The following is a 49,116-nucleotide window of genomic DNA, read 5'->3' as shown; positions in this document are numbered from 1 at the left end:
CTTCTTTCATACGTTCGTTAACTTCAGACTGGATGGAGTCAATGTCGGATGCGGAGTTAGAGCTGTTCTGCGCCTGAACCGTCAGGTCACGGATACGCTGTAAGTTGTTGTTGATTTCGCTCAACGCGCCTTCAGCAGTCTGCGCCAGAGAGATACCGTCGTTAGCGTTACGGGCAGCAACGGTCAGACCGTTGATGTTAGAAGTGAAACGGTTAGCAATCGCCTGGCCTGCAGCGTCATCTTTAGCACTGTTGATACGCAGACCGGAAGAAAGACGCTCGATCGATGTGCCCAGAGAAGACTGAGATTTAGTCAGGTTGTTCTGAGTCATCAGCGACAGGGTGTTTGTGTTGATTACTGCCATGATGTTATTCCTTAAAAAATTTATCAGATTCAGGCAACTGCCTGCGGCTTCTTCACCGTCATCCTGATTATCGACAACGTTTTCCCAACCTTTAGAAGAAAAGTTAAAAAATCCAAAGCCAAAAAGTGTGGAAACTAACTGCACCTTATTTCGCCATTGCTTCTAAAAATTGTCGCTAATATTCTCCGCTTCGCTGCCGATACTATTACCAGTGATTGTCACCCAAGAAGGAAGAAATAATGGCAAGTATTAGCTCACTCGGTGCAGGTACCAGTCTGGATCTCAACACCCTGTATGACAATTTGCAGACGGCAGAACTGCAAAAATTAACCCCTATTACCTCGCAGCAAACATCTTATAAAGCAAAACTCACTGCGTGGAACGTCGTGCAAACGGCGCTTAATAAAGTACAAACTGCGGCTGCTGCTTTACAAAATACCTCCGCTATTGCCTCGAGCAAAATCACCAGCACCAACAGCGCTTTTAGCACAACGCTTGCTAATACAGCTTCAGCAGGTACTTATTCGGTGGAAGTATCTCATCTGGCCTCGGCGCAATCTTTGCTTTCCGCAAAAGCCACCAGCAAAGATACCGATCTTGGAGACAGCTCGATGGCGAGCCGCACGGTCACCATCACTCAGCCTGGACAGAAAAATCCAATGATCGTGACGCTGGATGCTGATAAAACCAGCCTCTCAGACATCCGTGACGCGATTAACAAGCAGCAGGGCAGCGCGACGGCCAGCATCATTAAGGCTGATGACAATAGCTATTATTTGTCCATCACCTCTCGTGATTCCGGCACAATTAATGAAATGACCATCAGCACCAATGACAGCACGCTCGCGGGCTACATTGGTTACGACAAAACCAGCGCAACAAACCCAATGACGCAAAAAGTTGCCGCGGCAGATGCCGAGGTCAACATCAACGGCGTCAACATCGTTCGTAGCAGCAACACCATCACCGATGCTCCGGAAGGGGTGACGTTGAACCTGACCAAAACCAACGTAGGTAGCCCGGAAACCCTGACGATTGTTAAAGATAACGATCCGATGGTGAAGGCCGTTCAGGATTTTGCCGATGCCTATAACTCGCTGCAAACTACCATCGGTAATCAGACCAAATACACCAAGGTAGATCAGGGTAATACCACGCAAGACTCCAGCAACGGCGACCTGTTAGGCGATGGGACATTGCGTAACATTCAGACTCGTCTGCGCTCAATGCTCTCGAGCTCTCAGGGTGATGCGACAAGCAGCATTCATATCCTTTCGCAGATTGGCGTGACGCAAGACATTTCGGGCAAGTTGACTGTCGATAGCACTAAGCTTAACGACGCGCTGAACAACAAGTCTGTGGACGTGGTGAACTTCCTGTCAGGCGACGGAAAGACCACCGGTTTTGCCACCCAAACCACCAACTTGCTCAACGATATTCTTGGTACTGATGGATCGCTGAAGAATGCCACTGACGGCATAAACAAAACATTGAAACAGCTGTCCGATCAATACGATCGCGTTAATGCTCAGATAACAGCCACTATGACCCGCTACAAAACACAGTTCACCAGCTTAAGTACCCTGGTTTCCTCTCTGGATCAGACTGGTAGCTATCTGACGCAGCAGTTTAATGCCATGAACGGTTAATGTAAGGGTTAACTATGTATAACAAAACCGGGATCCAGGCTTACGCTCAGGTTAGTGTTGAAAGCGCTGTCATGAGCGCCAGCCCGCATCAGCTGGTCGTACTGTTGTTTGACGGCGCCCTGAGTGCCATGAAAAAGGCCGTTATCCTGATAGACCAGGGAGATATCCCTGGTAAAGGACAGGCACTGTCTAAAGCAATCAATATTATTACCAATGGGTTACGTGCTGGCCTCAACCATGAGGTCGGCGGTGAATTATCCACAAACCTGGACGAACTCTACGAATATATGACTCGCCGCCTGCTACAGGCCAACTTGCATAATGATGTTTCAGCAATTAATGAAGTCGAAACTCTTCTGACAAATATCGCAGATGCCTGGAAAGAGATCGGTCCGAATTACCATAAAGTGCAGGACTTCTGATAATGGATGCAAACATTGAATTGCTCCGATGCTACCAGCGGCTGTTGTCGGCCAGCCAAGATATGCTCAAGCTCGCCCATGAAGGATTGTGGGAGGAACTCATTGAGCGAGAAGTGGAATATGTTGGCACGGTAGAAAAAATAGCTGTTTTCCAGGATGCGAGCATGCAATCTCAAGCGATGCAAGCGCAGATCCTCCCCTTGATCAAGGAAATCCTTGATAATGAGGTGGAACTCAAAATGCTGCTGCAACAGCGCATGTCGGAACTTCAAGCATTAGTGGTACAAACATCTCGTCAACAAAATCTTAATACAACCTATGGAAGTCTTGCAGGTAATATCCTTTATCCAAACGAAGGCTGAAATGAAGTGCGGATGAAATAACTATTTATTCATCCGCCGATTTTCCTAATGTGTTCCATACTTCAGCTTGTCTGCCAAAGAGGAACCCCTTAGATGATAAACCCAACCTTGTTGCAATTTTTCCATTGGTATTACCCCGGTGGGGGCAAGCTGTGGGCGGAAGTTGCCGAACGTGCAGCAACGCTCAATGATATTGGCGTCAATATGGTGTGGTTGCCGCCTGCTTATAAAGGCAGTTCCGGTGGCTTTTCGGTCGGTTATGACTGCTACGATCTTTTTGACCTCGGCGAATTTGATCAAAAAGGCTCGTTGGCGACCAAATACGGCGACAAAACACAATTACTGGCAGCGATAAAAGCCTTAAAAGAAAATGACATCGCCGTGCTGCTTGATGTAGTGGTCAACCACAAAATGGGGGCGGACGAAAAAGAGCACATTCGCGTGAATCGCGTTAACGAAGAAAATCGTAACGAGATACACGACGAAGTGATCGAATGCGAAGCCTGGACACGCTACACCTTCCCTGCCCGTGCGGGAAAATACTCGGAATTTATCTGGGATTTCAAATGCTTTAGCGGCGTCGACTACATCGAAAACCCGACCGAAGACGGCATATTTAAAATCATCAACGACTATACCGGCGAAGGCTGGAACGATCAGGTCGATGATGAACTGGGGAATTTCGACTATTTGATGGGCGAGAATATCGATTTCCGCAATCATGCGGTGACCGAAGAGATCAAATACTGGGCGCGCTGGGTGATGGAGGAAACCGGCTGTAACGGATTCCGCCTGGATGCGGTTAAACATATTCCGGCGTGGTTCTACAAGGAGTGGATTGAGCACGTTCAGGAAGTGGCCGAACAGCCGCTGTTTATCGTCGCGGAATACTGGTCGCATGAAGTGGATAAGCTTCAGGAATATATCGCACAGGTCGATGGCAAAACAATGCTGTTTGACGCCCCCCTGCAAATGAATTTCCACCACGCGTCGAAGCAAGGTCGTGAATACGACATGAGCCAGATTTTCACCGGCACCCTGGTGGAAGCTGACCCGTTCCATGCGGTGACGCTGGTTGCCAATCACGACACGCAACCGTTGCAATCCCTTGAAGCACCTGTTGAACCGTGGTTCAAGCCGCTGGCGTATGCACTGATTTTACTGCGCGAGAACGGTGTGCCAAGCGTGTTCTACCCGGATTTATTCGGTGCGAGCTATGACGATGAAGGCGGGGATGGCGAGACTTATCACATCGATATGCCGGTCATTGAACAGCTGGATGATTTGATTCATGCCCGCGAGCGCTTTGCTCACGGCCTGCAAACCCTTTATTTCGATCATCCTAACTGCATCGCGTTCAGTCGCAGCGGGACAGATGAACATCCGGGCTGTGTGGTGGTGTTATCAAACGGCGACGACGGCGAGAAAACCATTACGCTTGGCGACAATTACGGTGGTAAAAACTGGCGGGATTATCTGGGCAATCGCGATGAAGTCGTGACGACTGATGTCACCGGTAGCGCAACCTTCTACTGTAATGGCGGTAGCGTAAGCGTCTGGGTGATGGAAGAAGTGTTATAGCGTCCGTTTGCACGCAGGATGTCGGATGTCGCCCTGGCTAATCCGACCTACGAAAATCTTTTGTAGGGTGGATTAGCCAGGGCGACATCCACCGTTTTACGGCAACTTCGTTTCGAGCGGGTTTTTCTGCAAGAAATCAGCACATTCTTGCGTCGGGCGATCAACACGTTTCAGCGTCATCCCCGCATATTCCAGCGTATCGCCAGTGCGCTCAACGCTATAAACTTCGCGCTTGTTGGTAACGTTATACCAGTCGTCTGAACGCAATGTCAGTTTACCTGGCAACGCAATCACTCGCTGCCACTGACGGCAATCCAGCGTATCCCCGGCAGGCGTGACCACCAGCGTCGCTATTGCTTCAGGACTCACCATCTCACTTTGCGGCCCTTGCGATTGCCAGTAACCGGCAAGTCCAGCAGGCGCAGGGGTTTTCACCACTTCGCGGTAATCGTCAACCTGCACACAGCCACTCAACGCCAGCAACACTGTCAATAATGCAATCTTCTTCATCATCTTTCCTGACTGCGGAGAAAAAATAATTTTCGCATTAAAGCACTTAGCTCGCCAGTGTTTCAGCGACTTGCCGTCAATGTTCGTCATCAGACTTGCGTGATAACCGGTTTGTTGGGTGTCAAAGATGCAGCCCGTTGCTATCGATAACTCAACGCCAGTTTGGTGGCATACAGCATAAATCCCCCGCTCCGCACCATTTAAAGATATCGTAAGCCCGCCTGGATGCGGCAAGCAACGCACCCGGACAATTGAAATTTGTCATCTGCGCACTGGCGAACCCCTCATTATGAATTAAGATTGTTCTTATAAACTATAAATGGAATATTGCCATGCGTGATTTCTTGTCCACTTTAAAATATGACTTAAAAATCAATACCGCTAAATCTAAGCTCATTATTTTAATTTTCAGAATGGCAACTATTCACGCCAAAACCAAGGCGCTGTATCCGATCTCTCTACTGTTTGTGATTTTGAATAGAGTTGTTAATGAAGGGCTATTTGGCGTTGAACTCAATTACCATTTAAAGATTGGTAAAGGGTTTAAAATCTGGCACGGCAACTCAATGATTATTAACAGAAACTGCGTCATTGGTGACAATTTTACCATCAGGCAGTTCTGCACCCTTGGCAGCAATAAGAATGGCGTCGACATCAAATTCAAAGTGGGAAATAACGTTAATATCGGCGCACATTCCTGCATCATTGGTGATGATATAGAGATAGGTGACAACGTGACAATTGGCGTTGGAACGCTGGTTTTAAAAAGCGTCCCGTCTAATAGCACCGTTATTTCCAGCAATAAAATGGTTATTCTGGAGAAGCGCGAGGCGTTAACCCAATAACTATTATTAAATCTCATGCTTTAGGTGTATTGATTTATTAAAAAATAACCCACCAATTTACCCAAATAATTGGATTTGTCTCAAGTCAGTAAATCCGAATGAGCTTACTCAGGTAAGTGATTATTCGGCAAATCCATGCCCCATGCAAAAGCCATTTGATAGCATTCTCTTTATATATCAAATAGCTTAAGCCTCTAAACCTGCATATTCATCACTTCCTGATACGCCGACACCATCTTGTTTCGCACCTGGATACCCATCTGTAGCGAAACCGACGATTTTTGCAGATCGACCATCACATCATTAAGCGCAACACCGGGTGTGCCGAGGGCAAATTTTTCAGCCTGAGTACGGGCAGAGGTTTGTGTCTCGCTGATACGGCCAAGCGCTGCCTGCAACTCGCCGGCAAAACTTACTTTTGGCTCGTAATTCTGAACCTGATTCCCCGCTGACAGCGCGGTTGCCTGCAACTGCTGAAGTACGCCTTCAATGCCCTGAATTGCCATTTCCCCTGCCCCAGTGATTTTAAACGCGGCAAGATTAACACCTTGTCAATAGGATAAAGGCGGTAAATAGCAGCAATAAATAGACCTAATTCAGCCATCGAAAATTTTCAGAAAGAAAATAATGACGTTGCCATCTTTGTGGAACTTTTGTTGTGGGAGCTCGTTTTGTTCACTCTGTCTATTAAATATGTTGTCTACGTCCAGCTGCGAGGTGCTCAATGACCGCTGCTGGCCAGGCACAAACGCCACAAAACAAAACCCAGGAGTGGTTGTCCCGTATTCGCGCAAATCCTAAAATCCCGCTGATGGTCGCAGGTGCTGCGGCTATCGCCATTATTATTGCGCTGGTGCTGTGGGCCAAAACGCCTGACTACAAGGTGCTGTATAGCAATCTGGCGGAGCAGGACGGCGGTGCTATCGTCACTCAGCTCACCCAGATGAATGTGCCCTATCGTTTCTCTGATAACGGCAGTGCGATTCTGGTCCCGGCAGAAAAAGTCTACGATCTACGTTTGCGCATGGCGCAACAAGGGTTGCCGAAAGGCGGCGCGGTCGGTTTCGAATTACTGGATCAAGAAAAGTTTGGTATCAGTCAGTTTAGCGAGCAAGTGAACTACCAGCGTGCTCTGGAGGGTGAACTCGCCCGCACTATCGAAACGCTTGGCCCGGTCAAAACCGCACGAGTGCATCTGGCGATGCCAAAACCTTCACTGTTTGTCCGCGAACAAAAATCCCCTTCTGCTTCCGTAACCCTGAGCCTTGAGCCGGGCCGTGCGTTAGATGAAGGACAAGTCAGTGCCGTCGTGCATATGGTTTCAAGTGCAGTTGCCGGGTTACCACCAGGCAATGTGACGCTGGTCGACCAGGGCGGGCATCTGCTGACGCAGTCCAATACCGCAGGCCGTGATCTTAACGATGCGCAGCTGAAATATGCGATGGATGTCGAAAATCGCTACCAGCGCCGTATCGAAGCGATTCTCGGTCCGATTGTGGGTAGCAATAATGTTCACGCGCAGGTCACCGCGCAAATCGACTTCTCTAATAAAGAACAAACTCAGGAGCAGTATCGCCCGAACAGCGATCCTTCTCAGGCCGCGGTGCGTTCTCGCCAGCTCAACCAAAGCGAGCAAGTGAATGGCCGTAACCCAGGCGGGGTGCCGGGTGCGCTGTCCAACCAACCGGCTCCACCGAATAACGCGCCAATTTCCACGCCTCCACAAGCCACGCCAGCAAATGGTCAGCCACAACAAAGCCAGGCCACGTCAACATCCGCGCAGACCGGCTCGAGTAACACTCAGCGTGACGAGACCACCAACTACGAAGTCGACCGCACCATTCTGCATACCAAATTGAACGTCGGTGATGTTCAGCGTCTGTCGGTCGCGGTGGTGGTTAACTATCGCCAGCTTACCGATGGCAAACCTCTGCCGTTAACCGCCGAACAAATGAAGCAAATTGAGAATCTGACGCGCGAAGCGATGGGGTATTCCGATAAACGCGGCGATACGCTGAATGTCGTTAACTCACCGTTTAGCGCCACTGACGAAACCAGCACTGAGTTGCCGTTCTGGAAACAACAAGCCTTCTTCGAAATGCTGATGTCTGCGGGCCGTTGGTTGCTGGTGTTGATTGTCGCCTGGCTGCTGTGGCGCAAAGTTGTTCGCCCACTCATCCAGCGCAAAGAAGCGGTGCAGCAGGCGCAAGTGGCAGCCCAACGCCAGCGTGTTGAAGAAGAAGATGCGGTTTCTGTACGCCTGACCAAAGACGAACAGCAGCAACAACGTAAAGTTAATCAAAAACTTAGCGCTGAAGTGATGAGCCAGCGTATTCGCGAGATGTCTGATAACGATCCGCGCGTGGTCGCGCTGGTTATACGTCAATGGATGAGTAACGAACTATGAGTATTAGCGGAACAGAGAAAAGCGCAATTCTGTTGATGACCATTGGTGAAGACCGTGCGGCTGAGGTGTTCAAGCACCTCAGCCCACGTGAAGTCCAGCATCTCAGTGCCGCGATGGCCAGCATTCGCCAGATTTCCAATAAGCAACTGACCGAAGTGCTGGCCGAGTTCGAACAAGAAGCCGAGCAGTACGCTGCGCTGTCGGTGAACGCCAACGATTATCTGCGTTCTGTCCTGATAAAAGCGCTGGGCGAAGAGCGTGCCTCCAGCCTGCTGGAAGATATTCTCGAAACCCGCGAAACCACGTCGGGCATGGAAACGCTCAACTTTATGGAACCGCAGAGTGCCGCGGATCTTATTCGCGACGAGCACCCGCAAATTATCGCGACCATCCTGGTGCACCTCAAACGTGGCCAGGCGGCAGATATTCTGGCGTTGTTCGACGAGCGTTTACGCCACGATGTGATGTTGCGTATCGCGACCTTCGGCGGCGTCCAGCCAGCAGCACTGGCTGAGTTGACCGAAGTGCTCAACAACCTGCTCGACGGCCAAAACCTCAAGCGCAGCAAAATGGGCGGCGTAAGAACCGCAGCCGAAATTATCAACCTGATGAAAACTCAGCAGGAAGAAGCGGTTATCTCTGCGGTTCGCGACTTCGACGGCGAGCTGGCACAAAAAATTATCGACGAGATGTTCCTGTTCGAAAACCTGGTCGAAGTCGACGACCGCAGCATCCAGCGCCTGTTGCAGGAAGTGGAATCCGAATCGCTGCTTATCGCCCTCAAAGGTGCCGAGCAACCGCTGCGCGAGAAGTTCCTGCGCAACATGTCGCAACGTGCGGCAGATATTCTGCGCGACGACCTCTCCAACCGCGGGCCGGTTCGCCTGTCGCAGGTGGAGAACGAACAGAAGGCGATTCTGCTTATCGTTCGTCGTCTGGCAGAAACCGGCGAGATGGTGATTGGCACCAGCGAGGATACCTATGTCTAACGGGCTTCCGTGGAAAATCTGGACGCCAGACGATCTGGCGCCTCCCTCGCAGTCATTCGAGCCAATGTTCTCGTCCGATTCTATTGCTGACGAGGACGAGCACGCGCCACAAGAGAGCGAGCCGGATTTACAGCAGGCTCTGGCTCAAATGCAGATGCAGGCCCACGAACAAGGTCATCAACTGGGTTATGCCGCAGGGCATACGGCTGGCGCGGAAGAAGGTCGCAAAGCCGGATTTCAGCAAGGTCTTGAACAGGGTCTGGCTGAAGCCAAACAACAGCAAGCGCCGGTTCACGCGCGGATGCAACAACTGGTCAGCGAATTCCAGTACACGCTGGATGCCCTTGATAGCGTCATCGCTTCGCGTCTGATGCAAATGGCTCTGGAGGCGGCACGCCAGGTTATCGGTGAGTCAAAAGGCATTGATAACAGCGCGCTGATAAAACAGATCCAGACACTGTTACAGCAGGAGCCGCTGTTCAGTGGGAAACCGCAATTGCGTGTACATCCCGATGATTTACAACGCGTGGAAGAGATGCTTGGCGCAACACTCAGCCTGCATGGCTGGCGGTTACGCGGTGACCCGAGCCTGCATCAGGGTGGCTGTAAAGTTTCCGCTGACGAAGGCGATCTCGACGCAAGCGTGGCGACCCGCTGGCAGGAACTCTGCCGTCTTGCCGCACCTGGAGTGTTGTGATGACCGCCCGTTTAACACGCTGGCTCAACACGCTCGATAACTTCGAAGCGAAGATGTCGCAGTTACCGACCGTTCGCCGTTATGGCCGACTGACCCGCGCAACCGGTCTGGTGCTGGAAGCCACCGGCCTGCAATTGCCGCTCGGTGCAACCTGCATTATCGAACAGCACTCCAGAGACATCGAGTGTGAAGTGGTCGGGTTTAATGGCAAAAAACTGTTCCTGATGCCTCTTGAAGAGGTCGAAGGGATTTTGCCTGGCGCGCGCGTTTACGCCCGTGCCACCAGTGAAGGGGGTCTGCACAGCGGGAAACAATTACCGCTCGGCCCGGCATTGTTAGGCCGCGTGCTTGATGGCAGTGGCCGTCCGCTCGACAGCCTTCCCGCCCCGGAAACCACCACCATGGGTGCGCTGGGTGCTGCGCCGTTTAACCCGTTGCAACGGACTCCCATCGAACACGTGCTGGATGTCGGCGTGCGCCCGATAAACGCGCTGCTCACAGTCGGGCGTGGGCAACGTATGGGCCTGTTCGCCGGTTCCGGCGTCGGCAAAAGCGTGCTGTTAGGCATGATGGCGCGTTATACCCAGGCAGATGTGATTGTCGTGGGGTTAATCGGCGAGCGTGGCCGTGAAGTAAAAGACTTTATCGAGAATATCCTCGGCCCTGAAGGCCGCGCCCGTTCGGTGGTGATTGCGGCACCCGCGGATGTCTCACCGTTATTGCGTATGCAGGGTGCGGCATATGCGACGCGCATCGCCGAAGATTTCCGTGACCGTGGTCAGCATGTATTGCTGATTATGGACTCCCTAACCCGCTATGCGATGGCGCAGCGTGAAATCGCACTCGCCATTGGTGAGCCGCCAGCAACCAAGGGTTATCCACCGTCGGTTTTTGCCAAACTCCCGGCACTGGTTGAACGTGCGGGTAACGGTATTCACGGCGGCGGGTCAATTACCGCGTTTTATACCGTGCTGACCGAAGGCGATGACCAACAAGACCCGATTGCCGACTCCGCACGCGCCATTCTTGATGGCCACATCGTGTTGTCGCGCCGGCTTGCCGAAGCGGGTCACTATCCGGCAATCGACATTGAAGCGTCCATCAGCCGTGCCATGACGTCATTAATTACCGATTCGCACTACGCGCGTGTTCGTCATTTCAAACAACTGTTATCCAGTTTCCAGCGTAACCGCGATTTAGTCAGCGTCGGCGCGTATGCCAAAGGCAGTGATCCGCAGCTCGATAAAGCGATTGTGTTGTGGCCGCAACTGGAAGCTTTTTTACAACAAGGGATTTTTGAACGCAGCGGCTGGGAAGAAGCCTGTCAGTCACTGGAGATTATTTTCCCGGGAGGCTGATGCAAGGGACAGTGGTGGATGACGCTGACGCTTATCCACCCTACAACGGCTGGAGGGCGCTTACGCTTATCCACCCCGCAACGGCTGAAGTTTCGTAGGTCGGATAAGCGCAAGCGTCATCCGACATGAGTTTAAGAGAGGTCAACATGAACCAAAGCACCGCACTGGATACCCTGCGCGACCTCGCAGAAAAAGAGGTCGACGATGCTGCAGTCCGCTTAGGGGAAATGCGCCGTGGCTGCCAGCAGGCCGAAGAACAACTCAACATGCTGATTAACTATCAGTTTGAATACAGCACCAGTCTTAATGACAGCATGAGTCAGGGGATTGCCAGTAACCGTTGGCAGAATTATCAGCAGTTTATTCAAACCCTTGAGAAAGCCATTGATCAGCATCGTCAACAGTTAATGCAGTGGAACAGTAAGGTCAGCCAGGCACTTAATTTCTGGCAAGAGAAGCAAAAAAGATTACAAGCCTGGCAGACGTTACAAGACCGCAAAGCGGCGCAGGTGTTATTAGCTGAAAACAAACTCGATCAAAAAATGATGGATGAATATGCCCAGCGGGCAACACTGAGGAAAGCAGAATGATGACACAGCCCCTGATGATTACGTCTACAGATGTGGTAAGCAGCTCGACTTCAGGTAGCACTACCGCTGCGGATAAGGGTTTCAGTGAAGATTTTCTGAGTCTGCTGGGTAAAGCATTACCCGGCCAGGTGACACTGGCTGACGGCAAAACAGTGTCGCTTGAGGCAGCACTGGATAAAACCGCTGCTAAAAGCACCCGTGCGGAGGATGAAAAAGCGACTCTCGCTTCGCTGCTGGATAATCCCGACACGCCCGAAGCGCTTTCTGCCCTGCTCACCACCGTGAAGAAAACCAGCAGCGACGAGAAGACCTCTCAGATTGACGCGCAGAATTCACAAACCCATACGCTTAGCAATGCGGATATGCAGGCATTGAGCGCGCTGTTTGCCATGTTGCCGCAGCAAGCCCCAACTGCCAGCACCCTGAATCTGCAGCCAGAAGCTGAGAGTAATGGAACCCCGTCGCTTAACGCTTTGCTCGCGGGTAGCGGTATCAAAAACACCCTGGCGACGGATACGACTGACACCACCAGCGTGCTGGATAAAACCGCCGGGCTGGATAAGCCTGTTGCGGCAAAGAATGCGCAGACCACCAGCAATGAACCCATTTTGCCGGATACTAAAAGCTTCGCCGCCTTAAACAGTGCTGAGAATGGCAGCCGTGATAGCGCGGCAAACAACACGACGACCGCGTCGACGATGACAACGCCAGTCTTCAGTGCGGCGACCGTCGCTACACCGGCCTCATCGCAAATTGCGGTGCCTGTCGCACCGCAGATTAGCGCCCAACTGGGAAGCCAGGAGTGGCAGCAGTCGGTAAGTCAGCACATCACCATGTTCACGCGACAGGGCCAGCAAAGTGCAGAATTACGTCTGCATCCTGAAGATCTCGGCCAGATTCAAATCAGCATGAAACTCGATGATAACCAGGCGCAATTGCAGATGGTTTCAGCCCACAGCCACGTGCGCGCCGCACTGGAAGCCACTTTACCTAACCTGCGTATTGCGCTGGCAGAGAGCGGAATTGAGCTGGGGCAAAGCAGCATCAGCAGCGAAAGTTTTGCTCAGCAGCAACAACAATCTGGCCAACAGCAGCAACAGACGCAGCGTTCATCAGGCAGCTTCCCGTTATTGGGCGAGTCTGAATCGTTGGCCGTTCCCGCCAGTATTCAACGTTTAGCGTCGGGAAATAACGCGGTGGATATTTTTGCCTGAGCACCTTTCCTTAAGCTAAACGATAAAGGTAACAACAAAAAACCCCTGTTTTCGGGCCTTTGAACGCCCGTCGACACCGGATAATCAACCTATACCCAAGCGACTTCAAGATGCAGGTAGGCGGCAATCGAATGAATCCCGATGAGCTTACTTGAATAAGTGATTCGGGTGAATGAGAGCAACCACCCCTGCAACTAAAAGGGCGATGGGTATGAATGCAGTACCGATAAAGGAAAGATACGTTTTATGACTGACACCGCTTTGCCAAAAGGCCGCAAGCGCTCCATCTGGATGATTTTACTGGTCCTGATCACTCTTGCAGCGTGTGCTACCGCAGGTTACAGCTACTGGCGTATGAAGCAGCAACCCGCTGCCGCTCAGACAAAGGCGCCTGAGCCACCGCCAGCCCCCGTGTTTTTCGCACTGGATACCTTCACCGTTAATCTCGGTGATGCTGACCGCGTTTTGTACATCGGTATCACATTGCGCCTGAAAGATGAAGGCACGCGCCAACGTCTGAGCGAATTCTTGCCGGAAGTACGCAGCCGTTTATTGCTGCTTTTCTCCCGTCAGGACAGCGCGGCGCTGGCAACCGATGAAGGCAAACAAAAGCTGGTTGAAGCCATAAAAAATACTCTGGCTCCACCACTTGTCGCCGGGCAACCACAACAGGCAGTCAGCGACGTGCTGTATACCGCCTTCATTTTGCGGTAATCCCATGGGCGATAGCATTCTTTCTCAGGCCGAAATTGATGCACTGTTAAATGGCGACAGTGACAGTAGCGATGAACCCGCAGCCGGTGCATCGACGGAAACGGACATTCGTCCGTATGATCCTAATACCCAGCGTCGTGTGGTGCGTGAACGCCTGCAGGCGCTGGAGATCATTAACGAGCGTTTTGCCCGTCAGTTCCGTATGGGGCTGTTCAACCTGTTACGTCGTAGCCCGGACATTACCGTCGGGGCGATCCGCATTCAGCCTTATCACGAATTTGCCCGCAACCTGCCGGTACCCACCAACCTCAACCTGATGCACCTCAAACCGCTACGCGGTACTGGCTTGTTCGTGTTTTCCCCAAGCCTGGTGTTTATCGCGGTTGATAACCTGTTTGGTGGTGACGGGCGTTTCCCTACCAAAGTGGAAGGCCGGGAATTTACCCATACCGAACAGCGTGTGATTAACCGCATGCTGAAGCTGGCACTGGAATCTTACAGCGACGCGTGGAAAGCCATTTATCCGCTCGACGTGGAGTATGTGCGTTCCGAAATGCAGGTGAAATTCACCAATATCACGACCTCGCCAAACGACATCGTGGTGAATACTCCGTTCCATGTCGAAATCGGCAACCTGACCGGTGAATTTAATATCTGCCTGCCGTTTAGCATGATTGAACCGTTGCGCGAGCTGCTGGTGAATCCGCCGCTGGAAAACTCCCGTCAGGAAGACCAAAGCTGGCGCGATACGTTGGTGCGTCAGGTTCAGCATTCTGAGCTTGAGCTGATCGCCAACTTCGGTGACATACCGCTGCGTTTGTCGCAAATCTTAAAATTGAAACCTGGTGACGTTCTGCCAATTGATAAGCCGGAAAGAATTCTGGCACACGTTGACGGTGTGCCGGTGCTGACCAGTCAGTACGGCACGCTTAACGGTCAGTACGCTTTGCGCGTCGAACATTTGATCAACCCGATACTGAATTCGCTGAACGAGGAACAGCCCAAATGAGTGATATTAATCAACCGTCCGACGACAATGCAGGCTCTGTGGACGATCTGTGGGCTGATGCGCTAAACGAACAAAAAGTCTCCACGAAAAGTACCGCTGACAGCGTCTTCCGTGCGCTTGAGGGCAATGACATTGCCGGGGCGATGCAGGACATCGACCTGATTATGGACATTCCGGTCAAGCTGACTGTGGAACTGGGCCGTACGCGCATGACCATCAAAGAACTGCTGCGTTTATCGCAAGGTTCGGTAGTGGCGCTGGATGGCCTCGCCGGCGAACCGCTGGATATTCTGATCAACGGCTATTTGATTGCACAGGGTGAAGTGGTGGTGGTGGCCGATAAATACGGCGTGCGTATTACTGACATCATTACGCCATCTGAACGTATGCGTCGTCTGAGCCGTTAATTCGATGAAAACCCAGGCAACAGTACAGCCGGCTCTACAGCAACAACCCGCCGCCAGCACCGGTTCCCCTTTAGTACAAGTGAGCGGCGCGTTAACGGCGATTATCATTTTTATCTTGCTTGCCGCCTGGGTAGCAAAACGTTTTGGTTTCACACCCAAAACCGGCTCCAGCAAAGAGATGAAAGTCAGCGCCAGTTGCAGCGTGGGTGCTCGCGAACGCGTGGTGATTGTTGATGTACCCGACGCGCGTCTGGTGCTCGGTGTCACCGCCGGGCAAATTACCCATTTGCATACTTTGCCGCCCGCACCGGTGCGTGAAACAGTGTCCCCTGTTGCCCCTGCTGATTTCCGTGAGTTGATGAAAAACAGCCTGATGAAAAACCTGCTTAAACGTAACGGGAAAGATTGATGAAACGTTGGCTCTCCTTCTCGTTATTTGGGCTGCTGTTCGTCATGCCAGCCGCTTACGCTCAATTACCGGGTCTTATCAGCCAGCCGATGTCCAATGGCGGCCAAAGCTGGTCGCTTCCGGTGCAGACGCTGGTGTTTATTACCTCGCTGACGTTCTTACCGGCAATCCTGCTGATGATGACCAGCTTCACCCGCATCATTATCGTTTTTGGTCTGCTACGCAGTGCGTTGGGCACCCCGTCCGCACCGCCAAACCAGGTGTTGCTGGGCCTGGCGCTGTTTTTAACCTTTTTCATTATGGCGCCGGTGTTCGACAAAATTTATACCGATGCGTATCAGCCGTTTAGCGAGAACAAAATCCAGATGGATGAAGCGCTGGAAAAGGGTTCTCAGCCTTTGCGCGAGTTCATGCTGCGACAAACCCGTGAAGCGGATCTGGCATTGTTTGCCCGCCTCGCGAATACGCCACCGCTCGAAGGCCCGGAAGTGGTGCCTATGCGCATCCTGCTGCCGGCTTATGTCACCAGCGAGCTGAAAACCGCTTTCCAGATTGGCTTTACGGTGTTCATCCCGTTTTTGATTATCGACCTGGTGATTGCCAGCGTGTTGATGGCGCTGGGGATGATGATGGTGCCACCGGCCACCATTGCCCTGCCCTTTAAATTAATGCTGTTTGTGTTGGTGGATGGCTGGCAATTGCTTGTCGGGTCACTGGCCCAAAGTTTCTACAGTTAGAGGGGAAAAAGATGACTCCTGAGTCGGTCATGATGATGGGCACCGAAGCGATGAAAGTGGCTTTGACGCTCGCCGCGCCGTTGTTGATGGTGGCACTGGTCACCGGTCTTATCATCAGTATGTTGCAAGCCGCCACACAGATTAACGAAATGACCCTTTCGTTTATCCCAAAAATTCTGGCGGTGTTTGTCACGATTATCGTAGCCGGCCCATGGATGCTTAATCTGTTGCTGGACTATATGCGTACGATACTCACAAACATCCCGATGAACATTGGATGATTCACGTTGATAGCGGGCAGTGGCTCACATTACTGAGTATGGGATTCTGGCCATTTCTGCGCATTATGGCCCTGATCGCGACCGCCCCTATTCTGAGCGAACGCTCTATTTCAAAGAAGGTAAAAATTGGCCTTGGGCTGATGATTACCTGGATAATTGCCCCCACCCTCCCTGCCGCGAATGTGACGATTTTCTCGGCTGCTGGCTTCTGGCTCGCGGCACAGCAAATCCTGATTGGCATTGCGCTGGGCTTTACCATGCAGTTTGCCTTTGCCGCCATTCGTACTGCCGGAGAAATCATCGGCCTACAGATGGGCTTGTCGTTCGCCACCTTCTTCGACCCCGGCAGCCGCCTGAACATGCCGGTGCTGGCGCGTTTTATAGACATGCTGGCGATGCTGCTGTTTCTGGTGTTTAACGGCCATTTGTGGCTGATTTCGATGCTGGTCGACACATTTCACACCCTGCCCATCGGCGGAAATCCTGTCAACAGTCATGCGTTTATGGCGCTGACGCGGGCTGGCGGATTAATCTTCCTTAACGGTTTGATGCTCGCACTCCCGTTGATCACGTTGCTGCTGACGCTGAACATCGCCCTCGGTCTGCTTAACCGTATGTCCCCGCAACTTTCCGTGTTTGCCATTGGTTTCCCCCTCACCCTGGCGATGGGCATATTAGTCATGATCGCGTTAATTCCGTTGATGGCTCCGTTTGCCGAACATTTATTTGGGGAAGTCTTTAATTTGCTCGCTGATATTGTGAGTGAAATCCCCGCAAATTAATCCCGCACTGTTTGTAGAGTCTTGGTGAGGATATTCCTAAAAGCTTTCTTAAATAACATTCACCAGGATATACCCGGCGCGGCTTATAAGCTTTTAGCTAACTCACAAAATGTAATATTCACTTTACTTTGAGAACTTTCTTAGCAAATTATACATAACTTTACTGGATAGTTATGGCGCCTATTTCCTAAATAATTCGAGTTTCAGGTAGACGGCAAGAGAGCAAATCCCGGGAGCTTACTTTAGTCAGTGACTGGGTTTGTGAGTGCGGCCAACAACCCTGTAGCTCGAAGTATGACGGATAAAAAAATACTTAATTACGGGTGGGGGATTATGTCAACGATCATTATGGATTTATGCAGTTATACCCGGCTAGGATTAACAGGATATTTGACCAGCCGTGGCATCCGAAAACGACAGATGACCAACGTGGAGACTATCGAGGAGCTGGCGCAAGCCTGCGAGTCCCAGACACCCAATGTGGTGTTTATTAATGAAGACTGTTTCATCCATGATGCTCAAAGCAGCGACAAAATAAAGCAGATCATTAATCAGCATCCCAATACTTTATTCCTGGTGTTTATGGCGATAGCCAATGTTCATTTTGATGAATATCTTTTGGTTCGGAGTAATCTGTTAATCAGCTCTAAATCAATAAAGCCAGAGTCATTGGATGAAATTCTTTCTGAATATTTAGCAAAAAATGCGCATTGCATCGGCCACATCAATTTGCCCACGTTATCATTAAGCCGAACTGAGTCGAGCATGCTTAAAATGTGGATGTCCGGGCAAGGCACAATTCAAATATCAGACCAGATGAATATAAAAGCGAAAACGGTCTCTTCACATAAAGGGAATATTAAGCGAAAGATAAAAACGCATAATAAGCAAGTGATATATCATGTAGTACGCCTGACAGATAATGTGACGAATGGTATTTTTGTTAATTTACGATAGGCCGTAAATGTCGTTTTGTTTTGTTTAAAACGCCAGGTTAAAGTCGGGTGGATTGCAGCACGCTAATCCACCCACGAAGACTATTCCGAATGCTCTACAAAAATCCCGTCCGGGTGCCCCAATTCGTTAAAGAACCAGATACCCAACGGATACTCCTCAAGCGACACCAGGTACATGGTCCCTTCGCTAAATTGCTCGACAGCTAACACCACGCCTGGCCGACGCGGGCCACCATCGGTCTTTACTGTGACGCGATCGTTGATATTCATAACAAAATCCCTCCGGTTTCTTTGTGCCAGTGTAGATCAAAAACGACTCATTCGCATCGGGTGAAGGCTAACCTGAAGGGTTTATTTAAGCGTCTATACTTAATCACGGGTACACCCCATGAGGACTACGGCATGAAGAGCGCGAAAGAACTCAATGACACAGCAGGTATCGATGTGGATGCGTTACTGGCTGCCATCAATGAGATAAGCGAAAGTGAAGTCACACGTGCGAGCGATAGCGACGATCCCCATCGGGTGAGTATCGATGGTCGCGCATGGCATACCTACTCCGAACTCGCGGAAGCCTTTGAGCTGGATATACATGATTTTAGTGTTAACGAAGTGAACCGCTAGATATAGAGCAAGGAAAGCCAACGCACAGGCAAGACGGGAATAAAAGAATCCCGGCAGGAAAGCCGGGACTAAACTTGCGTTAGCAAGAAGCACTTGAAAAATTCGTTACATCAGGAAATCTGATGTGCGTTCACCATACATTAGATTTATTTCAAAACAATGAATTATTCGCCATATGCATATTTGGATTTTGACTATAGTGAGCTGAAAAATCTCAGACAATCCTTGCCTGTCGCGGCTTCCAGTGAAAGTCTGCGTACCTATATGTGATTATCCGCCTTAAGTCATTTGAGAAAATTCTTATCTACCGGGATCTTACTTTTAGAATTTTAGGAGAAGCGCCATGCCAGATTTGCACGATCCGTTATTAATTATTTCAGATCTCGATGGCACGCTGCTGGAGCATCACTCCTATCGGTGGGAAGCCGCCAGCCCATGGATCAACGTGTTGCGCCAGCACGATATTCCCTTGATTTTGTGTAGCGCAAAAAGTGCCGCTGAAATTATGGACTGGCAAAACGAATTTTCATTAACCGGACAGCCATTTATCGCTGAAAACGGCGCGGTGATCCAGCTTGATGCGCGATGGAGTGACAGTGACGACTACCCTCGCCTGTTCACCGGGATCCGCCATGAAGCGTTATTTGCCCTGCTCGATAAACTGCGGCAGAAGTTTGGCTTCAAATTCACCTGTTTTGCCGATGTGGACGAGCCTACCCTTTGCGAACTGACAGGGCTGACACGAAATCAGGCAAGCCTTGCAAAACTCAGCGAAGCGTCGGAAACAGTCATCTGGCGTGATACCGACGAAATGATGACGGCATTTACCGGGCAGCTCGCCTCACTGGGTTTGATGATGTTACAAGGCGGGCGATTCTGGCATGTGCTGGATATGCAGGCCGGTAAAGATAAAGCGCTGCACTGGTTGCAACAGCAATATCAACAACGTGAAGGGGAAACACACATTACCATTGGTCTTGGCGACAGTCCGGCAGATGCGCTGTTGCTCGATAACGTCGATTACGCGGTGGTCGTTAAAGGCTATAGCCGCCAGCCGGTCACGCTGCAAAATGATAATCCACAGCGCGTGTATCGCAGCAACAACTATGGCCCTGAAGGATGGAAAGAGGGTCTGGATCATTTCATCACCCTCAAGTCATCGTGATTGAGTCGTGGCTACAGACCCGATTACGCCCGTTCTGCTTCGCTTTGTACAAGCGATGGTCGGCGTAGGATTGCAGCCTTTCAAAGTCGTAATCATTAAATTCCAGAGAGGTACTGACACCGAACGAGGCACTGATCCGCGTCGTGTGCCCCTGCTTTAACAGCAGCTCTTTGGTGTTGATACGCACTCTGATGCGCTCAGCCACTTTTACCGCCTCTTCAAGCGTCGTGTCAGGCAGCACGATACAGAACTCCTCTCCGCCCACACGCCCGGCGACATCCCCCTGTCGAAACGCATCACTGAGCATCGCTGCGGCGTGTGCCAGGACTTTATCACCACTGCTGTGACCAAACTGGTCGTTGATGCTTTTAAAGAGATCGAGATCCATCTGAATCACCGAGAATGGCTGCGCTTGCTGCTGACACTCCTGCGAAAGTTTATTTGCTATCTCAAAGAAAGCGCCACGATTGTATAAGCGCGTTAAGGTGTCGTAATTGGCCCGCCAGCTCAGGGTTTGTTGCAGGCTGAACATGTCATTAACCAGGCGGCGGATCACTACCCAGGAGACAATCAACATGATCGTCGACAGCAGCCACAACACGCTGAGCACGATACTGATGCGGCCAAACTCGCCACGCACACCCTCTTCCAGGGTATGAACTTTGATCAGTAAGCCATCAAAATTATTGAGTTTCGCCCAGGTGATAAAACGGCTATCCATGCGCAATTCACCCTGCTCACCCGGCTTTGCCGCGGTCACGACACTGGCAATTTGAGCCAGTTGCGGAGCGGTGAATAACGCATGTTTCGGCAGTTTTTTAGCCGAGGTGGCAATCGGATTGAGTTCGTTGTCATAGAGCAACACCGTGCCTTCATGATCGTCATATTTAGCCTGCTGTAAAAACTCATGCAGTGTATCAATCGGGTAATCGAAGGCCAGAATGCCATACCAGCGGCCATTGTAGTCCAGCGGGATCGCCGCCGTGATTATCTGCCCGGTGGTGCTGTTCGGGTCAAAAGTGTGGGTCCAGCGCAACGCGCGCGAAGGGTTATTTTGCGGCGACTGGGAGGAAAAATAGGGCTGCGCGATTAGCCGGTGATACAGGGAGACTATCTTCGGGTCATTAGATGGCGGAGTGCTGCTGAGGAAAAAGCCGCTTCGTGAAGCATAGAAGATGCGTTGCGGTAACGTTCGCGTCCGGTCTGATAAGCGCATGATATAGCTCAACTCAAGTGCTGAGCTAAGTTCGATATGAACAGTCTCGTCATTGCGGTCGAGCAGCGGATTACTGTTAACAAACTCATCCGAAACGCCGTTCATTGGCAAGCTGCGATTTAAATCGAGGCGTAATTGCCAGTAAGCCTGGGTGCGCAGAAGATCGAACTCCGCCAGGGATTTACGGATTCGGTCAGTTGAGATAGGCGACTGGAGCGCGTAGTGCATGGTGTTGCGATAAAACAGCAGGTTATCGATGTTGTGTTGAAGCTGTCTGTCCAGCAAGGTGGCGACGCTATCGAGGCTGTTGCGCTGGTTGGCGACGTAGGCATCTTCAAGCACCACCGCTTCACGCCATGTCAGTACCGTAGAAAAGATAAATACCACGATGAAACAAAGGTTAACGACATTCCTTGGATTCCTGAAACGGCTTATCTCGCGCTGAATTGCATCGCCAAACACTCAAACTCTCCCTGAAACCCCAATCATTATCAACCAGGATGATTTCCTAAAGTAAATATATTCACGGGAAGTATATCATCAGCCAGGCGGAGGGTATTCAGGAAAAAAAACGCCCGGTCATTGACCGGGCGATTCAGGTTTATCCTTGTGACACGCTCCCTGTTGTCAGTGGGGCCAGATCATCCTCGCGGAAAGCCTCACGTTTTACACCATAACCATCATACCAACGACACTCCACCATACCGCTGGAAAACCCGGTAACAATCATCCTTGGGCCACCATTCTTAGGTTGGACTTCATCGCTGACCACAAAGACCATAACTGCCTCCTGTATCAGGGGTGAAAACTTCTACAGTTATAGACAATGACCAGCAGTTTTGCCTGGGTATAAAGTAAATTATCTGCAAAAAATTAGTGAACTGTGTTGTTACGCAGGCGACTTATACCATTGACCACTGCGAGAACAATCGCGCCGATAATAAATCCGATAACCAGGTTTGCCAGTGTTGGCCCCAGCAAATGCACCAGGCTACCCATCTGCTGCGCCCGATGCTCAATCGTATGATGAAGCCACGGAATACCATGCACCAGAATACCGCCGCCGACCAAAAACATCGCTAACGTACCCACAACCGATAAAAATTTCATCAGCCACGGTGCCAGCACTAATAACCCTTTACCAAGACCACGGGCTAACACCGAGCTTTTTTCTACCAGCCAAAAACCAAGGTCATCCAGTTTCACAATGATGCCAACCAGGCCATACACCCCGACTGTTACCACTAATGCAATCCCGGAGAGCACCAGTACCTGGTTAAGCAAAGGGGCATCCGCCACAATCCCTAACGTAATGGCGACAATTTCGGCGGAGAGTATAAAGTCGGTGCGAATGGCCCCCTTGACCTTATCTTTCTCATAAACCAGCGGATCCTGGGTGGCGATATCATCCAGACGCTGTTGCCGTTGTTCCGGCGTTTCTTTGTGTTTACGCGCATGCAGGGTGTGAACAACCTTCTCCACACCTTCATAACAAAGGAATGCGCCACCAATCATCAATAAAGGTGTGATAGCCCAGGGCGCAAACGCACTGATGATGAGCGCCAGCGGAACGAGGATCACTTTATTGATGGCGGAACCCTTCGCCACCTGCCAGACCACCGGTATTTCGCGGTTAGCCCGCACCCCAGAAACTTGTTGTGCATTGAGCGACAAATCATCGCCCAGCACACCGGCCGTTTTCTTTGCGGCCAGTTTCCCCATCATCGAAATATCGTCCAGTAAAGTGGCGATATCATCCAGCAATGTTAATAAGCTACTTCCAGCCAAAATAAGTATCCTTCTTTGTTAGGTTGTACTCAGTATGGAACAAAAGGTGGCTCACGAAAATCAAACTCGCCTGTCAATGAAAATTAACAATCCTACAACAAGTAAAAACCTCGCCAGAACGATTGTTTTGACGTTAACTATTAGCCTTATTACTAAAAGCTCGTGAGGAAGTATGCGCGTTCGTTCGGGTCAATTGCTGCCGCTGGTTGCTGCATTGTTTGCGTTGTATATCATCTGGGGTTCCACTTACTTTGCCATCGCCATTGGGGTGAAAAGCTGGCCTCCGTTTATGATGGCCGGAGTACGATTCATGGTCGCCGGTGTGCTGCTTATGGCAGTGTTATTGCTGCGAGGCCATAAATTGCCCGCCCTGCGCCCGATGCTTAACGCCGCATTGATTGGCGTATTATTGCTGGCGGTGGGTAACGGTTTTGTGACGGTTGCGGAGCATCAACATGTTCCTTCTGGCATTGCTGCGGTGATGGTGGCAACCGTCCCACTCTTTACGCTGTGCTTTAGCCGTTTATTTGGTATTCAGACCCGCAAGCTGGAATGGCTCGGGATCGCCATCGGTCTTGGCGGCATCGTGTTGCTTAACAGCGGCGGAAACCTGAGCGGTAATCCGTGGGGCGCCATTCTGATTTTGATTGGCTCGTTAAGCTGGGCGTTCGGTTCGGTCTACGGGTCAAGAATTGAATTGCCAACAGGTTTAATGGCGGGAGCGGTGGAAATGCTGGCGGCAGGGATTGTGCTGCTGGCGGCGTCAGCGTTAACCGGCGAGCGCCTGACCACGATGCCGACTCCGGCTGGTTTCATGGCCGTCGCGTATCTTTCTCTGTTCGGGTCGATTATTGCCATCAGCGCATACATGTACCTGATTCGTAATGTCGCCCCCGCGGTTGCGACCAGCTACGCCTACGTCAATCCGGTGGTAGCGGTGTTACTGGGAACCGGATTTGCCGGGGAAAGCTTATCGCCAGTGGAATGGCTGGCACTTGGGGTGATTATCTTTGCCGTTGTGTTGGTCACGCTGGGGAAATATCTTCTGCCCCCAAAGCCGGTAGTGACAGTCTGTGAAATAGAAAAGTAATCAGCTTTCGGGTGGCGTTTGCCACCCGTCATCTTGAAGTTCGTATATGCCAAGGGTATCGATTTGTGCATGATGCCCCCCGCTACAAATCCACTCTTCAAGACGTTCGCTAAGGGCGAGATCGCCCAGTTTCTCACGGCCCCGCAGCGCACATTCCCACACCAGAAGTACTCGCCACCCTTCGCTTAATAAACGCTGCACATCGCGCTTATCACGCTCGACATTTTTGCCTATCTTATTCAGCCAGAAGTCCGTACGTGTGGCGGGAGCTTTGAACAAATGGCAGTGATGGTGATGCCAGAAACAGCCGTGGGCAAAGATAACGCAACGGTGCTCATCAATGACGAAATCTGGCCGCCCGGCAAGCGAAGCATCCTGCACGTGAAAGGTAAATCCGCACTCGCTTAATAAGGCGGCGAGCCGCTTTTCAATCGCCGTATCGCGTGTCGCAATAGCACGCATATTCTTGCTGCGAATCGCTTTGCTGTGCACATCAACCATCAGCTTTCCTTTTTGGGATCGGTCAGACCATCCCTCTCAATATAGCAACAACAAGGTAACATAGTTATCAATAATATTAATATTGCAGATAACTATTAAGACTGATGATTTCAATCCGGTCATTATCTGGCTGCAAAAAATAATCATCGACGGATTTAATTATGTATATTAATGGACATTAACTGATATTACCGCTCACTCTAACACCATGTATCAACTAAAATTTCACCAATAACTATTCATCATTCAAGCTTGCATGGGATAATCTTTTCCTTTTAACTCGTGATTTTAGATGGCACTCTATATTCAGAAAGTTATATTTCGCAGCAAACCGTTCAATTGTTAATGTTAGTGACCTTGATTTATCAGAATGTAAAACACGCCTCAAATCAGATAAAAATTAACTTATTTTACTCCCCTTTCATTTTTTAAGACGAGAACATGAAGTTATACAAAGCAATAATTATCCCGGCATTACTGCTGAGCGCTATATGCAGTGCCGTTGCGGGAGATACAGAAAATAATATCGCCCATGATTATATGACTCACTGGAATGAAGTTATGGACGGACAATCCACGCCGGTGTCTGAAACTGCCTCCCTGGATAGTGAAATTGTCGCAGCGTGCAAAACCGTTGCACCAGAACAATTCCGCAATGAAATTATCCACCAGTGGGAACATAAAACCGGTAGCAAAATGACGCAGACGGCGTTTCTGTCTGAAGATTTGCAGTTGTTTGACCGTCTCGCCGCCGTTTCCTGTATTGAAGGGGCAAAATACCAGCATCAGAAAAATGGCGATCTTTTACTCAAGATATTGAGTGAACAGTTGCTCGGGATGGATACAAAAAACGGCAACGATGCCTGGGAGCAAAATAAGACCATGGAATTCCGGACGGGCATGATGACCGCCAGATATGGCATCAGTCTCGAAAAAAACAGATTCTAAACCGCTGACTGTTATCAAAAAGTGTAACTGACACCAAGAGTCAGTTCGGTGACGCCATGTTTATTGACCATCGGGCTGTCGCTAATGGTTGAAGGATAATAACGCCCGGTAATTTCACCCCAGGTATTCCATTGCTTCGACCAGGCGTAATTCATCGCCAGCTGTATATAAGGCACAAAGCTATCATGGGGTCTCCAGGTTGAAAGCCCGCTTCGGTCTGATTCTTCTTGTGAAATCCCATAATAGTAACGAGTGTTCTGCGCATTTGACCAGTCCACACCCATTTCTGGCACCAGGGTTAAATCCCCCCATTGCTTGAGCAAAATATAGGCCGCATTCACTACCACGCCTTTACTGTTATCCAGCGTGTCCGCTCCAACCGTGGTACTGAATGCCCCAATGGGCGAAATATACTGATACGTAAAACCAGCCATCATGGTGCTGTTGCGACTATTTAGACTCCGCATCGCCGAAGTTCGCCCATCGGATGAACTGTATTGATTGGTGTAGTAATAGACTTTAGCCCGGAAGAGTTGAGTGTCAGTATTGATAAAGTTATAACCCGCCTCGGTCCCATCGATGTACCACTCTTTACCGTTATAACCAATATAAGGCAGAGCCCAATAATCGGCATGATGGGTGTTGTAAGCCATGCCGTATGAGCCGCCCTGAACACCAAGAGAAAAATCAGCGCTGTTTGCAGCATTAACACCAGGCAGTAAGAGCAACGGCAGAAACTGGATTATTTTTCGCATCATTTATTCCTTTCCAGGACAGGGATAGAGCTATGGAGTTATCGGTTACGGCGTATATCCAGAGAAAATGTCTGGCTTATATTTGTTCCATCAGTGCACACCAGACGGCTTCGCGCTTTTAGCTCCTCGAAGGAGTGCTGGTGACTCAACAGATTATTGTTGTAGCAATAACGATCGACATAACCACTAAGCAGTATCCTCCAGTCGTATTTCACCGCAGAGGAAACCGCTCTTCCGTGATGAAATATATTTGAAGTACAGTTATTTAGCAGCGTGTTATACCATTCAGGATGCTCATTAACCTTTTCGATTCTCATCAGATAGTCACGCAGTAAATCCTGACTTTGCTGAGGAGTGATATTTAATGTATAGAGATAAACCCGTTCCTTCCTTATATTGAGCCGGACACCAATAATATCTCTTTCATCGGCAACAACATAAATCAGCGGGTAATTTTTTAAGAAGCCACCAAAAGCGGACCAGGGTTGATTTTCTCGCCTGCGAGTTTCAATGGAAATGGACAACCATTGTCCGTTATTGAAGCCAAAACTCAGAAATACATGTGCTATAGCATTACCAGCCCAGTAAGAGAGCACCAGTTCAGTGGCTATTACGTCACTCAGTTTCAGATGACAGTCGTACCAGTCAGGAATGGGGGTGACTGCATTTTTATAGCTGAAATTCCTCACGTTCAGAACATGAACCTTGTCGCTGTCCTGCCACTCGATAGCGGAAAGCCGGGAATACTCCGGCAACCATGGGGCTTTCGCGGTTATCTCCTCGATGTACTTCCCCATCAATGGGACCTGTCCAGCTGCTGTTTCCAGCGCTGAAACCAGGAATGCTGCACCGGATTGACCAGCGCGTGCAGCGCACGGGCATAATCCAGCATCAGACCCGGTGTCCAGGCCATGGTCGTCGCGCGTTTGCGCAGTTGGGCAGCAATCCACAGCTCAGGCATGAAAAACAAGCGAATGAAATGAAGCCATCCACCGCGATGTGAGAGAACGCCATCCAGCGCTGCCTCAAGGCCCCAGGCAACGCTGCTGGAGCAGTTACGCCAGGTCAGGTTATACGTATTCACTTCCCGATAGCTTTCCCAGTAACGCCGTAATGCCTGCGTATTAATGTTATGAAAAATAATTTTACGATCGGAATCGCACCAGGCAGCAGCCTCACTGGCGTAACTCTTCTGAAATTCACCCGGTACGTTATTTTCCTGAATCGCCTTAAGTGTGTTGAAAAACTCTGATGGCGAGCGATCGATTTCGACCGCGGGATACAGGCTGATATAAATATCAGGGGACATTTCCAGCGCCGCGTGCCCGGTTGAAATAACGCCATTCACATCAACCGCCGCGATATAACGGTTAATGACGGGCCTCGGGACCGGTGAATTTTCTGAAGAGCCTTCAGGTGTCCAGACGTGGATAATCAACGGGCTTTCAGACTGAGACTCAGGGGGAAATTCTGCTGTCGGCAGAAGTCTGCGGGGTTCCATCAAATTGAAAACGCTCCCCCCTTCACGCAACCGGAATGCCTGAATAGCAATCCGAACACATTGAATACCGCCCAGTACCATTATCACGCCAAGAAACTGTGAAACAGTGCCGTGGTGATTAGTGGGATAAGGCAAAAAGAGAAACATCGCAAATGCCAGCTGCGCCATGCCCCCGAGAAAAACACCACGCCAACCGTCATATCGCACTACCCAGGCGGAAGCCATAACAAAAAGTCCGGTAATGAAAAAGGCAAAACCAAACAGAATGGCCAGAAGCAGATTGCTGCTTTCGCGCCCGGAAAGAATGAGCAGCGCAACAAAACAAAATATGCAGCCTTTAAAATAGAAAACGGGTTTTTGCGCGCCTTTAGCATTACCCGCCAGCATCAGTGTGACCAGACTTTCGATTAATAAAAGGATGCCAAAGACATGGAAAGGGAAATAACGCATGCCTTCCATACCATCAATGAAAATAGAGAGCCCAAGTCCGCCCCATAACAGACCGATTATCCCGAGTAGCGGGGCCGATTTTCTGACAAAAGCCACGCCCATCAATAAAAGTGCAACCTGCAACATCGATTACGACTCCTTAATGATCAGGTCAGGAACGTTTTGTTGAAACTCCCCTGCCCAATAGCCAATAAGCACCACGCCATCTGGCTGCTGTAGAGCAATCAGTTTTGTTTCGTGAAGAGGTAACTTTTTTGATGGTGAAAGGGTGAGTAGAAACGGGAAAGGCTGCTTGATGACGCCACCTTTTTGTACCGCCTCCCATCGCTCACGCATTTTGCTTTGATCGTCAGGTGACATAAACGAGAAAAGCTGGTCGATATGACCAATTTTAGCCAGCTGCTGGCTGAGAACAGTGGCTGAATTATCCCAGGTCAAACGTCCGGTTCTGGGGTCGAGATAATACGAAGAAACAACATGAGTGACATGGTGCTTAAGCAGGTAGACAAAATTCAGCAGCAGTGCCGTCCCCGAAAGATAACACTGCGCCAGCAACAGTGGCTCGCCCTCGCGCAACCCGGGGATAAAAAGCGGGCCATTACGTTGCCAGGAATAATAAATGACGATGATGCAGAAACTGAGAAAAGAGAGCGCGCCCAGTTGATTGCCACTCAAAACCGGTATAGCGATCATAATCATGACTGGAATGCAGGCGAGGCTAAAGAGAAATGCTTCTCCCCGGGGGCCGCCAACAGGCTGATGGAAAACATACACTGCGCTAATGCACAAAAGCAGCCAGAGCACTGCGCCACTCAGCCCTTTTTTAAGGACAAACGACGGCTGCCGCCAGAACAATCCCATCACGATAGTCGTCAACAGTATGGTGCCGACGACGTTTGCAGACCACCAAATCCACAGCGTCTGATTAAAATTGACCTCATGGCGCAGCGCGACCCAGCCGACACCCAGGGCAGCCGCAATCGCGCTGGTAATCAATGTGGCAGAAAACCAGATAACCAGGCTATACAGCATGTCATTGGGTCGCGTGAAATGCCGTACACACCAGGCAATAGCAAAATCATTACTTAAAGAGATCAAAGAATGAATCAGTGACGTCTCAAGCGAATGCCGCATGGTCACATCAAGAAGGGTTCGAGCGAGGAATAAACCCAGGAATAACCAGGGCCAGTGACGACGTGAAGTCAGCAGGAAAGCACTAACGGCAAGACCCGCCGGAAACCAGACGAAAGAGACCCGGCTTGCAGGATCGTCGAGAAAAAGTGAGATGTACCCGAGCGAGTAATAAAGCGCACACCATAGCAATAGTGGTATTAAGAATCGAACTGAAGACACATTGACCTCGGAATACAAAGTTATAGTATTAGCGCGATGCACTAAAGCATAGAACAAAGCCATCAAAACGCTTCACAGCACCGGTTGACATAAAGCCCTGTGCAAATCTATATAATAGGAGAGTCATTTTTAAAATGTCATTTATATAGGATCCGGTTCGATTTTCAATAATTCAAACCATTTTACTTCTTTAGTTTATGATTAGTTTAAAGTCAAGTTTGTAAGATATTAAACATGGTTCAGTTAAATCGTTGTAAACAGCATGATTATTCATGAATATAATTTGCAGATTTTAATTAAACAGAAGGTTTTATGCTAAAAACTTATATCATTCTTGCTGTTGCGATCATGGCAGAAACCCTTGCTACCACAATGATGAAAGCTTCACATGGATTCACTAAGTTAATCCCCAGCGTTATCGTTGTTTTAGGGTATTCCATATCATTTTATGGGCTTTCCCAGGTTGTTAAAGTAATGAATATAGGTATTGCTTATGCAATATGGGCAGGAATGGGGATATTCCTTGTTTCAGTGATGTCTTTCTTCATTTATAAACAACGACTTGACGCTCCGGCATTACTAGGCCTGGCATGCATTGCAATTGGCATAATAATTATTCAACTGTTCTCTAAATCTGTAACCCATTAGGTGATATTTGTTTCCTTAACATTTTGTTGAAGTGAGCAATGCAGAAATAATAAATGGCAATGCCGTTTGGAGAAATAATTAATCCGCGTTGTATTGTGTTGAACTGTTGCTTGTTCATTTACTTAAATGTGACGTTTTTAAATCCGCAAAAAAAGCGCCTGAAGGCTAACACCGTTCACCTAAGCCAATGAATTAGGGGAAATGCCGGGATTTGGTTCCCGGAGGGACGCCAAACCCGGTGGTCGCCCCGGAAATCTCGTTTTTAAACTAACGGCGTTAGCCTTCAGGCGCTTTTAGTATGCGACCAACTCGCGTTAGTGAGTTTCTTAGACTTTCGTATTTCAACAGCCTGGGCAATTTTTGACTCCAGTAAACGTGCCACCGCAGCAAATGCGGGCACCACTACTGAATTTCCAAACTGTCGGTAAGCCTGAGTATCTGATACCGGGATACGGAACGCACTCCCCTGCACCGCTTCAAAACCCATTAAACGCGCGCATTCACGCGGAGTTAAACGACGTGGGCGGTGCAGCTGATTACCCGCATCATCAAAATCGGCCTCTCCGAGTGATTTATCCCAACCGCGATCCACCAGAATTTCAGCGCCGTCTTTGTAGTAACGTGCGGATAAAGTCCGTGCCACGCTCGATGGATTAGTAGGGTCAACCAGACCGTAACCAAATCCATTACCCTTCGCCTGGTGCTTTTTCGCGTAATTGTAGAGGTACTTCCACAGTGTTGGCGTGAGGATATATTTCGCGTCTACTGTCGGTTCCAGTAACTCACCAAACGTTGGGCGACGTTGCGGATAACATTCGCTCAGTTTTCGTAGCGTGAAATCTTTATGCAGATTGAGGTCACGACGGAAACCCACCAGCACAATACGTTCGCGATGCTGAGGCAGGAAATTCTTGCCGTCGATGATTTTAGGATCACCTGCGCCCATAATTGCCGCATCCGAGACGTCATAACCCAGGCTATCCAGGGTTTCCATAATCACACGGAAGGTATTGCCTTTATCGTGGCTTTTTAAATTCTTCACGTTTTCCAGCACAAAGATCGCCGGGCGTTTCGCATCAATGATGCGCGCCACATCGAAGAACAGCGTGCCCTGCGTCTCACAGGCAAAACCGTGTGCACGACCCAGTGCATTCTTCTTCGACACTCCCGCAAGGGAAAACGGCTGGCAGGGGAATCCGGCCAACAGCACATCATGATCCGGCATGGTGGCCTGAATATGCGCAGTGGCTTGCTCATCGCTGACATCATCGCGGTTACTCAGGGTGACATCACGGATATCCTGATTGAACTGATGATTTTCAGGTGAACAGTACCAGTTAGCTTTATAGGTGCGCACCGCGTATTTATTCCACTCGCTGGTGAAAACACATTGCCCACCAATCGCTTCGAACCCGCTACGAATACCGCCGATTCCGGCAAATAAATCGACGAATTTAAACGCGTATTTCCCGTGGTGTGCGGGTAATGGAGGCAACATGCTTTGCAGCATTGCGCTTTCGGCGGATGTGAGTGTGCGAGGTGATGACTTACGGTTATACCAGCGGTTCAGCGATTCACGCGTCCAGTCGCCGCTAACCTGGCGCAAATGATGGGCCACGGTTTTCTGGTCGTAGATTTCCAGAATACGGCTCACTAACGCGAAGTCTTCTTCTAGTTGCTGTTGTTGCAGGCGTTGGGATTGTTGTGAGAGTTGCTCGGCAATCGCGTCGAAGTCGTTCATCATGAACCAAATATGGGAAAATAGAGTGCAACTCTATCACTGATTTGACCCAGAGAAAAACAGAACAGCCCGCAAAGCCTGCGGGCATCCCTTTAGTTTTAGAAAGAAATTTTTATGAGGATGGTTTTTGGGAGGTAAATTGCTCAACGACATTGCGATCGATATCGCAGTAATCGCCTTTCAATTCGGCACACAGTTTAGCCATGTAATGCACTAAAAAATCAGCATTGTGCCAGGCCAGTTTTCGCCCTGCCTCGGTCTGCATGGTTTCAGGGAGTTTTAAAAGCTTTTTCTGGAAATGGTCGAGTGCGTAAGTAGCATCATCCAGTTCACGTTCACGCCCCAGCGGATCTTCACTGTCGAACAATGGACGGCCTAACGCTCCTGAGGTGTAAAACACACGCGCAAGCCCTATCGCGCCTAAGGATTCCAGGCGATCGGCATCTTGCACAATTTTCGCTTCCAGGGTTTGCGGAGCAATTGCCGCGCTGAAGCTGTGCGCACGCACTGCATGAGCGACCGCATCGTAGAGCGGATGAGGGAAATCGGGGAAATGGGCATCAAGAATACGCAGTGTTTCTTGCGCCGCCTGTGTGGAGGCGAGATGCCGCTCAGGATGATTCTTCGGTAAATTGACGATATCATGGAAATAACACGCGGTGAGCACCACTAGCCGGTCGGCTTCCGTCGTTTCCATTATGTGTTGCGCGGTTTTCCATACGCGTCGGAAATGGGCCACATCGTGGGCTTTATCGTCCTGCAACCAGTTGTGGTGCAAATATTCTTCGAAACGCTCTTGCCAGTGGGCTATCGGCATACGTACTCCTTACTTCGCAGCTGGACCCGGTACTTAATATGAGTACAAGATCACAAAATTAGCAAGTTCCGTACTGACAATAGCTTACTTTGGCACGATTTATTCTCTGGCGCGCGTGTACCAGGCGAGGCCGCCCAATAATGCTGCAACCGACCCCAGCACCATTAAACCCATTAATGCGCCAAGAAGTTTTCCACTGAGCGAACCCATATCCCCGCCAGTGACATTGCTCACTACCCAGAAATAACGCAGTACAGCCCAAACCGTGTACAGGCAGAACCCATAAAACAACCACAGTGCCAATTTCCCGCCCGGGGTGCGGGTTGGTTTCGCGTCCATAACGTCTGACATAAGTCTCTCAATTGCTTAGCTGGTTGATGTGATGGGTGCCCCATCTCCCTTGTGTGATTTTTATCACATTTTTGCTATTTTATAACAGTCTAAAGCGCCTGTTTTTAATTAGGATTCTTCTTAAAAATTGTAAGATTTAATGATGTTTTTCATCGCGTTAACAATAGAACTACATTTGATTATTTTCCAACCGTTCGGCTGTTTTTTTTACTACGCGGGGAGGATTAATATTGTATGTCGCCATCATTAATTAAAAATCGTCACAACTCAAACCATCAACTTTATTATTTAATAGATACTAACCAATATATTCAGCTGCAATCAATCACTGAAAATAATTGCACAGACTGAAACATAAAACTCGTGCATTACTTTATATAGAAGCATACACCCGACACATTAGAAAAGTCTTAAAAAATAAGAATAATGAATAAATACAGACAATTAAATGAATATCCACATGAAACAATTTGTCTTATTTGAAATAATACAGTTACATGTTAATTGATAAAAATATTGAACTAGCTGTAATAAGATTGATGGCGTTATTGAGGGTCTAATACAATTCATATCCATATTAATTATGGTTTAAAGGAATATATAAATGAAAAGAACAGCACTGGCATTGGTGATCCCTGCTTTATTGGCAATGGGCGCTGCAAACGCAGCTGAAATATATAATAAAGATGGCAATAAAATCGATTTGTACGGCAAGGTCGATGCGCGTCATACCTTCTCTGATAATGCTGGCGACGACGGTGACGGCACCTACTCACAAATCGGTTTTAAAGGCGAAACACAGATTAATTCCGAACTGACTGGTTATGGTCAGTGGGAATACAAAATGATGGCAAATAACGTTGAAGGAAGTTCAGACCAGGCATGGACTCGTCTGGCCTTCGCAGGCTTGAAATACGGCGATTATGGTTCATTCGATTATGGTCGTAACTACGGCGTGGTGTACGACATTGAAGCATGGACCGATATGCTGCCCGTGTTCGGTGGCGATAGCTACACCTGGACTGACAACTTCATGACTGGCCGTGCAAACGGTGTGGCAACGTACCGTAACAACAACTTCTTTGGTGAAGTTGATGGTCTGAGCTTCGCGTTGCAGTACCAGGGTGCGAATGAAGGTTCAAACTGCAATGAGAATACTTGCGCGTTTGATCAGGAAGGCACCAATAACGGAAACGGACGTAGCGCTCGCTTCCAGAACGGCGATGGTTGGGGCTTATCCACTGTTTATGATTTCGGTATGGGCTTTAGTGCAGGCGCTGCATATGCCTCATCCGACCGTACTAATGAACAGACCCGCAGCGCAGGCGCATTGATGGCTGGCGGTGATACTGCTGACGTCTGGACTTTTGGTATGAAATACGACGCCAACGATATCTATCTGGCGGCGATGTATGCTGAAACTCGCAACATGACGCCATTTGGTGATAATGGCATCGCAAACAAAACTCAGAACTTTGAAGTGACCGCACAATACCAGTTCGAATTCGGTCTGCGCCCGGAGATTTCTTACCTGCAATCTAAAGGTAAAAACCTCATGGCTGACGTAAGTAATGACAGCGACTGGAACGACAAAGACCTGGTTAAATATGTGTCTGTCGGTGCTAACTATTACTTCAACAAAAACTTCTCTACCTACGTTGATTACAAAATCAACCTGCTGGATGGCGATGACGACTTCTACTCTGATGCAGGCATCTCCACCGATGATGTTGTTGGTGTAGGCATGATTTACCAGTTCTAATTTTTCACTTTGCTTTTTTAGAAACCTGAGCCCGCGACAGCGGGCTTTTTACTTATCACTGCCCCTCCTACACACATATCAAACAATTATCTTTTTCTTAAATTCATCTAAATAAGAAATAATTCAAGCTTACACACTCAACTGTGACTCGCGTCGTTGAAAGGTTTTACGGTAAGTGTTTGAATAATGGCACAGAGAACGCGCGTTAGTCGTTTTCTCGGGCGGTCCTGTTCAGGTCGCTGCCATGTGCCCCACTAGTGCGGCATTTTCACAGTCACGGTATAGTAGTTTTCCGTTCAAGAGATGACTTTGCGAGCGAGTAACATGATTAAGTGGCCCTGGAAAGCAAATGATTCATCTGCTGTCACAGCACTGCCGTGGGAGCAGGCTTTATCCATTCCTGTTCTGGCAACGCTTACACCTGCCGAGCAAGATAAACTGATCCGTATTGCGGACCGGTTTTTACAACAAAAACGCCTGGTGCCTTTGCAGGGCTTTGAGCTTGATGAGCTCAAAAGTGCGCGTATCGCATTACTGTTCTGCTTACCGGTGCTGGAGCTGGGTATCGAGTGGCTCGATGGTTTTCATGAAGTTCTTATCTACCCCGCTCCGTTCGTGGTCGATGACGAGTGGCAAGATGACTTCGGCCTTGTGCATAATCAGCGGGTGGTACAGTCCGGTCAAAGCTGGCAGCAAGGCCCAATTGTGCTTAACTGGCTTGATGTGCAGGACTCCTTCGACGCCTCAGGCTTCAATCTCATCGTCCATGAAGTGGCTCATAAACTGGATATGCGCAATGGCGACCGGGCCAGTGGTATTCCGTTAATTGCGCTGCGTGAGGTGGCAGGATGGGAACATGACCTCCATGCGGCCATGAGTAACATTCAGGACGAAATCGATATGGTCGGCGAAAATGCGGCCAGTATTGATGCCTATGCAGCTTCGGAACCGGCAGAATGTTTTGCAGTACTTTCAGAGTACTTTTTCAGCGCCCCCGAGCTTTTCGCTCCACGTTTTCCCTCACTTTATCAGCGGTTTTGCCAGTTTTACGGCCAAAACCCGTTGTTACGCTTACGCGAGAGTGAAAACAACCCTGCATCTAACGGAAACACGGTGCATTAATTCAACGAGTTGAGCTTAATTTAATCATCTGAATCAACATGTTGTTTTTGTTATTGACTCTTTTTGAACGTGACGTTACTATTTGCCTCGTTCAAACGATTCCTCTGTAGTTCAGTCGGTAGAACGGCGGACTGTTAATCCGTATGTCACTGGTTCGAGTCCAGTCAGAGGAGCCAAATTAAAGAAGCCTGCTTAGGAAACTAAGCAGGCTTTTTGCTTTTGTATTATCTGGTAGCTCCCAACCTCCTGCTGACTCACCAGAAAAGCATGGCTCAATGAATCCGTGTCGCAGCGATGTGCCATGCTAAAGGTGTTTTTTATCTGATAGCAAAGCAGAGGACGACTCAATGATCACCTTATGTAAAGCCTGCGGCACATCCTTTGAGAAAACCGGTACTCATCCGCAACAGTGTAAAATCTGCGAAGATGAGCGTCAGTATGTGCCCGTAACGGGCCAGCAATGGGTCGATTTGGATACTCTTTTAGCTACCCACACCAATAAGTGGCAACAGCACGAGACCAACCTGCTCAGTCTCCACACCCTGCCTGCTTTTGCGATTAATCAGCGGGCTTTTATTGTGCGAACGGCGGAAGGTAATATTCTGTGGGACTGCATTGCCACACTCGACGATGCCACGAAAACGATTATTTCCTCGCTAGGCGGGCTCAAAGCTATCGCCATTTCCCATCCTCATTACTACACCACCATGCAGGATTGGGCCGCCGAATTTAACGCGCCGATTTACCTGCATGCCAACGACCGCGAATGGATCATGCGCGACAGCCCGTGGCTTAACCTTTGGCAAGGTGACTCCCTTAAACTGACCGCTGACGTCAGTTTAATCTGCCTTGGCGGGCACTTTGCGGGCGGCAGCGTGCTTCACTGGGCTCGGGATGAAGGGGTGTTGCTGGCCGGAGATATCCTTCAGGTCACGCCAGGTGCGAATGCCGTCTCCTTTATGTGGAGCTATCCCAATATGTTGCCGTTACCCGCCACGAGCGTCAGCGAGATCATCCGCCGCCTGCGTGAAGTGAAATTTTCGCGGCTCTACGGCGCGTTTGAAGGCAAGGACATCAAGGAAAATGCCGCTGAAATCGTGCAGCGTTCAGGGGAAAAGTATATTTCGTGCCTGCGTTAAGCGATTCGCCAGATTCGCCTGGGGGATGAAAATTGGCTATCATCCGCTCCCACTCATTTTACGTGTAGCCTGATGTCTAAGATCCTCGATACCTTTATTGCTCCGCCGTGCCATGACCAGATCGAGATCCTCTTTCAGGACGAGCATCTGGTTTTGATCAACAAACCCGCCGGACTACTTAGCCTGTCGGGGAAAAATCCGCAAAATCTGGATTCAGTACATTATCGGCTGGTAAAGATATTCCCTGGCTGCACGCTGGTCCACCGCCTGGATTTTGGGACTTCCGGACTGATGGTGGTTGCCCGCAATAAAGCTATCAATGCTGCCCTGTGCCAACAATTCAGCCAGCGAACAGTGACCAAAGTTTATAGCGCCCTGCTGTGTGGACATGTGAATGATGACGAAGGGGTGATAGACGCGGCGATTGCTAAAGACCCGGCACTTTTCCCGCTGATGTCGATTTGCGCCATCAACGGCAAGCCGGCACGCTCCGGCTATCGGGTCGTTGAACGCTTTCACCAGGAGCTGGTAGACGGGAGATTACTGCCATTGACGCGGGTACAGCTGACTCCGGAAACCGGTCGCACTCATCAACTACGCATCCACTGCCAGCAGTTGGGCCACCCTATTTTGGGCTGCGACCTGTATGGCGGCCTGCTGCTGCCAGGCACTGAACAGACGCCGCGACTGATGCTGCACGCCAGTGAACTACATTTTGTTCATCCCATCACCGAAGAGTGGGTCAAAGCCCGCCATGCCAGCGCGTTTTAATCGAGTATCTCTCTCTTCTGGCGCTACATTATTCCCGGACATGTTGTAGCCGATTCACCAGTTCAGCAAGGCTGCCCGCCTGCATTTTTTCCATCACTCTGGCGCGATGAACTTCGACTGTGCGAACCGCAATATTCATGGTGCTGGCAATCTCACGGTTGATTAACCCGTTTGCCACCAGTCCCGCCAGTTCCCGCTCTTTGGGTGTGAGTTGCTGATAACACGCGACAATCTTTTGCCGCTCGAAGGTCTGCCTAGAAACGCGCAACGCGTGCGCTAACGCAATTTGCAGCGGCTTTGCTGCTATGGGTTTTTGCAGAAAATCGACCGCCCCGCGTTTCATTTGCTCCACCGCCATGGGGACATCACCGTGACCGGTGAGGAACACCACCGCAAGCGTACTGCCCCGCCGTAACATTTCTTCGTGCACACCCTGGCCATCCATCAACGGCATTCGCATATCCAGCAACACTACGCCTGGCTGGAACAGCTCCGCCTGAGACAAAAACATCGCCGTTTCATTCCAGCAGCACACCTCGTACCCGAGGCTTTCTAGCAAAAATGCACACGCCTGAGTCACTGCTACATCGTCATCCAACAAATGAATTCTCGCCATCGCGGCTTTGCTCCTCCTTGCGCGTAAAATCTAACACCACCGCCAACCCCATTTGACCATCCGGGGCGCTGTGATTCCGGATACTGATTTCTCCCTGGCCATAACGAACCAGACGCTGGCAAATCACCAGCCCTAACCCCATCCCCTCGACACGGGTCGTCATAAATGGATGGAAAGCCTGGCGCAGTAGCGCATCATCAATACCTCCCGCATTATCCTGGAGGGTGATTCGCGTGCCGCCTTCTTTTTGGTGCGACATGACCCACACCCTGCCAGCTCCCGCCTGTGCAGCATTGAGGATGACGTTCGTCAGCACCTGTTCAAGCAGTACCGGCGGCAGATACAGGGTGTGCGCGGGATTTACGTCTATGTCCAGCGTAACCGCAGGAAAATGCTGTGCCATACGCAGCAGTCGCCAGACGTGTAATAGTGCATCGCGAATATTGACCGGCCCCCACTCCTGCTCCATCACCGGATTGCCTTGTGCCTGGCTCACCCAGTGGCGCAGATTTTTCAGCGTGTCGGCCCCGCGCTGTGCCTGACTATCGATTTCTTTAAGCGCCGTCAGCAACGGATGATGGGTATTTTCCGCCTCAAGACGAATCAAACATCCCCCGGCATAATGACGGATTGCGCACAGCGGTTGATTCAGTTCGTGGGCGAAACCGGAGGTCATCTCCCCCAACACGCTCATTTGCCTTGCGGTTTCCAGCGCCTGTTCTTGTTGGCGCAACAGCACGTTATTGCGTTCTAACTGCTGGCCGCGTCGCCGCACCAGCAGCATGACCCAGATATAATTTAGCGTGAGTAACAGCAAAACCAGCATCGCCACAGCCATCGCCCATTGATACTGAATCAGCCAGCTTTTGATATCCAGCCACAGACGTCGCTGTTGCGGATGCTGGCGCACGTCGTGTAACAGCGCTTCGACCTGGCTTGTGGACGCGGGCGCTCCCCAATGAAAAGGTGAATCCGGCGGGGTATTAAACAAGACGCGCGTGACCCGATCCGCCAGTTCGTCACTGACCGTCGGTAATGCCGCAAATGACCAGTTGGGATAAAGCGGCGTACTGGTTAAGCAGGGAATGGAAGACGGCTGGTTTAACAGCGCGACAAAATCCTCTTTATGCACCAGCCCTTCTGCATCCATGTTTTCCAGCAGACATACCGGCACAATCACCGCCTGAACGGCTTTTTCGCGTAATAAATACAGCAGCGCATCAGCCGGGAAACCCGTGAAGCGCAAATTCAGATCCCGCTCTGGACGAATGCCGTGATCGCTGAGCGCCTTATACCCCAGCAAAAAGCCACCAAAAGCCTGCGCGTCAATCGCACCAACGGTTTTGCCGATAAGGTCTTGTACGCGGGCGAACCCACTGTCGCGTCGGGTCAGGATCACACTGCCGATAACATTGCTCGCGGCTTTACCGCCTTGCCCCGTACGCAATGAAGCCAGCCAGCGCAGCGGCGAATGGCTGTTCAATTGCACAAACTGCGCCGGATTGGTCACCACAAACTGTACCGTTTGACGGTTAACCGCTTCCTGCATTTGATGCAGATCCAGCGCCTGGATATGAAACTGCTCGCCGGGGATGTGTTGATTGAGGAGGATTTCTAACGGTTGCCAGTGGCTGCGCGTTAGCACCTCGCCACGCATCGCCAGAATGCCAATATTCCACGTTTGCGCCCATGCCGCGCTGCTCATCATGATGGCTGAGATCAGTAATGCCAGCCATCTCATCTGTGTGACGCTCACCAAATTATCCCTGTAAATGATGTTGTTTTAGATCAACAACACGCGGGGTATGTGGTTAACCACAATAGAGCCACCCCTCCATGATTTTTACACTGTAAATCATACACATTTTTTATACATCACCAGCCAGTCAACGACGTGACCTATGTTTTGTTGTTGCTTCTCCATGGGGGAAAATATGGACATCAGTAAACGGCAGTTTCTCCAGCAACTGGGCGTCCTGAGTGCGGGGGCCTCTCTGGTGCCGCTGGCTCAGGCGAAATTCCCCTTCTCTCCTGAGCGCCATGAAGGCTCTGCGCGCCAGCGTTATGCGATGCTTATCGATTTGCGTCGCTGTATTGGTTGCCAGGCTTGCACGGTCAGTTGCGCCATTGAAAACCAGACACCGCAAGGCGAGTTTCGCACCCACGTTAATCAATACCAGGTGCGGCTTGAAGGGACAGAGAGCGTCACCAACGTGCTACTTCCGCGCCTGTGCAACCATTGTGATAACCCGCCCTGCGTCCCGGTTTGCCCGGTTCAGGCGACGTTTCAGCGACAAGACGGGATTGTGGTGGTCGACAACACCCGATGTGTAGGATGCGCGTACTGCGTGCAGGCCTGCCCTTATGACGCACGCTTTATCAATCACGAAACCCAAACCGCCGATAAATGCACCTTTTGCGTTCACCGTCTGGAAGTTGGATTGCTCCCCGCCTGCGTGGAGTCCTGCGTCGGCGGCGCACGTATTATCGGCGACCTGAAGGATCCAAAAAGCCGTATCGCGCAGATGCTTCACGACCATCACGACGCCATCAAAGTGTTGAAACCGGAGAACGGCACCGTACCCCATGTTTTCTATTTAGGTCTGGACGAGGCCTTCGTCACCCCGTTGATGGGTCGCGCGCAATCCGCACTCTGGCAGGAGGTTTAAATGGACCATTCTCTGATTATCGAAGAGGTACTGGCCCGGCCCCAGGAGATAAGCTGGCTTCCCTGGGCGGTGCAATACTTCTTTTTCATCGGCATTGCCGCCTGTGCTGCGTTGTATGGCTGCGTGCTTCACTGGCGTAACCGCGATTTGGCAAAACTCGAGCATCTGACGCTGCTGATTGCCTTAACCTGCGCCATCACCGCACCGTTGGCGCTGACCGCCGATCTTCATCAAACCGCCCGCTTCTGGCATTTCTACGCCTATCCAACACCCTGGTCGTGGATGCCATGGGGCGCACTGTTTCTGCCGCTGTTCACCGGGGTTCTGGGCTTATGGTTTCTGGCATTGCAACTCAAACGCTTTACCCAAAAAAGCTACCGAGTGACGAAATGGCTGGCACTGGCGAGTGCATTACTGGCCGTCGGATTACTGACCTATACCGGTCGTGAAGTGTCTGTGGTGCAGGCGCGTCCGGTGTGGTTTAGCTACGCATTTCCGGTTGTGATGTTTCTCAGTGCTTTCCATACCTTTTTTGCCCTGCTCGTGGTGTCGCTTCGGGGCGAACACCGGTTACCGCGCAAACTGGCTTTCGCGCAGCTGTGGACTCTCGGGTTGCTTGCCCTCGTCATCCTGTTTTGGGTCACTGGCGATACGCTGTCTGGCGTGGCTATTCGTGACTGGCTTGCGGTGTCGCTATCAGCCCGATACTACGCCGCCGGTTGGGTCGCACTCTGGATCCTCTCTATCGGGGCGAGCTGCGTGGCGTGGTGCCAGCCGCTCACGATGCCGTTACGCATCTTGCAGGCGCTAAGTGCCATGGCGTTGTGCTGGCTGATGCGCTGGACGTTGCTGATTCAGGTACAAACCGTGCCGAAATTTAACGCGCAGTTTAACCCTTATTCGCTGCCCGCAGGCACCGACGGCTGGCTTGCCATTCTCGGCACGTTTGGTTTGTGGATAGCGCTACTCATTATTGTTCGCGAAACCGTGAATGGACTAGCAAGGAGAATGCAACATGGCTAATTTAACCCGTCGTCAGTGGCTTAAAGTCGGCCTTGCCCTGGGCGGAATGGTGACCTTCGGGCTGAGCTATCGGGATGTGGCGCAGCGTGCCATAGACGGTTTGCGAAACGGCACCTCCGGCAAAATAACCCGCGACCGCATCTTTGCTAACGCGCTTATCCCTGAGGCTCACGCACAGCCCCAGTGGCAGCAAAATCCGCAACAGGTTATCTCCATGACGCAATGCTTTGGCTGCTGGACGCAGTGCGGCGTGCGGGTGAGGGTCGATGGCGAAAAAGGGAAAGTGCTGCGAATTGCAGGCAACCCGTATCATCCTTTATCTCATGAACATCACATTAACTCCGCCGTACCGTTTGCCGAGGCGATGGCAATGCTGACGGGAGAGAGCGGCCTCGACGCCCGCTCCACCGCCTGCGCCCGCGGCGCGACATTAATGGAAGGCCTCTACAGCCCGTTACGTATTCTCGAACCAATGAAACGCGTCGGTAAACGTGGCGAAGGCAAATGGCAACGCATCAGTTTCGAGCAACTGATTGAGGAAGTGGTGGAAGGGGGGGATCTGTTTGGCGAGGGACATGTAGAAGGTTTACGTGATCTTTATGCCCCAACCACGCCCATCGACCCGCAGCATCCCGGGTTTGGCCCGAAAACCAACCAACTGCTGGTCACCAACACCAGTGATGACGGACGCGACACCTTCCTGCGGCGTTTTGCCCTCAATAGTTTTGGCAGTAAAAACTTCGGTGCGCATGGTGCCTATTGCGGACTGGCGTATCGGGCCGGTTCTGGTGCACTGATGGGCGATCTGGATAAGAACCCCCACGTGAAACCTGACTGGGATCACGTAGAGTTCGCGCTGTTTATGGGCACCTCTCCGGCGCAGTCCGGGAACCCGTTTAAACGCCAGGCGCGCCAATTGTCCAGCGCACGGGTGCGGGAGAATTTCAATTATGTTGTCGTCGCCCCGGCGCTGCCGTTAACCACGGTACTGGCGGACGACCGCGGTCACTGGCTGCCGGTTATCCCTGGGAGTGACTCGGCGCTGGCGATGGGCATGATCCGCTGGATCATCGAAAAACAACGCTATAACGCGGAGTATCTCGCCGTCCCTGACGCGCTGGCGATGCAGCAGGCTGGCGAAAAAAGCTGGACCAATGCCGCACATCTGGTGATCACCGATGAACTGCCGCAACTTGCCGGGCAGCATTTGACTCTGGCACATCTGTCCGCTGGTGGCGCAAATGAACCCGTGGTGATGAATGAAAATAACGAGATGGTTGCCGCCAGCCGCTGCCCGCGGGCACAGCTGTTTATCGCACAGCAGGTCACGCTGGCTGACGGACAGACTGTCACGGTGAAAAGTGGATTGCAGTTGCTCAAAGAGGCGGCCAACAAACTGACACTGGCGCAATACAGCCAGCAATGCGGGGTGCCGGAGGAGAAAATTGCAGCGCTGGCAGATGCCTTTACACGCCATGGGCGTAAAGCGGCCGTCATTACCCACGGCGGGATGATGGCGGGTAACGGGTTTTACAACGCCTGGTCGGTGATGATGCTTAACGCCTTGATTGGCAATCTCAGTCTGGAAGGCGGTGTGTTTGTCGGTGGCGGTAAATTCAACGGAGCGACCGATGGCCCGCGCTATAACATGGACAGCTTCCCCGGTAAGGTAAAACCGAAGGGGCTGAGTATTGCCCGTAGTAAAACGGCTTATGAAACTTCCGAGGAATATCGCAATAAAGTGGCTGCTGGGGTGTCGCCCTTCCCGGCAAAAGCACCGTGGTATCCATTCGTGGCAGGGCAATTGACCGAACTGCTGAGCTCCGCGCTTGAGGGTTATCCTTATCTGCTTAAAGCGTGGATCTCTAATATGACTAACCCGTTCTACGGCATTCCAGGATTGCGGGCGGTGGCGGAAGAGAAACTTAAAGATCCAAGACGTCTGCCGCTGTTTATCGCCATCGATGCATTCATGAATGAAACCACGGCGCTGGCAGATTATATCGTTCCGGACACGCACAACTTTGAGAGCTGGGGGTTCAGCGCGCCATGGGCGGGAGTCGCCAGTAAAGCCACCACCGCACGTTGGCCTATCGTGTCTGCTGCTACCAGCCAAACCGCGGATGGGCAACCCGTCTCGATGGAAGCCTTCTGCATCGCCGTGGCTAAACAGCTTAAGCTGCCTGGTTTTGGTGACAACGCAATGACCGATATGCAGGGCAACAGTTATCCGCTCAATCGTGCGGAAGATTACTATCTGCGCATTGCGGCAAACATCGCGTATATGGGCAAAGCGCCTGTCGCGCAAGCCAACCATGAGGATGTGACGCTGACGGGCGTGCAGCGTATTTTGCCGGTAATTCAGCAGACGTTAAAAGCCGATGAAGTCAATCGCGTCGCGTTTATCTTTTCCCGGGGCGGACGTTTTGCCCCGGACAGCAGCGGGCGGGCGGACAACAGCGTCGGCAACCTCTGGCAAAAACCGCTGCAAATCTGGAATGCGGATGTCGCCGCCCATCGTCATGCCATCACCGGCGAACGCTACAGTGGCTGTCCGTCCTGGTATCCTGCACGGCTTTGCGACGGGCGCTCCATTGACGAGATATTCCCTGTGCAGCAATGGCCGCTGAAGCTTATCTCTTTTAAATCCAACACCATGGCCAGCGCGTCTACCGTCATCCCACGCTTGCATCATCTCAAACCTACAAACCTGGTGGCGCTAAATCCTGAAGAGGGTAAACGCTACGGTCTGAACCACGGCGACACCATCCGCATCACCACACCAGGGGGGCACGTTGAGGCACAAATCAGTTTGCTTAACGGTGTAATGCCAGGCGTGATTGCCATTGAACACGGTTACGGGCACCGGGAAATGGGTGGCGTTCAGCATTATCTCGACGGTGAAGCGATGGCGTTTAATAGGCAGATAAAATCAGGGATTAACCTTAATGACCTGGGATTTGCCGACCCTACGCGCAACGTTGCCAATACCTGGCTGGATTGGGTCTCCGGGGCATCGGTAAGACAGGGGCTTCCGGCAAAAATTGAACGGATATAATTCACTTACTGAAACAGCTTTTGTAGGGTGGATTAGCGATAGCACCACCCACCATTTAACGGATTTTGTCGGATAACACTATCGCTTATCCGACCGCCGAAGAGGTTTATCATTCGTCTCAAGCCTGCCTGTTTTGCAGGCTTTTTGCTTTTATCCTCCAGCCCCTTCCGTTCACTCCCGTCGATGACATACTATCGAAGCAGCCCTGCGTATAATCAGCAGGATAAGGAGATAAGATGACGCATCAGACAGCCGACACTGCCCTTACCCCGAACGAGGCCCTCGATAAATTAGAGGAGCTGTACGATGCTTCGGTCAACGCATTGCGCGAGGCCATTGCCCAGTACGTTGAAAACGGCACATTACCCGAACTACAACAACGTGCCGCAGGATTATTTGTCTACCCGGAGTTACGCGTCAGTTGGGATGGCACGATCCATCACCCTAACAAAACCCGCGCTTACGCCCGCTTCACCCACTCTGGTAGCTACACCACCACCATCACCCGCCCTGCACTCTTTCGCCACTATCTCGCCGAACAATTAACTCTGCTGTATGAAGATTATGGTGCGCAGATTGAAGTGGGTTTATCGCTGCACGAAATCCCGTATCCGTATGTGATTGATGGGTCGAGTTTGTCGCTTGACCGTTCAATGAGCGCCGGTTTGCCTCGCCATTTCCCGACCACCGAACTGTCGCAAATTGGTGATGAAACGGCGGATGGACTGTTCCACCCGACTGAGTACTACCCGCTTTCGCATTTTGACGCTCGTCGGGTTGATTTCTCTCTCGCCCGTTTGCGCCACTACACCGGTACGCCAGTTGAGCACTTCCAGTCTTTCGTGTTGTTCACCAACTACACCCGCTATGTGGATGAGTTTGTCCGCTGGGGTTGTCAGCAAATTCTTGATCCGGAAAGCCCGTATGTCGCGCTTTCCTGTGCCGGTGGCGTGTGGTTAACCGCTGACAGCCAGGCACCTGAAGAAGCCATTTCCGATCTCGCGTGGAAAAAACACCAAATGCCGGCATGGCATTTGATTGATGCCAACGGTACCGGTATCACGCTGATTAACATTGGCGTTGGGCCATCAAATGCGAAAAACATTTGTGACCATCTTGCCGTGTTGCGCCCGGCTGCCTGGCTGATGATTGGCCACTGCGGCGGTCTGCGTGAAAGCCAGTCGATTGGCGATTACGTACTGGCTCACGCTTATCTGCGCGACGACCATGTGCTGGATGCGGTGCTGCCGCCGGATATTCCGATTCCAAGCATTGCTGAAGTACAACGCGCACTGTACGACGCCACAAAACTGGTCAGCGGCATGCCGGGGGAAGAAGTTAAGCAGCGCTTACGTACCGGAACCGTCGTCACCACCGACGATCGTAACTGGGAGCTGCGCTATTCGGCTTCCGCCTTAAGGTTCAACCTGAGCCGTGCGGTGGCGATTGATATGGAAAGCGCCACCATTGCTGCGCAGGGTTATCGCTTCCGCGTGCCATATGGCACTTTGCTGTGCGTGTCTGATAAGCCTCTGCACGGCGAGATAAAACTTCCGGGTCAGGCCAACAAATTCTATGAAGGGGCGATTTCGGAGCATTTGCAAATCGGCATCTGCGCCATTGACCTCCTGCGCGCGGAAGGCGAACGACTGCACTCGCGCAAACTACGTACCTTTAACGAACCACCATTCCGATAAGAGAATAAAAATGCAACACACATCACCTCTGGCTGCGTTACGCAGCCTGCTAAAAGAGCGCGAACTTGATGGCATGCTTATCCCTCGCGCCGATGCGCATCAAAGTGAGTACTGTGCCCCTTTTGACGCAAAGCTTGAATTTATCAGTGGATTTGATGGCTCGGCGGGTCTGGCTCTGATTCTGGCCGACCGCGCGCTGCTGTTTGTTGATGGCCGCTACCAGGTTCAGGCGCATCAGCAAGTCAACCTCAGCGAGTTTGAAATTCATCATCTGCACGATGAACCTGTCCACCTGTGGATGCGCGAGAATCTGCCGTCGGGTAAACGCATCGCGTTTGAACCGTTGCTTATCGTTAACAGCCAGTATGAACAACTGCGTACCAGCGGCTGTGACCTGGTTCCTGTCAACGATGATCCGATTAATGACATCTGGACTCAGCGCCCGGCGGCACCACGCGGTGTGATTCACGCCATGCCCGATGAGATTAGCGGTGAGTCAACCGCCTCCAAACGCGCACGAGTGGCTGAAGCCCTGACGCGTGAAGGCGTGGACTATCTTGCCATCACGCTGCCTGACAACATTGCCTGGCTGCTGAATGTTCGCGGTTCAGATATCGCCATGAGCCCCGTGCCGCTCTCTTTTGCTTTAGTGAAAAACGACGGCGATGTGGAATGGTTTGTCGATGATGCCAAACTCCAGCAGCTGGATAACGGATTGCTGGATTCGCTGACTCTCCACAGTGCAGATGCGTTCCTGCCACGCTGTGAGCAGCTGGCGGCGGGTAAAACCTTCTTGCTCGATGGTGACAATGCCGGGGTCGCCGTGCGCTTTGCGGTTGAACAGGGTGGCGGTGAAATAACATGGCAGGCTGATCCTGTTACGCTGATGAAAGCCAATAAAAACAGCACCGAACTGGAAGGCTTCCGCTCAAGCCACGTGCAGGATGGCGCGGCGTGGGTGAATTTCCTTGCCTGGCTCAACCACGAAGTCCCGTTGCGTGAAGCGGCCGGTAATCCGATTACCGAGCTCGAGGCGCAGGAAAAGCAACTCGCCTTCCGCCAGCAATGTGAAAACTTCTGGGAACAAAGCTTTGGCACCATTTCCGCGTCAGCAAGCAACGCGGCAATGTGCCACTACCACAGTGCACCAGAAACCAACTTTGCCATCACCAGCAAAGAGTTTTATCTGAACGATTCCGGCGGCCAGTATTACAACGGCACCACCGATGCCACGCGAACCCTGAACTTCGGGCAGCTTGATGGCCAACGTCGTCTGCATTACACCGCAGTGTTGAAAGGTTTCTTATCGCTGATTTCCCTGCAATTCCCGCAAGGCACCCAGGGGCATCAACTTGATGCGTTTGCTCGTCGTCCCTTGTGGGAGCTGGGCCTGGATTACGATCATGGCACAGGACACGGTGTCGGCCACTGCTTGCTGATCCATGAAAACCCGCATCGCATGGCGAAGAAAGTGAACCCATGGCCGATGTTACCTGGCACTATTTTGACTATCGAGCCGGGATATTACCTTGCCGGAAGCCACGGCATCCGCATTGAGAACCAGGTTGAAGTGGTCGCCTCGCAGCCTGGTTTCTGCAAATTTGCCTCGCTAACACTTATCCCCATCGATTTAAGTGCAGTCGATTTAGCGCTATTAAGCGAGCAAGAAATTGCCTGGCTCGATGATTATCACCAGCGAGTGCGCGAAACATTGTCACCGCTTGTCTCAAGCGAAGCGCGCCCGTGGCTGATTCAGGCAACCGCGCCGGTCAGAGCCCAGCGCGCATAAAACCCTTTAAGAGCCGCGCTTTTGCGGCTCTTTTCTCCTTTTTGCTGATTAAACCAGCAGTCAATCAAGTTTCATCTAAACAGCCTTTGACAACCCAGCCCCCGCTCGTTACTATGCGCCCCGTTAACCGATTCCTCTGTAGTTCAGTCGGTAGAACGGCGGACTGTTAATCCGTATGTCACTGGTTCGAGTCCAGTCAGAGGAGCCAAATTCGAGAGCCCGCTTAAGGAAACTTAAGC

The 49,116-nt window shown here is 50.9% G+C and carries 49 protein-coding genes, 2 tRNA genes and 1 pseudogene; 35 read left to right on the top strand and 17 right to left on the bottom strand.

Features of this window, described 5'->3' with window-relative positions:
- Positions 1-364 (bottom strand): annotated as a pseudogene (locus tag WBL83_RS18515) (flagellin FliC); the annotation flags it as partial.
- Positions 365-603: 239 nt separating this feature from the next.
- On the opposite strand from WBL83_RS18515, the gene fliD reads away from it, so the two are divergent.
- The 4 genes from fliD to amyA all read left to right on the top strand — a co-directional run bounded on the left by fliD (position 604) and on the right by amyA (position 4,378).
- The gene (gene fliD / locus WBL83_RS18510; protein ID WP_424590501.1) at positions 604-2,013 is read left to right on the top strand and encodes a flagellar filament capping protein FliD; all 1,410 of its coding nucleotides are present in this window, start codon (positions 604-606) and stop codon (positions 2,011-2,013) included.
- A 14-nt stretch (positions 2,014-2,027) separates the two neighbouring features.
- On the top strand, positions 2,028-2,435 hold the full coding sequence (gene fliS / locus WBL83_RS18505) for a flagellar export chaperone FliS (RefSeq protein WP_424590500.1): 408 nt from the start codon (positions 2,028-2,030) through the stop codon (positions 2,433-2,435).
- Positions 2,436-2,437: 2 nt separating this feature from the next.
- A complete protein-coding gene (gene fliT / locus WBL83_RS18500) occupies positions 2,438-2,797 on the top strand; it encodes a flagella biosynthesis regulatory protein FliT (protein WP_424590499.1) in 360 nt (119 codons plus the stop codon).
- A 93-nt stretch (positions 2,798-2,890) separates the two neighbouring features.
- The gene (gene amyA, locus WBL83_RS18495; RefSeq protein WP_424590498.1) at positions 2,891-4,378 is read left to right on the top strand and encodes an alpha-amylase; all 1,488 of its coding nucleotides are present in this window, start codon (positions 2,891-2,893) and stop codon (positions 4,376-4,378) included.
- A 96-nt stretch (positions 4,379-4,474) separates the two neighbouring features.
- Here amyA and yedD read toward each other — a convergent pair whose 3' ends face one another.
- On the bottom strand, positions 4,475-4,888 hold the full coding sequence (gene yedD, locus WBL83_RS18490; protein ID WP_424590497.1) for a lipoprotein YedD: 414 nt from the start codon (positions 4,886-4,888) through the stop codon (positions 4,475-4,477).
- Between the two features lie 332 nt (positions 4,889-5,220).
- Between yedD and WBL83_RS18485 the strand changes: the two genes are divergently transcribed.
- Entirely contained in the window at positions 5,221-5,733 is a 513-nt protein-coding gene (locus WBL83_RS18485) for a serine acetyltransferase (protein ID WP_424590496.1), read from the top strand.
- Positions 5,734-5,927: 194 nt separating this feature from the next.
- On the opposite strand, the gene fliE is transcribed toward WBL83_RS18485, so the two are convergent.
- Positions 5,928-6,239, bottom strand: coding sequence for a flagellar hook-basal body complex protein FliE (gene fliE / locus WBL83_RS18480; protein WP_424590495.1), 312 nt, complete (start codon positions 6,237-6,239; stop codon positions 5,928-5,930).
- A gap of 218 nt (positions 6,240-6,457) precedes the next feature.
- Here fliE and fliF point away from each other — a divergent pair, with 218 nt between their 5' ends.
- The 14 genes from fliF to rcsA all read left to right on the top strand — a co-directional run bounded on the left by fliF (position 6,458) and on the right by rcsA (position 18,284).
- On the top strand, positions 6,458-8,140 hold the full coding sequence (gene fliF, locus WBL83_RS18475) for a flagellar basal-body MS-ring/collar protein FliF (RefSeq protein WP_424590494.1): 1,683 nt from the start codon (positions 6,458-6,460) through the stop codon (positions 8,138-8,140).
- The gene (gene fliG / locus WBL83_RS18470; RefSeq protein WP_424590493.1) at positions 8,137-9,129 is read left to right on the top strand and encodes a flagellar motor switch protein FliG; all 993 of its coding nucleotides are present in this window, start codon (positions 8,137-8,139) and stop codon (positions 9,127-9,129) included. The genes fliF and fliG overlap by 4 nt, the downstream gene beginning before the upstream one ends.
- Positions 9,122-9,826 carry a flagellar assembly protein FliH gene (gene fliH, locus WBL83_RS18465; protein WP_424590492.1) on the top strand — a complete coding sequence of 235 codons (705 nt, stop codon included), beginning with the start codon at positions 9,122-9,124 and terminating at the stop codon, positions 9,824-9,826. Before fliG ends, fliH begins: the two co-directional genes overlap by 8 nt.
- A complete protein-coding gene (gene fliI / locus WBL83_RS18460) occupies positions 9,826-11,184 on the top strand; it encodes a flagellar protein export ATPase FliI (RefSeq protein WP_424590491.1) in 1,359 nt (452 codons plus the stop codon). Before fliH ends, fliI begins: the two co-directional genes overlap by 1 nt.
- 146 nt (positions 11,185-11,330) lie before the next feature.
- Positions 11,331-11,774, top strand: a complete 444-nt coding sequence (gene fliJ, locus WBL83_RS18455; RefSeq protein ID WP_424590490.1) for a flagellar export protein FliJ — start codon at positions 11,331-11,333, stop codon at positions 11,772-11,774.
- Positions 11,771-12,988 carry a flagellar hook-length control protein FliK gene (locus WBL83_RS18450; protein WP_424590489.1) on the top strand — a complete coding sequence of 406 codons (1,218 nt, stop codon included), beginning with the start codon at positions 11,771-11,773 and terminating at the stop codon, positions 12,986-12,988. Before fliJ ends, WBL83_RS18450 begins: the two co-directional genes overlap by 4 nt.
- A 246-nt stretch (positions 12,989-13,234) precedes the next feature.
- Positions 13,235-13,702 (top strand): flagellar basal body-associated protein FliL, encoded by a 468-nt coding sequence (gene fliL / locus WBL83_RS18445; RefSeq protein WP_424590488.1) that lies wholly within the window; start codon positions 13,235-13,237, stop codon positions 13,700-13,702.
- Between the two features lie 4 nt (positions 13,703-13,706).
- Entirely contained in the window at positions 13,707-14,711 is a 1,005-nt protein-coding gene (gene fliM / locus WBL83_RS18440; RefSeq protein WP_424590487.1) for a flagellar motor switch protein FliM, read from the top strand.
- Positions 14,708-15,118, top strand: coding sequence for a flagellar motor switch protein FliN (fliN, locus tag WBL83_RS18435; protein ID WP_064545513.1), 411 nt, complete (start codon positions 14,708-14,710; stop codon positions 15,116-15,118). Before fliM ends, fliN begins: the two co-directional genes overlap by 4 nt.
- Positions 15,119-15,122: 4 nt before the next feature.
- A complete protein-coding gene (gene fliO, locus WBL83_RS18430) occupies positions 15,123-15,527 on the top strand; it encodes a flagellar biosynthetic protein FliO (protein ID WP_424590486.1) in 405 nt (134 codons plus the stop codon).
- Complete coding sequence (gene fliP, locus WBL83_RS18425; protein ID WP_424590485.1) at positions 15,527-16,264, top strand: flagellar type III secretion system pore protein FliP; 738 nt, start codon at positions 15,527-15,529, stop codon at positions 16,262-16,264. Before fliO ends, fliP begins: the two co-directional genes overlap by 1 nt.
- Positions 16,265-16,275: 11 nt before the next feature.
- Positions 16,276-16,545, top strand: a complete 270-nt coding sequence (fliQ, locus tag WBL83_RS18420) for a flagellar biosynthesis protein FliQ (protein WP_424590484.1) — start codon at positions 16,276-16,278, stop codon at positions 16,543-16,545.
- Positions 16,542-17,327 (top strand): flagellar biosynthetic protein FliR, encoded by a 786-nt coding sequence (gene fliR, locus WBL83_RS18415; RefSeq protein WP_424590483.1) that lies wholly within the window; start codon positions 16,542-16,544, stop codon positions 17,325-17,327. The genes fliQ and fliR overlap by 4 nt, the downstream gene beginning before the upstream one ends.
- A gap of 333 nt (positions 17,328-17,660) precedes the next feature.
- On the top strand, positions 17,661-18,284 hold the full coding sequence (gene rcsA, locus WBL83_RS18410; protein WP_424590482.1) for a transcriptional regulator RcsA: 624 nt from the start codon (positions 17,661-17,663) through the stop codon (positions 18,282-18,284).
- A gap of 80 nt (positions 18,285-18,364) precedes the next feature.
- Here the strand turns inward: rcsA and dsrB are convergent, their stop codons facing one another.
- Positions 18,365-18,553 (bottom strand): protein DsrB, encoded by a 189-nt coding sequence (gene dsrB, locus WBL83_RS18405; RefSeq protein WP_183269759.1) that lies wholly within the window; start codon positions 18,551-18,553, stop codon positions 18,365-18,367.
- A gap of 132 nt (positions 18,554-18,685) precedes the next feature.
- Between dsrB and yodD the strand changes: the two genes are divergently transcribed.
- Both yodD and WBL83_RS18395 read left to right on the top strand, forming a co-directional pair.
- Positions 18,686-18,907 carry a YodD family peroxide/acid resistance protein gene (gene yodD, locus WBL83_RS18400; RefSeq protein ID WP_424590481.1) on the top strand — a complete coding sequence of 74 codons (222 nt, stop codon included), beginning with the start codon at positions 18,686-18,688 and terminating at the stop codon, positions 18,905-18,907.
- A gap of 343 nt (positions 18,908-19,250) precedes the next feature.
- On the top strand, positions 19,251-20,072 hold the full coding sequence (locus WBL83_RS18395; protein ID WP_424590480.1) for a mannosyl-3-phosphoglycerate phosphatase-related protein: 822 nt from the start codon (positions 19,251-19,253) through the stop codon (positions 20,070-20,072).
- Here the strand turns inward: WBL83_RS18395 and dgcQ are convergent.
- The 3 genes from dgcQ to WBL83_RS18380 all read right to left on the bottom strand — a co-directional run bounded on the left by dgcQ (position 20,059) and on the right by WBL83_RS18380 (position 23,076).
- Positions 20,059-21,750, bottom strand: coding sequence for a cellulose biosynthesis regulator diguanylate cyclase DgcQ (gene dgcQ, locus WBL83_RS18390; RefSeq protein WP_424590479.1), 1,692 nt, complete (start codon positions 21,748-21,750; stop codon positions 20,059-20,061). The genes WBL83_RS18395 and dgcQ overlap by 14 nt on opposite strands.
- A 139-nt stretch (positions 21,751-21,889) precedes the next feature.
- Positions 21,890-22,069: a YodC family protein gene (locus WBL83_RS18385; RefSeq protein WP_183269763.1), complete on the bottom strand. Its 180-nt coding sequence runs from the start codon at positions 22,067-22,069 to the stop codon at positions 21,890-21,892.
- Positions 22,070-22,161: 92 nt separating this feature from the next.
- On the bottom strand, positions 22,162-23,076 hold the full coding sequence (locus tag WBL83_RS18380) for a DUF808 domain-containing protein (RefSeq protein WP_424590478.1): 915 nt from the start codon (positions 23,074-23,076) through the stop codon (positions 22,162-22,164).
- A gap of 172 nt (positions 23,077-23,248) precedes the next feature.
- On the opposite strand from WBL83_RS18380, the gene yedA reads away from it, so the two are divergent.
- On the top strand, positions 23,249-24,166 hold the full coding sequence (yedA, locus tag WBL83_RS18375; protein WP_424590477.1) for a drug/metabolite exporter YedA: 918 nt from the start codon (positions 23,249-23,251) through the stop codon (positions 24,164-24,166).
- Here the strand turns inward: yedA and WBL83_RS18370 are convergent, their stop codons facing one another.
- A complete protein-coding gene (locus WBL83_RS18370; protein ID WP_424590476.1) occupies positions 24,167-24,667 on the bottom strand; it encodes a very short patch repair endonuclease in 501 nt (166 codons plus the stop codon). It lies immediately after the preceding gene.
- Positions 24,668-25,108: 441 nt separating this feature from the next.
- Here WBL83_RS18370 and WBL83_RS18365 point away from each other — a divergent pair, with 441 nt between their 5' ends.
- A complete protein-coding gene (locus WBL83_RS18365) occupies positions 25,109-25,615 on the top strand; it encodes a hypothetical protein (protein WP_424590475.1) in 507 nt (168 codons plus the stop codon).
- A gap of 14 nt (positions 25,616-25,629) precedes the next feature.
- Here WBL83_RS18365 and WBL83_RS18360 read toward each other — a convergent pair whose 3' ends face one another.
- Genes WBL83_RS18360 through WBL83_RS18345 form a run of 4 tightly spaced genes read right to left on the bottom strand, consistent with a single transcriptional unit; the run spans position 25,630 to position 29,674 of the window.
- Positions 25,630-26,373, bottom strand: coding sequence for a MipA/OmpV family protein (locus tag WBL83_RS18360; RefSeq protein ID WP_424590474.1), 744 nt, complete (start codon positions 26,371-26,373; stop codon positions 25,630-25,632).
- Positions 26,374-26,408: 35 nt separating this feature from the next.
- Positions 26,409-27,167 carry a DUF4105 domain-containing protein gene (locus WBL83_RS18355; protein WP_424590473.1) on the bottom strand — a complete coding sequence of 253 codons (759 nt, stop codon included), beginning with the start codon at positions 27,165-27,167 and terminating at the stop codon, positions 26,409-26,411.
- Positions 27,167-28,447 (bottom strand): HdeD family acid-resistance protein, encoded by a 1,281-nt coding sequence (locus tag WBL83_RS18350; protein WP_424590472.1) that lies wholly within the window; start codon positions 28,445-28,447, stop codon positions 27,167-27,169. The genes WBL83_RS18355 and WBL83_RS18350 overlap by 1 nt, the downstream gene beginning before the upstream one ends.
- A gap of 3 nt (positions 28,448-28,450) precedes the next feature.
- Positions 28,451-29,674, bottom strand: coding sequence for an MASE1 domain-containing protein (locus tag WBL83_RS18345; RefSeq protein ID WP_424590471.1), 1,224 nt, complete (start codon positions 29,672-29,674; stop codon positions 28,451-28,453).
- A gap of 312 nt (positions 29,675-29,986) precedes the next feature.
- Between WBL83_RS18345 and WBL83_RS18340 the strand changes: the two genes are divergently transcribed.
- Positions 29,987-30,322, top strand: coding sequence for a DMT family transporter (locus WBL83_RS18340; RefSeq protein WP_424590470.1), 336 nt, complete (start codon positions 29,987-29,989; stop codon positions 30,320-30,322).
- A gap of 283 nt (positions 30,323-30,605) precedes the next feature.
- On the opposite strand, the gene WBL83_RS18335 is transcribed toward WBL83_RS18340, so the two are convergent.
- The 3 genes from WBL83_RS18335 to drpB all read right to left on the bottom strand — a co-directional run bounded on the left by WBL83_RS18335 (position 30,606) and on the right by drpB (position 33,219).
- Positions 30,606-32,063, bottom strand: coding sequence for a DNA cytosine methyltransferase (locus WBL83_RS18335; protein WP_424590504.1), 1,458 nt, complete (start codon positions 32,061-32,063; stop codon positions 30,606-30,608).
- Positions 32,064-32,175: 112 nt separating this feature from the next.
- A complete protein-coding gene (locus WBL83_RS18330; protein ID WP_424590469.1) occupies positions 32,176-32,880 on the bottom strand; it encodes a phosphohydrolase in 705 nt (234 codons plus the stop codon).
- 99 nt (positions 32,881-32,979) lie between these two features.
- A complete protein-coding gene (drpB, locus tag WBL83_RS18325; protein WP_424590503.1) occupies positions 32,980-33,219 on the bottom strand; it encodes a cell division protein DrpB in 240 nt (79 codons plus the stop codon).
- A gap of 616 nt (positions 33,220-33,835) precedes the next feature.
- On the opposite strand from drpB, the gene ompC reads away from it, so the two are divergent.
- From ompC to WBL83_RS18300, 5 genes are all read left to right on the top strand, one after another.
- Positions 33,836-34,993, top strand: a complete 1,158-nt coding sequence (ompC, locus tag WBL83_RS18320) for a porin OmpC (protein WP_424590468.1) — start codon at positions 33,836-33,838, stop codon at positions 34,991-34,993.
- Between the two features lie 324 nt (positions 34,994-35,317).
- Positions 35,318-36,115: a DgsA anti-repressor MtfA gene (gene mtfA / locus WBL83_RS18315; RefSeq protein WP_424590467.1), complete on the top strand. Its 798-nt coding sequence runs from the start codon at positions 35,318-35,320 to the stop codon at positions 36,113-36,115.
- A 100-nt stretch (positions 36,116-36,215) separates the two neighbouring features.
- A tRNA-Asn gene (locus WBL83_RS18310) sits at positions 36,216-36,291 on the top strand.
- A gap of 171 nt (positions 36,292-36,462) precedes the next feature.
- Positions 36,463-37,254, top strand: a complete 792-nt coding sequence (locus WBL83_RS18305) for an MBL fold metallo-hydrolase (RefSeq protein WP_424590466.1) — start codon at positions 36,463-36,465, stop codon at positions 37,252-37,254.
- 72 nt (positions 37,255-37,326) lie between these two features.
- A complete protein-coding gene (locus WBL83_RS18300) occupies positions 37,327-38,025 on the top strand; it encodes an RluA family pseudouridine synthase (RefSeq protein WP_424590465.1) in 699 nt (232 codons plus the stop codon).
- Positions 38,026-38,053: 28 nt separating this feature from the next.
- On the opposite strand, the gene ttrR is transcribed toward WBL83_RS18300, so the two are convergent.
- Positions 38,054-38,641, bottom strand: a complete 588-nt coding sequence (ttrR, locus tag WBL83_RS18295) for a tetrathionate respiration response regulator TtrR (RefSeq protein ID WP_424590464.1) — start codon at positions 38,639-38,641, stop codon at positions 38,054-38,056.
- On the bottom strand, positions 38,616-40,382 hold the full coding sequence (gene ttrS, locus WBL83_RS18290) for a tetrathionate respiration histidine kinase TtrS (RefSeq protein ID WP_424590502.1): 1,767 nt from the start codon (positions 40,380-40,382) through the stop codon (positions 38,616-38,618). The genes ttrR and ttrS overlap by 26 nt, the downstream gene beginning before the upstream one ends.
- Positions 40,383-40,575: 193 nt before the next feature.
- On the opposite strand from ttrS, the gene ttrB reads away from it, so the two are divergent.
- The 6 genes from ttrB (at position 40,576) to WBL83_RS18260 (ending at position 49,085) form a co-directional block, all read left to right on the top strand.
- Positions 40,576-41,310: a tetrathionate reductase subunit TtrB gene (gene ttrB, locus WBL83_RS18285; protein WP_424590463.1), complete on the top strand. Its 735-nt coding sequence runs from the start codon at positions 40,576-40,578 to the stop codon at positions 41,308-41,310.
- On the top strand, positions 41,311-42,333 hold the full coding sequence (gene ttrC, locus WBL83_RS18280) for a tetrathionate reductase subunit TtrC (RefSeq protein WP_424590462.1): 1,023 nt from the start codon (positions 41,311-41,313) through the stop codon (positions 42,331-42,333).
- Entirely contained in the window at positions 42,326-45,391 is a 3,066-nt protein-coding gene (ttrA, locus tag WBL83_RS18275) for a tetrathionate reductase subunit TtrA (protein ID WP_424590461.1), read from the top strand. The genes ttrC and ttrA overlap by 8 nt, the downstream gene beginning before the upstream one ends.
- A gap of 236 nt (positions 45,392-45,627) precedes the next feature.
- On the top strand, positions 45,628-47,088 hold the full coding sequence (locus tag WBL83_RS18270) for an AMP nucleosidase (RefSeq protein ID WP_424590460.1): 1,461 nt from the start codon (positions 45,628-45,630) through the stop codon (positions 47,086-47,088).
- A 10-nt stretch (positions 47,089-47,098) separates the two neighbouring features.
- On the top strand, positions 47,099-48,877 hold the full coding sequence (locus WBL83_RS18265; protein ID WP_424590459.1) for an aminopeptidase P family protein: 1,779 nt from the start codon (positions 47,099-47,101) through the stop codon (positions 48,875-48,877).
- 132 nt (positions 48,878-49,009) lie between these two features.
- Positions 49,010-49,085 (top strand) — tRNA-Asn (locus WBL83_RS18260).
- Positions 49,086-49,116 lie beyond the last annotated feature (31 nt).

This window comes from Buttiauxella sp. (assembly GCF_049686335.1).
GTDB lineage: Bacteria > Pseudomonadota > Gammaproteobacteria > Enterobacterales > Enterobacteriaceae > Buttiauxella.
This window is presented reverse-complemented; position numbering and strand designations above follow the sequence as displayed.

Bases quoted from the DNA above. Each gene is read 5' to 3' on its own strand.
- fliD (WP_424590501.1), top strand. From the start codon at position 604: ATGGCAAGTATTAGCTCACTCGGTGCAGGTACCAGTCTGGATCTCAAC.
- fliS (WP_424590500.1), top strand. From the start codon at position 2,028: ATGTATAACAAAACCGGGATCCAGGCTTACGCTCAGGTTAGTGTTGAA.
- fliT (WP_424590499.1), top strand. From the start codon at position 2,438: ATGGATGCAAACATTGAATTGCTCCGATGCTACCAGCGGCTGTTGTCG.
- amyA (WP_424590498.1), top strand. From the start codon at position 2,891: ATGATAAACCCAACCTTGTTGCAATTTTTCCATTGGTATTACCCCGGT.
- yedD (WP_424590497.1), bottom strand. From the start codon at position 4,888: ATGAAGAAGATTGCATTATTGACAGTGTTGCTGGCGTTGAGTGGCTGT.
- WBL83_RS18485 (WP_424590496.1), top strand. From the start codon at position 5,221: ATGCGTGATTTCTTGTCCACTTTAAAATATGACTTAAAAATCAATACC.
- fliE (WP_424590495.1), bottom strand. From the start codon at position 6,239: ATGGCAATTCAGGGCATTGAAGGCGTACTTCAGCAGTTGCAGGCAACC.
- fliF (WP_424590494.1), top strand. From the start codon at position 6,458: ATGACCGCTGCTGGCCAGGCACAAACGCCACAAAACAAAACCCAGGAG.
- fliG (WP_424590493.1), top strand. From the start codon at position 8,137: ATGAGTATTAGCGGAACAGAGAAAAGCGCAATTCTGTTGATGACCATT.
- fliH (WP_424590492.1), top strand. From the start codon at position 9,122: ATGTCTAACGGGCTTCCGTGGAAAATCTGGACGCCAGACGATCTGGCG.
- fliI (WP_424590491.1), top strand. From the start codon at position 9,826: ATGACCGCCCGTTTAACACGCTGGCTCAACACGCTCGATAACTTCGAA.
- fliJ (WP_424590490.1), top strand. From the start codon at position 11,331: ATGAACCAAAGCACCGCACTGGATACCCTGCGCGACCTCGCAGAAAAA.
- WBL83_RS18450 (WP_424590489.1), top strand. From the start codon at position 11,771: ATGATGACACAGCCCCTGATGATTACGTCTACAGATGTGGTAAGCAGC.
- fliL (WP_424590488.1), top strand. From the start codon at position 13,235: ATGACTGACACCGCTTTGCCAAAAGGCCGCAAGCGCTCCATCTGGATG.
- fliM (WP_424590487.1), top strand. From the start codon at position 13,707: ATGGGCGATAGCATTCTTTCTCAGGCCGAAATTGATGCACTGTTAAAT.
- fliN (WP_064545513.1), top strand. From the start codon at position 14,708: ATGAGTGATATTAATCAACCGTCCGACGACAATGCAGGCTCTGTGGAC.
- fliO (WP_424590486.1), top strand. From the start codon at position 15,123: ATGAAAACCCAGGCAACAGTACAGCCGGCTCTACAGCAACAACCCGCC.
- fliP (WP_424590485.1), top strand. From the start codon at position 15,527: ATGAAACGTTGGCTCTCCTTCTCGTTATTTGGGCTGCTGTTCGTCATG.
- fliQ (WP_424590484.1), top strand. From the start codon at position 16,276: ATGACTCCTGAGTCGGTCATGATGATGGGCACCGAAGCGATGAAAGTG.
- fliR (WP_424590483.1), top strand. From the start codon at position 16,542: ATGATTCACGTTGATAGCGGGCAGTGGCTCACATTACTGAGTATGGGA.
- rcsA (WP_424590482.1), top strand. From the start codon at position 17,661: ATGTCAACGATCATTATGGATTTATGCAGTTATACCCGGCTAGGATTA.
- dsrB (WP_183269759.1), bottom strand. From the start codon at position 18,553: ATGAATATCAACGATCGCGTCACAGTAAAGACCGATGGTGGCCCGCGT.
- yodD (WP_424590481.1), top strand. From the start codon at position 18,686: ATGAAGAGCGCGAAAGAACTCAATGACACAGCAGGTATCGATGTGGAT.
- WBL83_RS18395 (WP_424590480.1), top strand. From the start codon at position 19,251: ATGCCAGATTTGCACGATCCGTTATTAATTATTTCAGATCTCGATGGC.
- WBL83_RS18385 (WP_183269763.1), bottom strand. From the start codon at position 22,069: ATGGTCTTTGTGGTCAGCGATGAAGTCCAACCTAAGAATGGTGGCCCA.
- yedA (WP_424590477.1), top strand. From the start codon at position 23,249: ATGCGCGTTCGTTCGGGTCAATTGCTGCCGCTGGTTGCTGCATTGTTT.
- WBL83_RS18370 (WP_424590476.1), bottom strand. From the start codon at position 24,667: ATGGTTGATGTGCACAGCAAAGCGATTCGCAGCAAGAATATGCGTGCT.
- WBL83_RS18365 (WP_424590475.1), top strand. From the start codon at position 25,109: ATGAAGTTATACAAAGCAATAATTATCCCGGCATTACTGCTGAGCGCT.
- WBL83_RS18360 (WP_424590474.1), bottom strand. From the start codon at position 26,373: ATGATGCGAAAAATAATCCAGTTTCTGCCGTTGCTCTTACTGCCTGGT.
- WBL83_RS18355 (WP_424590473.1), bottom strand. From the start codon at position 27,167: ATGGGGAAGTACATCGAGGAGATAACCGCGAAAGCCCCATGGTTGCCG.
- WBL83_RS18350 (WP_424590472.1), bottom strand. From the start codon at position 28,447: ATGTTGCAGGTTGCACTTTTATTGATGGGCGTGGCTTTTGTCAGAAAA.
- WBL83_RS18340 (WP_424590470.1), top strand. From the start codon at position 29,987: ATGCTAAAAACTTATATCATTCTTGCTGTTGCGATCATGGCAGAAACC.
- WBL83_RS18335 (WP_424590504.1), bottom strand. From the start codon at position 32,063: ATGAACGACTTCGACGCGATTGCCGAGCAACTCTCACAACAATCCCAA.
- WBL83_RS18330 (WP_424590469.1), bottom strand. From the start codon at position 32,880: ATGCCGATAGCCCACTGGCAAGAGCGTTTCGAAGAATATTTGCACCAC.
- drpB (WP_424590503.1), bottom strand. From the start codon at position 33,219: ATGGACGCGAAACCAACCCGCACCCCGGGCGGGAAATTGGCACTGTGG.
- ompC (WP_424590468.1), top strand. From the start codon at position 33,836: ATGAAAAGAACAGCACTGGCATTGGTGATCCCTGCTTTATTGGCAATG.
- mtfA (WP_424590467.1), top strand. From the start codon at position 35,318: ATGATTAAGTGGCCCTGGAAAGCAAATGATTCATCTGCTGTCACAGCA.
- WBL83_RS18305 (WP_424590466.1), top strand. From the start codon at position 36,463: ATGATCACCTTATGTAAAGCCTGCGGCACATCCTTTGAGAAAACCGGT.
- WBL83_RS18300 (WP_424590465.1), top strand. From the start codon at position 37,327: ATGTCTAAGATCCTCGATACCTTTATTGCTCCGCCGTGCCATGACCAG.
- ttrR (WP_424590464.1), bottom strand. From the start codon at position 38,641: ATGGCGAGAATTCATTTGTTGGATGACGATGTAGCAGTGACTCAGGCG.
- ttrS (WP_424590502.1), bottom strand. From the start codon at position 40,382: ATGAGATGGCTGGCATTACTGATCTCAGCCATCATGATGAGCAGCGCG.
- ttrB (WP_424590463.1), top strand. From the start codon at position 40,576: ATGGACATCAGTAAACGGCAGTTTCTCCAGCAACTGGGCGTCCTGAGT.
- ttrC (WP_424590462.1), top strand. From the start codon at position 41,311: ATGGACCATTCTCTGATTATCGAAGAGGTACTGGCCCGGCCCCAGGAG.
- ttrA (WP_424590461.1), top strand. From the start codon at position 42,326: ATGGCTAATTTAACCCGTCGTCAGTGGCTTAAAGTCGGCCTTGCCCTG.
- WBL83_RS18270 (WP_424590460.1), top strand. From the start codon at position 45,628: ATGACGCATCAGACAGCCGACACTGCCCTTACCCCGAACGAGGCCCTC.
- WBL83_RS18265 (WP_424590459.1), top strand. From the start codon at position 47,099: ATGCAACACACATCACCTCTGGCTGCGTTACGCAGCCTGCTAAAAGAG.